The following is a 57671-nucleotide window of genomic DNA, read 5'->3' on the forward strand; positions in this document are numbered from 1 at the left end:
ATTGGTTGCAGGAAGTGTGAACGTGCTTGTCCATATGGCGTGATTAGCTATAACAAACAAGTACCGCACCGTGATTGGCAAGATGATGAAGCCTTGATCGCTGGAGCTACGGCATCACCACATGGGTTATTGAAGAAGGTGGATATTAACACCTTCCCGTATATGAATCCTGAGCGTGGTGATACCTATCCTGAAGTTCGCCCAAGAAGAACCACTGAAAAGTGTACCTTGTGTGATCATCGATTAGATAAGGGATTGAGCCCAGCTTGTGTGACGGCATGCCCATCAGGTGCAAGAGTATTTGGAGACTTTGACGATCCAGCCAGTGAGGTGGCACGTTTGATAAAAATGAACCCTTCACAACAATTGAATGTTGATGCTGGTACTAAACCGAATGTGTATTACATTCGCAGCTTTAATGTCAAAACCCTGTATTAACGTTACTGTAGAAAAAGAGATGCTAGGTTCGCCAGCCTCTCTTTTTCGTATTTTCTGTTATTTATTTTGTCGAACCACAACATAATATTTGAGGTCTATCTTCATTTTTACCGACTAAATTGAGTTTTGCTAGCGGGCCTGCAACCAGTGCTTTATTGCCATTATAGGTTTCTGATAATACTGTTTTTGCCCAAGATGGCAGCTGCGTATTGATAGAATAATAAATCCATTGTCCCTGTCGACGGTTTACCACAAGACCCGCTGTTTTTAGTAGAGCAAGATTACGGGATATTTTAGGCTGTATTTCATCTAGTGCTTCGGTAAATTCACACACACATAGCTCTTTTTCTGCAATTAAGAGCATCACAATGGATAGACGTATTGGGTCTGATAAAGATTTAAAAAGGCCAATGGGTGTTAGCTGAGAAGTCATGGTCTAAACAGGTTGAAAAATTTTGGTCACCTTATGAGTTTTAAGCCATTTAGTCAATTCAAAAATATTGAGCTGATGCGAGTTGTAGTGAGCCTATAGAGCGACTATAGACCAACTATAGCCCAATAAGAGGGAGTACTAATTCCCTCTTCAGATGTTGATATTAATGCAGGATTATTGATGAACTAGCACACCATTTTTGACGACATCTTTACACGGATTCACTCCATAGGCGTAGGCCAATTGAGCTGGTGTGGCAATATCCCAAAGACAGAAATCGGCCTGCATACCTTGTACAAGCATACCAACATTTTGTTCTATTCCTAACGCTTTAGCTGCGTTTACCGTTACTCCTTTTAATGCTTCTTCTGGAGTGAGTTTGAATAAAGTGCAAGCCATGTTCAACATCAATAAGGTGGAACAAATAGGCGATGAGCCAGGGTTAAAGTCGCTAGCAACCACAATCGGCACGTTATATTGACGTAATAGTTCAATCGGTGGCATTTTCGTTTCACGCAGAAAATAAAACGCTCCAGGTAGCAAGGTGGCGCAGGTGCCACTTTCTGCAAGTGCTTTAACGCCAGCTTCATCGAGGTATTCAATATGATCGACTGATTTTGCGCCCAACTTAGCGGCCATCGTCGAACCGCCCATATTAGACAGTTGCTCGGCATGAAGTTTTATTTCGAGGCCTGCCGTTTTTGCGGCAGTTAATACTCGCTCTGTTTGGTCAAGGTTGAAGGCAATGTTTTCACAAAAAACATCAGCAGCATCAGCAAGATTTTGTTCAATAACGGCAGGTAACATCTCGTTAATGACGAGATCCACATAGGCCTCATTATCATGTTTATATTCTGGTGGAATAGCATGAGCGCCAAGAAAAGTTGTTTTTACATCGACATGATGATTGCGCCCTAGTTCACGTGCAACCTTGAGTAATTTCACTTCAGTCTCGGTATTTAATCCGTAGCCTGATTTAATCTCAACTGTCGTCACCCCTTCTTTGGCTAGAGCATTGAGGCGTTGACGGCCGAGATCGAATAATTCAGCGTCTTCCGCTTCACGGCAAGCATTAACTGTTGAAATGATACCTCCTCCAGCACGAGCAATATCTTCATAGCTTGCGCCTTCAAGTCGCATTTCAAACTCGTTGGCACGGTTGCCTGCGAACACTAAATGAGTATGGGCATCAATAAGGCCAGGGGTTATCCATCCGCCACGACCACGATATACGGGCATATCAAATACATCAAAGTCAGGTAATTCTTTGCGCGGTCCAAGCCAAGCAATTTTGCCGTCTTTAACTGCAATAGCGGCATCAGTGATAGCGCCATAAGCTGCTGAATTATCTGGATCCATAGTAGCAATATTAACGTCAATCCAAACGTGGTCCCACGACATGGCAACTCCTGAGCGTAAAATTAATTATTCGATTAAGGCAAAACAATACTTGTTTTAACTTGTATATACAAGGTAAGGTTAACGCCGAGTTTTTAATCGTAACGTGGGTTAATTCACCAAAATAAGCAAGTTTTAGGCAGTTCTACTCATGAAAACCCTATCGCTTGCCACTAATAACCCTCTAGCGCGTGCAACTACAACACATTTTACTCAAATGGATAAGACGATGGCTCTAGCAAAATTTGCACAAATTAAGCAGTACATTCTAGCTCGTATTGAAGCGGGCGAGTGGCGAGAAAATGATCGTGTGCCATCTGAAAATCAGTTAACCGAGTTAATGGGTTGCAGCCGAATGACAGCTCGCCGCGCGTTAACTGAGTTAGTTGAATCTGGTGTGTTAGAGCGCAGTCAAGGCTTAGGTACATTTGTTGCGGGGCTTAAATCGCAGTCTTCGCTATTAGCCATTCGCAATATTGCCGATGAGATTAAAGACAGGGGGCATGGCTACAGTGTTAAGCAACTTGAATTGGCACAAGTAAGTGCACCCAGTGCAGTGGCTATCTCGTTAGGGCTTGAAGAAGGCAGCCCAGTATTTTATTCAGTTTTGGTGCATTGCGAACAAGATAAACCTTTGCAAGTGGAAGAGCGTTATGTGAATCCGCAAATGATCCCCGATTATTTAAAACAAGATTTCAATCTGCTTACGCCTCACGAGTATTTATCTAAAGTCGCTCCCTTAACCGAAGCTCGTCATACCATTGAAGCCGTTATTGCCAATGAGCAAACCCAACAGCGTTTAGCCATTGAGCCTACAGAACCTTGCTTACAAATTTTACGTCGCACTTGGTCTCGAAAAGGGGTGGTGAGTTTTGCTCGATTAACTCACCCCGGCAGTCAATTCAGACTAGGTGGTCATTTAACGTTTAACCGATAGATTGTCATTTATAAAAACAAAAAAGTCAGGCTTTAGCACCTTTGAGTGTTAACAGTTGAAGATAATTGAAGGAAATATAATGAGTAATAGACACGACCCTAGCCGTAATATTATCGCACCTCACGGCACGACACTCGCCTGTAAAAGCTGGTTAACTGAAGCTGCAATGCGGATGTTAATGAATAACTTACACCCAGATGTTGCTGAGCGACCTGAAGACTTAGTGGTTTATGGCGGTATTGGCCGCGCAGCTCGTGATTGGCAATGCTATGACAAAATTATTGAAGTGCTTCAACGTCTTGAAGACGATGAAACCTTACTTGTTCAGTCTGGTAAACCTGTTGGCGTATTTAAAACCCATGATAATGCACCGAGAGTGATTATTGCCAACTCAAACTTAGTTCCACACTGGGCTAATTGGGAGCACTTCAACGAGCTGGATAAAAAAGGCTTGGCAATGTACGGCCAAATGACCGCAGGCTCGTGGATTTATATTGGTACTCAAGGGATTGTTCAAGGCACTTACGAGACCTTTGTCGCGATGGCAAAACAGCACTTTGAAGGCAATGCAGCAGGTAAGTGGATTTTAACGGGCGGCCTGGGTGGTATGGGCGGCGCACAACCCCTTGCTGGCACCATGGCGGGTTATTCAGTATTGGCATGTGAAGTCGATGAAACGCGTATTGATTTCCGTCTGCGCACTCGTTATGTGGATAAGAAAGCGACCTCATTAGATGAGGCTTTGGCCATGATTGATGAAGCTAATGCCATTGGTAAACCTGTTTCTGTCGGACTACTCGCTAATGCTGCTGACATTTTTGCGGAATTAGTTGAGCGCGGTGTGACGCCAGATGTGGTCACTGACCAAACATCTGCGCACGATCCATTAAATGGTTATTTGCCTCAAGGCTGGACGTTAGAGCACGCTGCTGAAATGCGTAAAACTGACGAATCTGCTGTAGTTAAAGCGGCTAAACAATCGATGGCTGTTCAAGTTAACGCGATGCTAGCGCTGCAAGCTGCAGGCGCGGCTACCACCGATTACGGTAATAATATTCGTCAGATGGCATTTGAAGAAGGCGTTGAAAATGCCTTTGATTTCCCAGGTTTTGTTCCTGCATATGTGCGTCCATTATTTTGTGAAGGGATTGGCCCTTTCCGTTGGGTCGCTTTATCTGGTGATCCTGAAGATATTTATAAAACCGATGCCAAGGTAAAAGAGTTAATTCCTGATAACCCGCATTTGCATAATTGGTTAGATATGGCCCGTGAGCGTATTGAGTTTCAAGGGTTACCGGCGCGAATTTGCTGGGTAGGGCTAAAAGACCGTGCACGTTTAGCCTTAGCATTTAACGAAATGGTGAAAAATGGTGAATTATCTGCGCCGATTGTGATTGGACGTGATCATCTTGACTCTGGCTCTGTTGCTAGTCCAAACCGTGAAACGGAATCGATGCTTGATGGCTCTGATGCTGTATCAGACTGGCCACTAATGAATGCTTTATTAAATACTGCTAGCGGCGCAACTTGGGTGTCGCTGCACCATGGAGGTGGCGTTGGTATGGGCTTTAGTCAACATTCTGGTGTGGTGATTGTGGCAGATGGCAGTGATGACGCTGCTGCGTGTTTAGGACGCGTGTTGTGGAATGACCCAGCAACAGGTGTTATGCGACATGCTGATGCTGGTTACGATATCGCCATTGATTGCGCGAAAGAGCAAGGTCTAGATTTACCAATGCAAGGAGTGAAGTAATGACGGTAAAACATAGATTATTACTGAACCCAGGTACGCTATCACTGGCTCAGTTACGTAAAATTAGCCGTGCTTCAGTGAACATCACCTTAGCAGATGAAGCGATTGCAGACATCAATACCAGTGCTGGGTTAGTGCAACAAGTCTTAGATGAAGGCCGCACGGTTTATGGTATTAATACGGGCTTTGGCTTATTAGCCAACACTAAAATCGCGCCAGAAGATTTGCAATTACTGCAGCGCTCTATCGTGCTTTCTCATGCTGCTGGTACTGGGCAATATATGCAAGATGCCACTGTGCGATTGATGATGGTATTGAAGATTAACTCTCTGAGCCGTGGTTTTTCAGGTATCCGATTAGAGGTGATTAACTTTCTTATTCAGTTGGTCAATGCGGGTGTTTATCCATGTATTCCTGAAAAAGGCTCAGTTGGTGCATCAGGTGACTTAGCCCCCTTGTCACATATGTGTCTGCCGTTACTTGGTGAAGGTGAAATGAGCTACCAAGGTCAAATCATCACGGCGACAGAAGGGCTTGAAATTGCTGGGCTTGAGCCAATTGAGCTCGCTGCTAAAGAAGGTTTAGCTTTATTAAATGGCACCCAAGCATCAACAGCATTGGCGCTTGAAGGGTTATTCCACGCTGAAGACCTCTTTGCTGCCAGTTCCGTTATTGGTGCAATGAGTGTCGAGGCTGCCATGGGCAGTCGCAGTCCATTTGATGCACGTATTCATGCTGCACGAGGCCAAAAAGGTCAAATTGACTCAGCAGCTATTTTCCGTCATTTGCTAGGTGATGAGTCTGAGATTAGCCAAAGCCATGTTGATTGCGAAAAAGTACAAGATCCCTATTCACTGCGCTGCCAGCCACAGGTATTAGGGGCATGCTTAACCCAAATACGTCATGCGGCTGAGGTGTTAGCGGTTGAATCTAATGGTGTGACTGACAACCCATTAGTATTCCAAGATACAGGCGATATTATCTCTGGTGGTAACTTCCATGCGGAGCCTGTTGCTATGGCGGCCGATAACCTTGCTATTGCCATCGCCGAACTGGGATCGATAGCTGAGCGTCGTATTGCGCTACTGATTGACTCTAGCTTGTCAAAACTACCGCCATTTTTGGTGGAAAATGGTGGGGTTAACTCTGGCTTTATGATTGCTCAAGTGACAGCTGCGGCGCTGGCATCAGAGAACAAAACTTATGCTCACCCAGCATCAGTAGACAGTCTGCCGACGTCTGCCAACCAAGAAGATCATGTTTCGATGGCTACATTTGCTGCTCGACGTTTGCGTGATATGTCTGAAAATACACGAGGTGTATTGGCGGTTGAATTACTTGCTGCGGCGCAAGGGCTTGATTTCCGCAAGCCATTACAGCCAAGTAAAGCTGTAGCGAGTGCGAAAGCGCAGTTACGAGAAGTTGTTGAGTATTATGATAAAGACCGTTTCTTTGCGCCTGATATCGATAATGCAACAGACTTGCTATACAGCGCGAGTTTTAACCGTTATCTGCCTGCGGGTTTATTGGCGAGCTTTTAAATGTCGATGATGTAGTGCGTTGACTAAGTGAGAGTGATAACAAAAAGGACCGCAAGGTCCTTTTTATTAGAGATTTTTATTAGAGATTTTTATTAGGGATTTTTATTGGGGAAATATTACATGGTGACACCAATGGATATGACCGCTGCTTCTGAGTTGGTATCGTAACCTGCACCAATCACAAAGCCATTCATAATGGTGTATCTGAGGCCGACTTCCGCTCCCCAGTCCTTTTGACGTTCACGCTCCCAAACAGGCTCAGCACCAACAATCAGTGGGACGATATTATCTGTGGTGTTTTCTTCGTAGATAAACGCCGTGGCGCCAGCATACACACTCAAATCTTGAGTTAAGCTATAGCTCAAACCAAAACGCCACATGTACTCTTTAGCATAGCCTTCGCCAGGTTCTGGAACATCAATATCGTACTCACTGCCCCATGCATAGCCGATATAGTATCCCCAATCCGCATAATCAGGGTCAAAGTGTTTGGCTGCAATAGTGACACCAAACATGTCACCACGAGTATCAATATAGTCGACTAATAGGGCAACAGAAGGCTTGAACTGTTGAGGTTCCTCTGTGCTTGCTTGGGCGTGTTGGCTATATGCGACTAAGCTAAAAGTGAATAGTAAAGTGAGCCAAATTTGTTTCATGTAAACCTCTACCTGATTAGATGGCGCTATTGTTAGTTGCTAGAGGCTGGAGGTCAATAATTGCGCGTATCTTTCACGACATTGTCGTTGATTTTGGGTTAATTGTTAGCGACTTGTTTCATGTCAGTGAGCGGTTTTATGTATCAGTGTCATATAATTGATTATCATTGCTCTTGCGAGAAATATGCTATGTTAGTCAGTGTTTTCAAGTGCTAAAGGAATCAATAGTGGATAACGAGTTACGTTCAGATATCGCCGCATGGTTATTAGAAGTTGGGGTAAATAGCCAGCCGTCAGATGGCCTCGCAACCTCAATTTTATTGTTTGCTAGTCTACTGATTGCAGCGATTGCTTATTACATTACTCGCAAGGTGTTTGTGAAAGCGGTCAATGCCATGATCCGTAAGTCAGCAGTGACTTGGGATGATATCTTTATGCGCTACGGCGTATTGGAGAAGTTAGCGCTATTGATCCCCATAATGGTATTAGATTTGTTGATACCCATTATTCTGACTCACCAAGACTTGCTTGGCACTATTATTGACCGAGCCATGAGTGTTCTCGTGGTTATTTTTGTTATCCGAGCTATTTATTCATGCCTTGATGCTGTGAATGAAATTGCCGATGTCAGACAGATTAGTCGCCGACTACCGGTTAAAAGTTTCGTGCAGCTTTTTAAACTGTTTCTCTTCTTTATTGGTTTTATCATTTCAATCTCTGTTATTGCGGATCAGTCGCCAATCTATTTCTTGAGTGGTTTAGGTGTTGCGACAGGTTTAGTGATGTTGGTATTTAGAGATACCATTTTAGGGTTTGTTGCAGGTATTCAGCTTGCAGCTAACCGCATGGTGAGTAAAGGTGACTGGATCCAAATGGATAAATACGGCGCCGACGGTGCTGTTGACGAGGTCTCTTTAAATACCGTGAAGGTGCGTAATTGGGATAACACGATCACGATGATCCCAGCTTATGCATTGGTGTCTGATGCGTTTAAAAATTGGCGTGGAATGTCAGAAAAGGGCGGGCGCCGAATCAAGCGCTCACTCAATATCGACGTTAATAGTATTCACTTTTTAACCGAAGAAGATATGACGCGGTTATCTAAGGTGAACTACTTAAAAGACTATTTCCCGAAAATGGTGTCTGAAATTAACCATGCGAATGAACAAGTGAGCGATATTGAAATGCCAGTGAATGGCAGACGATTAACCAATGTCGGGACTTTCCGTGCTTATTTAGATGCTTACCTTAAAAATAATAATAAACTTCATAAGGATATGACCTTAATGGTGCGCCAATTAGCGCCAACGACTCAAGGTTTACCGATTGAGCTGTATGTGTTTACCAATGATACTCGTTGGGCATTTTATGAGGGAATACAAGCGGATATATTTGATCATATTTTTGCTATTCTGCCAGAATTTGGCTTGAAAGCATTCCAAAATCCGACAGGTGAAGATATTCGCAGCATCAAGCCTGAAAGCGCTGCACATTAATCTCATTACGCATAAAGTCGAGCTTAACTAGCTCGACTTTTTTGTTTTTGCAGGTATGTATTCTGGAATAACTTTAGGGTGCTGACCTGAAATTCCTCGAAAAAAATCTAAAATTTGATTCATATCTGCGGTCATATCGCCACTGGTATTCATCGGTTGATTAATCACAATGGTTTTACGAGCAAAGTCCAGACCGACAGTAATTATCGGAACTTTAGCTTTTGCGGCAATATGATAAAAGCCAGTTTTCCAACGTGTGACAGGGCTTCGAGTCCCTTCAGGAGCTAATGCCAATTTATATTGTGGATCTGCTGCAAACAATGTCACAGCGGCATCAACCATATTGTTATTTTTCCTTCGGTCTACTGGACTGCCACCTAATAATTTAAAGAACCAGCCCCAAGGGGGTAAAAACAATTGATGTTTGCCTAGAAAGTGAATTTTAATACCTAAGGCGAAACGGGCAATAATACCAATGATGAAATCCCAATTACTGGTATGTGGGCCAACGACCATAATGAACTGCCCTTGATGTGGTGCGCTCCCTTCAAATTGCCAGTGATTTATTTTGAGAAGCCATAAACAAAATTTGCGAAACATGGGGTATTTTCCAGTTTATTGTTACTATTTACGTTAGAATCTAACGATAAGATAATGAAATATTTTATGATTAATTCTGCAGTGCTAGTGAATGATATTAGTTTGTCACTCATAGAAAGTCAGATAATGAACGTGCTTATTTGGCCGAGAATAATCATACAAAAGTACTAAGTTGGCATGCCTTAAATGGAATATCAACACTTAGTCATGACAAGGAGAGTGTGTGAAGCACCTTACAATTTTTTGCCTTAGTGTAATGGCATACTGTATGTCGCCGCTAGTGCTGGCTGTCGCGAATGACGCTAAGGTTAACGATGATACTCAAGTGACTGCAGCTAAATCTAACAATGATGTTGTTTTGGCGGAGCAAACCGAACAAGTGCTGAAAACGGTTCCGTTAAAGCCGGTGACAGATCAAGTTGTAGAAACGGGGGCAATTTCGCCTGTCGAAAGCGAAACTGCGCCTGATAAAGTAGCAACTGCAGCGCAAGATGATGCTGTCAATGAACTCAAAAGCGAGGCAGAAAAGCAACCTGACATCTATACGCCGACAACCCCCGTCGCAGCAGTGGATATTAACCCTGAAGATACTGCCTCGATTTCCCTTGATGAGGTAAATGCGAATAGTGCTATTCCGACCGATAGGATCCGTGCGGTTATTTCGAATCAAGAAAAAGCATGGAACAGTGGTGATATTGATGCCTATATGCAAGGTTATTGGAAAAGCGATAAGTTGCGATTTGTGTCTAATGGTAAATACAATTATGGCTGGGACTCGATATTAAGTAGCTACAAACGCAGTTATCCGACACAAGAACGTATGGGGAAATTGAGCTTTAATGTACGTGAAATCAAAATGCTCAGTAATTATGCCGCACTCGTAGTTGGTCGTTGGACACTTGAGCGTGCGAAAGATAAACCCAGTGGCGTATTCACCTTATTAATCGAACGTATTGATGATAAATGGGTCATTACCCATGATCATTCTTCAGACTGATCACATGTTATTTGCACCATTAAATAGCTCCCGCCTCTAGTGCACAGGAGCTATTTTTTTCACGACTTTAGTCAGAAGCGAAGTCTTCAGACTGATCGCATGTTATTTGCACCATTAAATAGCTCCCGTTTTTAATGTACAGGAGCTAATCTTTGTCACGGCTTTAGTCAGAAGGGTTATCTTCAGCTTAGAGGCTAATAGTGAATTGCTGTTGGCCTAAATTTCTTCCCTTGCCGTCATAACGCACTTCTGTCAATTCTATATTTCCTCGACAATCTTGAAGTACTACGCTGGTGGAACGAGTACCGTATTCAGGATGTTTGATGAAAATAGCCGACAGTAACCGCTCCCACTCAAGTCCAATGCCAGTATCGGGTAAATTGCTGTCTTGCGCTTGTGTTTGATCTCGCATTAGCTCAAGCATGTGGGGAATGTCGGGAGCGGCATGTTTTAGTACATGTTGTTCAAGTGCCATTTGTCCTTTAGCCATTTTTGGCCACACATCATCTAATGCGCCGTTACTGATGGCATGAAACCCTTTTTTGAGTTGCGTATTTTCTGCCGTGACGCTATTGAAGCACCACAAGTGTTTGTCGTATTGATAGACCAAATTAAAAGGGCTGTAGTTATCAGCATGTTGGGCAAGCCATTGCGGGTTGAAGGTATTGTCATCAGCGAGCGCTTTTAGTACTAATTCGCCTCGACTGCGCATTCCATCTTCACTGGTTTGAAGGCGAATATTAGTTAGCGCTGCAAAATTGCCTAATTGATTTACCCCAAGCCAGGTTCCACCTGCTTGAAGATCTTTACCTGCCAGAATTTGTGTTGTGGCATCTTGCGGCCAAAAGTGAGCAGGCTCGGTAGGTCGGTGATGGAACTCATCTCGATTGGCACATACGATAAGTGGCCATTTAGGATGCATGTCGACAGCGATGAATAGGATGCACATAGATTCGACTTTTTTAAGGATGATAATTCATCATAACCTAAAAGCCGTAGTGGACAAGTCTGGCTTATTTGAGGGGCAAGTGCACTATTAGGTTAATAGCGAGAGGCAATTGATTTGCAACAGACAAGCGCTCTCGATGATCTCGAGAGCGCAGCTGGTTGTTAGTGCTTATGCTCTTTGTGCTGGTGGCCAGTGTGTTGACTATCATCATGTTGATGACTGTGTGTATGGCTATGTGAATGGCCGTGCGCGTGGTCATGGTTATGAGCATTGAACTGAATCATTAAACGGCTGAGAAACTTCCTTGGGCCTAAACGTAACAAGCAAGCGCTAAAAATCAGCCCGACAATGATCACCGCAGCCACATTAACGGTATCGGGTAAGGTCAGCATTTGATGCCAATCAACCAAGTAATTATTGGCGAATAATAATGCTAAAGCGATAACAGAGGCTAGAGCGATACGCATTGTCCAACTCATCAGTTTAAGTTGACTGATACTCAGCACTGGCGCTGCAATTAAGGCAAAAGCCACAGCCACATTATGCCAACCACTATACGCAAGCGATAAAGCCAATACTGCAGCGCCTAGGTTACAAAAGCGCATAGGTAGGAATACAACAAGTAGTAAGAAAACTTGCAGTGCTGGGTGCTCAAGGTGTACTGATGGGTGACCAATTAAATTAGCCAATATCAGACTTAATGCAATCCAAGGTGCGCTTCTATCCACTAAATGAGCAAAACCAAAGCGCCAACTGGATTGCGGAAGATTTTCGTGTGGATCGGTTAACTCAACCTTGCCTAGACTGAGTAATGCGCCAATGATTAGTAACCCAATTGCTTGATATATCGCAAACCAAGGGCCCAATAACAGCAAAGTAATAATTAAAGCCTCTGGGCCAGCAAGACGTTGAAGCCAACGGCTAGAAAGGCGCTCATTTTGCGGTGTTAATCCGGCCTTAAAGCGCAGGCTAGCAATAAGGTAGCTTACTATCAAAATAGGCGAAATGGTCAGTATCCAATTTAAAAATTGCCCTGAGCCGTGACTATGGTGGCTATGAGCGTCGCCACCCGTATCCACTAGCAACAGTACTGCTAGTAAGGCTACGCCTAACAGGCTGCCAATGCCTGCTTGATATTGGTAACGTCCTTGACGATCATCATTTTGATTGCCATGTGGTTGATGTAATACAACATGTAAAATAGAACCTGTAACAAATGCTTGCAGATACACGGTATTTTCGATACTCAAATGTTGTAGCAGTTGTTCTCCGGCAAAATAGCCAACACCCGTTAATACCATCATTGCAGCAAGAACGACACTGGCCCATTGCGTGCCAACTTGCGGTTTCAATAACCACCAAATAGCGAGGCCCACAGGCAAACGATGCATGATGACGCCCAAGGCTAGCAATATGGAATTACCTTCCTGCTGGGCTAAAACCATCGCGCCGCCATCGGTAATGGTATGCAGCAAAAGGCCGGCAATACCTAATGTAAGCGTGACATTGTGGGTGATTTCAGAATAACGATGAAATAAGCGCTCACTGGCAGTTGGTCCCCATAAACCGAACACGACAAACAACAGGGTAATGATACCGCCATGTTCGAGGAGTTCAGGCAAAATGTGGATTAGCACTAATCCGCCTAACGAGACGAAAATAAATCCATCCAGACCTTTTTGTAAGCCACTTCCTGAAGAGAAATAACGATAAAAAAGCGGACCGAATAAAAGTGCGATACAGCTGGCAACTAGATAGAGCATGGAATCCAAAAGAATCTAAGAAACGGAAAAAACAATCAAGTATATCCTAGTATTTGGATTAACTTAATACTTGTGGTGCTTGATTATTCATCATCATCAGAATTTACACGGTAAAGCATAGCCAAAATCGTGAGTATATAAACAAATTTACTGCTCATACCTCCAAAATCGCAGTATTAAGTATACAATGGCGATTCTTTGTTAATTATTAATAGAATAAATGTAATGGACATATTTTCAGCCGCTGTGATGCTGTTTTTAATCATGGACCCGTTAGGGAATTTACCAATTTTTGCATCAATTTTGCGTCACATTGAGCCTAAAAAGCGTCGCCGTGTATTGATACGTGAGTTACTCATTGCTCTAGCGATTATGTTGTTGTTTTTATTTGCTGGTGAGGCGATTCTCAACTTCCTTAATTTACGCCAAGAATCCGTCAGTATTGCTGGTGGTATTATCTTATTTTTAATTGCGATTAAAATGATTTTTCCGCAGCCTGGTGGGGTTGTCGGTTTAGCAGCGGGTGAAGAACCTTTTATTGTGCCAATGGCGATTCCTTTGATGGCGGGGCCGTCAGTGCTAGCTGCTTTGATATTGCTTGCTCATAGTGACAGCTCACGAATGACAGATTGGACTATTGCATTAGTCGCTGCTTGGGGTGTGAGTGCGGTGATATTACTCTTCTATAAAGTCTTTACCCGTATTTTAGGTGAGAAAGGCCTGACAGCGGTAGAGCGTTTAATGGGAATGGTGCTAGTGATGATATCTGTACAAATGTTCTTAGATGGTGTGTCGAGCTACATGAAGAGCACTGCATAAACAGCAAATGATCTTGTTTTAGGATAACCACGCATTATTAGGCCGCAATAGCGGCCTTTTTTATTTTTACTGTTTGACGATAATAGGCTGTAATTTAACTTAATAATTAGTCTGTTACCTCAGCTGTCTACCTGTGTGGACATTGGCGTTGGAGCGGAGACAAAAAACCTTATCTGCCTGTTTGTAATCGCTGGGTAATAACTGTTAATGTTCAGTTAATCTACACTGTTATAAGTTGAATTATGAAACGGACTTTATTGGTACTTTTGAGCGCAAATTTGTTGGCTTGTAGTCATCAAGCAGCAATGCCTGAATCGGCCTCGCAACAACAGACTGCCCCTATACCAACAATACAATGCGGTGCAACGCCACCTCCATTAAATACTCAAGGGATTAGAAACAACTTGCTAAACCGAGGTGATATCACGCCTGAAATGACTGAGGCACAACAGCAAGCTGTTATTAATGAATATATTGCTAAACGCAATGATGCCTATAAAAAATGTCACAAAGGGAAGTCGTTATAATGGTTAGTTTTAAGTATTCTCTATTAGGTTTTACTCCGTTAGCACTGACTTTGTCATTAGCATTGAGTGCTTCTTCAATCGCTGCGCCTGTTAAATACACGTCACCTGCCGATGCCGGTGTTATCAATGAACCGCAAATTATTTACTGGCTAACCAAACGTGGTGAGTTAAGCCCTGATGCTACCGAGCTGCAAAAACAGCAAGCTGTTGCAGAGTTTACCCGTAAAGCACGGGCAAATAACTTAGCGGTTCCTTTAAATCAAACAAAACGAATTAATCAGGTTTTAGCGAATAAAAAACAGCAACAAAATGTCGCAGCAGTATCAACATTGGCCGATAGTGATGTTGAAAAAGCTGTGAATGTCTTGGCTGTTTTAGTTGATTTTCCGGACTTACCTTACAACGATAATCAATTAACCCCATCTGACACTGCAATGTATTACAGCGATTATGCTGTAGCGCATTATGAAGACATTTTATTTTCATCTAGCGGCTTTGCAGGACCAAACGGTGAAAACCTACAAACGGCTTATCAATACTTTGATCAAGCATCTGGCGGAACCTTCTCATTCAACGGAGAAGTTAAAGGCTGGGTAACCGCTGATAACAATGCTGCTTACTATGGCGGTAATGATGCTAATAATAATGACAATGATGTTGCAGTGCCTGAACTGGTGATGGAAGCTGTTACGAAAGCGGTTGCAGGTATGACGTCGGCGGAGCTTGCGCAATTTGATATTGAAGATCCTTATGATTTAAATAATAACGGCAATCTCGATGAAGCCGACGGCATGATCGATCACATCGTTATTTTTCATTCTAGCTTAGGTGAGGAAGTCGGTGGTGGCGTGCTAGGCACTGATGCTATTTGGTCGCATCGATTTTTTGTTGGCGCAAGTACATTTGGCTCCACGATTCCTGGCACATCAATGAAGGTCTATGGTTATACCGTGCAGCCTATCGACTCAGCCTCAGGGGTGATTACCCACGAGTTTGGCCATGATCTAGGTCTGCCAGACGAATATGATACAAGCTACGGCGGTGATGGCTCACCAGTAGGGAGCTGGTCGCTAATGGCTGGAGGTACTTGGGTAGGGCAAGCTGCTGGTGGGACATATATTCCAGGCACCAAACCGTCAGGTTTTAGCCCATATGCACGTTCATACCTGCAAGAGCGTTATAAGGGGAAGTGGGTCAATGAGCGCACTATTAATTGGGCAGATATTGGTGAAACAGGCTTAAGTGCTGATCTTGTCAGTGCGGTGAATGCCGAAGAAGTGAATCAATTATCGATTCCGCTACCAGTAAGTAACATTGCTTTTAAAGCGCCTTATGCTGGTGAATATCAATACTACTCAGGTAAAGGGCACATGATGACCAATACCATGACGATTGATCTTGATTTACCTGCGCAATCTCCCTTAATGCTGAGTTTTTATGCATTGTGGGATATTGAAGTTGATTATGATTATAGCCAGGTGCTGATTAACAATGTTGCAATCGCAGGTAATCATACAACTGCTAATAATCCGCTATATAACAACGTTAATCACTATATATCAGGGAAATCATCCGACATCAGTAGTGGAAGCGGCAGTGATGCGTGGGTTGAGCTGACATATGATTTATCTGCATATGCAGGTCAAAGCGTGGAACTGCAAATTAATTACATCACAGATCAAGCCGTAGGTGGCTTTGGGATGTTAGTCGACAATATTTCACTCACGGCTGAAGGTAGTGAGATCTTCAGTGATGACGCCGAAACCGTGTCATCGGTTAATGTAGATGGTTATGCTCGCATTGATGATACCGTCCCAGGCTTACCGCAGCGCTATATTGCACAGCTTCGCAATTATCAAGGCCTTGACGAAGGGTTAGAAAATATTGGGTATGAGCCAGGCGTATTGTTATGGCTAGAAAACAGCAATTACGAAGACAACAATGTCAGTGAGCATGCAGGTTATAGTTTAATCGGTGTTGTCGATGCTGACCAAAACTTGATCATGAATGGCAGTAGTGATGTGCAAGTGCGCGATGCAAGTTTTAGCCTGTATCCGCAAACGGCTTATGGTTCAGATAATCATTTAAGTAATCAAAGTCAGTTTGACGATAGTAACGACTTTAGTGCACCGCTTCAGCCGCAATCAGGCATGGTATTACAACAATTAGGCTTGAGTATGGATGTCACCGCTCAGTCGACCAGTAGCCAAACTGCGACTGTCGAGTTCAGCAGAAATATTGTTGTCTCAGATCCAGACGATCCAGAAATCACAGTGGATTTTGATGTTGTTGTGACTGATTTTGAGGCTGCTTTTTCCGCATCAGTGCAGGGAGGTGATGGTGACTACAGTTATGTTTGGGACTTTGGTGAAGCTGGTGCTAGCAGTGATTTAGCTAATCCTACACATATCTATAGTAGTTCTAACGGGTTTGTTGTGACGCTAACCGTGACAGACTCAACAGGTATCAGTGCCAGTTATAGTCGTATTGTTGAAGTGGTGATTGAGCTTACAGCTGATTTTTCTATTGCCATTGTAGGCAGTAATAATATGACCGTCAAAATGACCAATAATACAACTGGTGGCTTTGGTGCATTAGATTATTCATGGGACATGGGTGATGGCACGACATTAACGGGTGAAAACCCTGCTAATTACACTTATACAACTGAAGGTGAATATCAGATTATACTCACTGTTACTGATGAAAAGGGCAATGTAGAAAAAAGTGCCTGGACATTTTTCTTACCTGCAGTTGTTGAAGATGCACCCGATAATAGTGGTGAAAGTAGTGGAGGTAGCCTAGGCTGGTTATCACTGTTCATGCTGAGTTTATTGATGCGAAAAAGGCAGAGTCGTAGATAATAAACTGATGCAAAATAATAAAAGGCATGGTGTTTACCATGCCTTTTTTAGTTGTAAATAAAACGATTTATCAGTCCGTGCAAGCCATTGAAGGTGCTAATTCACTATTGATAATTTTTACTGCGGCAGGGAGAAATATTTCGCTCACAATGATTTGCTGATCTGCCAAAGTAAAGTAGCGACGGCGTCCCCATAATGGCTCCGATACAGCTTGAGATAAACTCGTCGCGAGTTGTGCTAGCTTACTACAGCTCTCGAATTCAGCCACTTCGATTTTGCCTGGCACAATATCATTACTCGAAAAAAGTAACTCACCAAGCGGCCTAGAGCCTAGACGTTTAAAGTTATGTTGCTGATGTTCTGTAAGGCTCTCTGGAATCAACGTGCGTGCAAATACCCAAGGTTTACCATCAAGGCAAAGTAGCACTTCTCTGACCCATACTCGGCTTTGATTAGGGCATTCACCTGCTAAAGGGTTCGTCAGATGTTCGCCTAACACCTTTACTTCAAAATCTTGGCAACAGCTTTTTAATTTTTGGGTTAAACTGCCAGTGGCAAGTAACCATTCTTTTAAAGCTGTTTTTGGCATAGAATGGAAGTTCTCAGGTGAAAACCATTGAATAGATTCACCGTATGGAAAGCTTAAGCTGGTTACTGTCATTCATTACTCGTTAAAATTTACAAAACGGGTGCAGTTTATCACGACAACGCTTATATCAATAATGGAGTTTGATTAACGATGGCAAAGTACGTATACGCAATTTTTCTTTCACTGATATTTTCAATGAATGTGCAAAGCGCAGATGAAAAAGCCTTAGAAAATTTTGCTTATTATGGTTTTGAACCTGATATTGTCACTAACTATATTTCTAATCGTAAGAAGTTAGGTTTTGTTAAAATCGGTGTCGAATTGATGGTGAAAGATCCTGACCATTTATTACTAATTGAACATCATGACCCTTTATTACGCTCAGCCATTGTTGAAGTGTTAGGTAATCAAGCCGAAGATAAAGTGAAGTCACTCACTGGTCGTGAAGACATTCGCCGTGAGTGCTATGAAACGGTTAACAGGCTTCTCGCAGAAGAAACGGGTAGTGAATTAGTAGTGAATTTACTGTTTACCAAGTATTTGTACGATTAAATAGAGCACTGAATCTGTGACAGCACCTAAGGCGCCTTCTAAAGGCGCAGCAAAGCATTCGAAAAACGCTAAACTTGATAACAAGCCAGTCAAGAGTCAACGCCGACAGACCAAATCGATCAATAAGCACAGCAAAAAGTCGCAGCAGAAGCTCACCACTGGGCGATTGCAACCTAAAGCATTACATCCTCGAAATAAACATTTGCAAGGTTATGATTTTAAATCACTTATTAAAAAGTGTCCCAAATTGTCCCACTTTGTTAAAACTAATCCTTATGGAAATTTATCAATAGACTTTGCAGATCCTGAAGCAGTAAAGAGTCTCAATGCCGCGATATTAAAGCTGGATTATGACATTGAACACTGGGATATTCCTGAAGGTTTTTTGTGTCCACCTGTGCCAGGTCGTGTTGATTATTTGCATTACATTGCGGATTTATTAAGTGTCAACGGCAAGGTGCCAAAAGGTGCCAAGGTGACAGCGTTAGATATTGGAACGGGTGCCAATGGTATTTATCCGTTATTAGGTATCCAGTCATATGGCTGGCAGTTTGTTGCCAGTGATATAGACCCTATCTCCATTAGTAATGTGGCTAAAATTGCTGAACAAAATAAGTCACTAACCTCAAAGTTATCATTACGTTTACAAGCTAACCCGAGTGCCATTTTTTCAGGCATTATCAATGCTGATGAACGGTTTGATCTGACTATGTGTAACCCGCCGTTTCATCGCTCACTTGAAGACGCGACTAAGGGCAGCATCAAGAAAAATGCTAACCTCGCAGCAAATCGCGCCAAGAGAATGAAATCGAACCTTCATCAAGGTAAAACTGGTGCAGAGTCATCTAAAACAGACCCTAAGCTGAACTTTGGCGGACAAAAAGCTGAGTTATGGTGCGAAGGCGGCGAGCAACAGTTTTTGGCTAATATGATTAAAGAAAGCCAACAATTTGGAACTCAATGTTTATGGTTTAGTTCGTTAATTTCTAAATCTGAAAACTTAAAACCGTGTTATGCCTTACTCGATAAATTGTCTGTAGATACGGTTAAAACCATTGAGATGCAGCAGGGAAACAAGATTACTCGCGTACTTGCATGGAGTTTTTTAACCGAAAAGCAGCGTGAGCAGTGGGCTAAATTTCGCGATATGAAGTGAGTTATTCAATCGATAACAAGCCCATTGCGAGCTTGTTATCAATAAGGGCCACTCTTTAACAGAGCTGGTTAATAGAAATGCTTAAAAGAGCTAGGCCAATAATAGTCAAATACAGGCCTATCTCATCACAGCGAATTACTTGGCTTTATTGGCATCAAATTCGATGTTTTCCGCGCCATGGTAGACCAAGAAATGACGACCTTTAGCACGTGCGATAATGGTAATACCCATTTTTTGTGCTAATTCGAGTCCCATCTGTGTAACCCCACTGCGAGAAAGCAGAACCGGAATCCCCATCTTAGCCACTTTGATCACCATTTCTGAAGTTAGACGGCCAGTGGTATAAAAAATCTTATCGTTGCCATTTTCACCTGCTAACCACATATCGCCAGCGAGTGTATCAACCGCATTATGACGGCCTACATCTTCGATAAATGATTGAATTTGATCATCTTGGCAAATACCGCAGCCATGAACAGCACCGGCATTTTTGTAAGTCTCGTTATAGGCGTTAATGTTTTTAAGTAAGCTATACAATACTGACTGTTTAAGCTGAGGTGTCGGCAAGTTAATATCATCAAGCCCTTGCATAAAGCCACCATAAACCGTGCCTTGACCACACCCCGATGTGACGGTTTTTTCTGATAGTTTTTCTTCTAAATCTGCTGTTTTTTCAGCGGTTAAAATAGCCGCGGAATTGACGTCCCAATCAACAATAATTGACTCTAACAAGCTGGCATCGCTCACAAAACCTTGGTTTTTTAAGTATCCCAATGCTAATGATTCAGGCTTAGCTCCCAGTGTCATTAAGGTCACAATGGGTTGCCAGTTGAGGTACACAGTTAAGGGTCTTTCACAGGCGACAAACTTATCAATACTTTCGCCCAGTTCATTGATTGCTTTTACTGGCAAAGTCAGTGGGACTTCGGCTTGGGTTTTAACAAGTTTAAGTGGGGCTTTTGCTGTGGCATTGGTTTGGGTCATTTACGTAGCGGCCTCTGACTGTGTCATCTGATACCAATAATGTCGGTATTTAAGACGAAAATCGTGATTAAAACTAACTGCCTATCAGCATAGCAACTTTTATACCTCCAATAGTAAGTAGATTGTAAATGCGTGATCTAACACCAATGTTTATCAGTGATAGCTAATTAACGTAGCCTTATGTCCTATTAAAATTAGCAATATGGACAAATTGTCCTACTCTTAAAGTGGAATTAGCGATCTAGGTCAAACTTTAGTAATCAATCCTTCTGGCACTATTTTTGCAGCACTATACGCATAAAGGAAACAAAACCTAATAACCCCAGTATTCAAAGTCATAAGGTTGTTAAATAACATTATGTATTTATTGGTTATTTGTTTGTTTCTTGTTGTTTTCTGATTTCATAAGGCAAAGCTTTTATGCAACATACTGAAAATGTTTGGCCTATTTACGTTTCACTGAAAAAAGTGGAAAAAATGGTTGGTCGCTGGCCGTCGGTGACGTGGGAGGTCGATCAAATCGTCCCTGCTTCTCATCAGGCACCAGAAGGAGCAACGCTGGTGTTATTTGAGCTGCACAAAGATGAGCGTGGTAGTTACCGCATCAATCTCGATATGGATAACACCATGTTATACATCGTTTGTGATGAGCTGGATGACGGGACGTTAATTCCGACTTCAATATCTTGTGACCAAAACGTCGCAGCAGGCTGTTTAGAGTCTGAAACACCGGTATTAAATATCCCAATGCCAGAAGCGCTGGCTTGTTGGGTTGAAGCTTTTATAACGCGTCATGGAGAAGTTGAGATTTCAGCTAAGCGCCGTAAACATGTGAATCGCCGCAAGGATCAAGGCCCAAGCACAAATCACCTTCGGAGCCACTAAATGAGCGATAAACCAAGAGGATTTTTTTCTCGCTGGACTGAGCGTCGTGAGCAGGTTGAAGCTGAAGCTGCTGCTGATTTAGCAGCAAAAACACAGGCAACTGAAACTGAGCAGGTAAGCCCTGAAGGTGACACTGAAACAGTTGATGCGCACACTGTTGAGACGGCTGAACCAGAAAAAATTCTTGAAGCTGAAGATTTACCTGATCCAGAAAAAATCGAGGTTGGTGGTAGTTTTGCATCGTTTATGGGAGCGAATGTTTCTCCTGCTGCAAAATCTGCAGCCTTAAAGGCTTTATGGAAACAACCACAGTATAACGAAATTGATGGCCTACTTGAGTATGCCCTTGATTACAGTAACCAACCTAAGTTGAGCCCTGACGTTTCAGCTGAGTTGGCGAAAAAAGTTTTCCGCAACGTCATGAAAGATGAAGACAAAGCTGAAGATGAAGCGTTACTAGCAAGCGAGGGAGATGACACAGTTGGTGATGCAACTGATGCCCCGCAAGAAGTATTAAGTGAAAAGAGTGAATTAGTCGCGAAGACTGACCCGACTAACCAGAGTGATGATCTGGTTATGGCTTCAGAGGCAGAGATATCGCCTCAGCGCCAAGTTTAGGTCAGAAAACGTCGATAATTTAATGTCCACTATTTTAACGTGGTAGATGTCGTACTTATTGTTTTTAGCAGAAGTGATTAACTCGCTTGATGAAAGAGTTAATGATGAAAGGAATACAGTGCTAAGTAAGTCCATCAAACGTTGAAAACTGTTCAGGAATGCAATGTGAGCAATAGTCAAACCCCGCTTGAACTGCAACAAGTTCGCCAGCAGGTATTAGCACAGACTCAAGTGATTCAAAACTTGATTCCACCTACCGTCAGTTATACTACTGAAGGAAATGTGCTGGTTATCGGCCCAGAAGATCTGGCTCGATTAGCTGCAGACAAATTGTCCAATATGGCGAATGTCGTCATTTTGGCAAATGAAGCCATTACTAGCCAAGATGAAGCACATCTTGAAGCAGTAATGAATGCAGCAGTTAATAGTGAAAGCTATTACAACAAACTTATCTCAGTAAAAGGCTTTTTAGGCCAATTCCAAGTGACGGTAGAAAGCGAAGGCCAAGACAGCAAAGCTGCTGAACTTAGCCTTGTTGCTATTCGTAAACCACATTTTGATATCGTTTTAGATTTAAGCATGGCGCCATGTTTGAACCTTGAAATGCTGCCACCAGGTTATTTTTACGTAGGTCAGGATGCAGAGAAGCTTGCTGATGCATTAACACAAATTCCTGATTTAGTTGGTGAGTTTGATAAGCCACGCTATGTCAAAGTTAACAGTGATATTTGTGCCCACAATCGCAATGGCGTTAATGGTTGTAATCGCTGTTTAAACTTCTGCCCAGCAGATGCTATTAGTAGCATTGAAGACAAAATCGAAATTGACCCTTACTTGTGTCATGGTGCGGGTAGTTGTACCAACGCATGTCCTACAGGGGCCATCGCTTTTGATTTACCTACGCCACAAGCGCTCCATAGTTACATTCAAAAACTGATCAGCCGCTACCTTGAGCAAGCCCAAGCTGCTCCAGTGATTTTATTCCATGACAGTGGTGTTGGTGCTGAGCTGATTACAGCTGATTTAGTCGGGGACATTATCCCTGTTGAGTTAGAAGAAATTACAGTTGCTAGCATCGACCATTGGATGTCATCACTTGCTTGGGGCGCTCGCCAAGTGTTGATTCTTAACACTGACGCAACTGCACCAACATTAACGCAAATGTTAAACGGTGAATTGTCGCTTGCTAATACCATTTTAGATGAAATGGGCCAGCCTCAACGCATCAGCTTAATTGACCCGAGTATGCTTTCTGCGCTGAATGATAAATTAGCGATTAGCTTAGATTGGCCGCTAACGGTACCAGCAGCATTTACGCCAACAACTAAGCGTGAAACGTTATACGCCGCAGTGGATCATTTGAATCAGCAAGCTGCAGCAAGCGATACCTGTATTTCAATGAGTAATGTGCCATACGGCAAAGTGGAAGTGAATGCTGACAAATGTACCTTGTGTATGTCTTGTGTGGCGACATGTCCAACTCAAGCTTTAACGGATGGTGGTGATAAACCTGCATTACATTTCGTTGAGCAAGACTGTGTTCAATGTGGTTTATGTGAAACATCTTGTCCTGAAAATGTGATTAGCATTACTTCGCAAATCAACTTAGACCAAGCCTCACGTCAGCAACGCCAAACATTAAAAGAAGAACCACCATTTGAGTGTATTCGCTGTGGTACCGCATTTGCGACACAGTCAATGGTACACAGAATGATAGATATGATTGGTGGACACTCTGCATTTAATGCCAATGTTGAGCGTTTAAAAATGTGTGGTGATTGCCGCGTAAAAGATATGTTTGAAGACATTCTTGAAGACCCAGAGAAGCAACTTCGATAAGAGATCAGATATGACCGAATTAGTTAGAGAAATTTCAGAAAACGATCAGCTACGGGCAGATATTTACCAAATATTGGCAGCCTTGTTACGTCGCGAGCCTAACGCCGAGTTGCTCGCATTTTTAGCTGAGCTTGAAGTTGATGCTGAAGAAGACAATGACATGACAGCGGCTTGGCTTGGCTTGAAAGAAGCTGCGACCAAGTATACCGCTGAAGAGCTTGAGCAAGAATACTTCAATATTTTCTACGGCGTGGGTCGTGGTGAAGTATTGCCATACGCAAGTTGGTTTATGACAGGCTCACTAATGGACAAGCCATTAGCCCTTTTACGTCAAGATTTACTGCAATTAGGTTTTGCTCGTGAAGACGAAGTAAAAGAGCCAGAAGATCATGTGGCTGCATTATGTGAAGTCATGGGTACATTAATTTTAGAGGCTCCTGGTTACCGTCAGTTAGCTTTCTACCAACGCCATATTGGTAGTTGGATTGCGCGTTTTTGCGACACATTAGAACAAACTCCCAGTGCAGCCTTTTACGCACCAGTAGCAAAACTGGCAAAAGCCTTTTTTGAAATTGAAGCTAATGAGTTTGAACAGCTTAGCTTAGATATTCCAGTGAACTGCCCAGGCAGTGAGGCTGAAGCTAAAGCCGCTGAGTCAGCAGAGAAAATTGAACCTTCAACAAACGAATTAGCATCTTAATTTCGTGATTGATGGGGCAAAGATTTACGCCACTGACATTGTCAGTGGCGTAGACCGAAACGGGAGGAGACTCCCACTTAATCTAGGGTAAACAAGACCCTTTTATTTTAGCGTTACATTAAGGAGAGACTATGAAGAAGCAAGCTTCCGTCATGGATCGTCGTCAAATGCTTAAAGCATTGGCTGTCGGTAGTGCCGCTGGCGCAGTTGCTACTGTTAGCGGACAAGCTCTAGCTGCCTCACCAGAAGCCATATCAAGTGTGGATAAAAGTGATGGTTATAGAGAAACAGACCATGTACGTAGTTACTACGCCACCTTACGTAGTAAGTAATTAAAGGAGAATATGTGATGCGATTAACCCGCAAAACAGAGACAGTTGAAGTCGCAGATAAACCTGCACTTGGACTCAATCGTCGCCAGTTTTTGAAATCAGCCACATTGGCAACAGGTGGTATTGCTGCAGCCTCAATGCTGGGCGCAGGCATGATGCGTAAAGCTGAAGCGAAAGATGTACCTTATGATGCACCTACCGAAGTAAAACGTACTATTTGTTCTCACTGTTCAGTGGGCTGTGGTATTTATGCTGAAGTTCAAAATGGTGTATGGACAGGTCAAGAGCCTGCATTTGATCATCCATTTAACGCTGGTGGTCACTGTGCTAAAGGTGCTGCACTGCGTGAACATGGTCATGGTGAAAAGCGTCTTAAGTATCCAATGAAACTTGAAGGCGGTAAGTGGAAAAAACTTTCTTGGGAACAAGCGATTGAAGAAGTAGGCCAAAAAGCCTTAGATATTCGTCAAGAGTCAGGTCCTGATTCAGTATTTTTCATGGGTAGTGCGAAGTTCTCGAACGAACAAGCTTATATGTACCGCAAATTAGCGGCAATGTGGGGCACGAACAACGTCGACCACTCTGCACGTATTTGTCACTCTACCACTGTAGCCGGTGTTGCAAACACTTGGGGTTATGGTGCGCAAACGAACTCATTTAATGACATTCGTAAATCGAAAGCGATGATGTTCATCGGTTCGAACCCTTGTGAAGCTCACCCAGTTTCAATGCAACACATCCTTGAAGGTAAAGAGCGCGGCGCGAAAATTATCGTAGTCGACCCTCGTTTCACCCGAACTGCAGCAAAAGCTGACGAGTTCGTGCATATCCGTCCAGGTACGGATATTCCTTACATTTATGGTTTGTTGTGGCATATTTTTGAAAACGGTTGGGAAGACCAAACATTCATTGACCAACGTGTATACGGTATGGAACGTATCCGTGAGGAAGTGAAAAAGTGGAATCCACAAGAAGTTGAAAATGTTGCCGGTGTACCTGAAAAGCAAATGCGCCGTGTGGCTAAAATGCTTGCAGAGACTAAGCCTGGTACTGTGGTTTGGTGTATGGGTGGTACTCAGCATCACGTCGGTAATGCGAACACGCGTTCATACTGTATCTTGCAATTAGCGCTAGGCAACATGGGTGTTGAAGGTGGTGGTACTAACATCTTCCGTGGTCATGATAACGTACAAGGTGCAACCGACTTTGGTTTACTATTCGATACTTTACCTGGTTACTACGGCTTGAAGACCGGTTCTTGGAAGCATTGGTGTAATGTGTGGGATCTTGATTACGAATGGGTTAAAAACCGCTTCGACCAAGCCCAACACTTAGGTCAAGACCCAATGACTTCGACGGGTATCCCATGCTCACGCTGGCATGATGGTGTACTTGAAGACAAATCTAAGATTGCGCAGAAAGATAACATTCGTATGTCATTCTTCTGGGGGCAATCAGTCAATACCGAAACCCGTGGTCGTGAAGTGCGTGAAGCATTGAACAAAATGGATACGGTAGTGGTTGTCGATCCATTCCCAACCATGGCGGGTGTTATGCATGAGCGTACAGATGGCGTATATCTACTACCTGCTGCGACTCAGTTTGAAACATACGGTTCTGTTTCTGCATCTAACCGCTCACTGCAGTGGCGTACTCAAGTTATTGAGCCATTATTTGAATCAAAAGCTGACCACATAATCATGTACAAGCTGGCGAAAAAATGGGGCATCGATGCTGAATTCTGTAAGCACATTAAAGTGAATGGCGATGAGCCGTTGATTGAAGATATGACTCGTGAATTCAACAAAGGTATGTGGACTGTTGGTTATACAGGTCAAAGTCCTGAGCGCTTGAAAATGCACCAAGAAAACTGGGGCACGTTCGATATTGAAAGCTTAGAAGCACCAGGTGGCCCTGCAAAAGGTGAAACTTACGGTTTACCTTGGCCATGTTGGGGGACTGCAGATATGAAGCACCCTGGTACACAAATTTTGTACCGCACGGGCCGTGAAGTGAAAGACGGTGGTGGTAACTTCCGTGCTCGTTACGGTGTTGAGCATGAAGGTAACAACATTCTTGCTGAAGGCTCATACTCTAAAGGCAGCGAAATTCAAGACGGTTATCCTGAATTTACCGCTGACATGCTTAAACAGCTTGGCTGGTGGGATGATTTAACCGCCGAAGAGAAAGTTCATGCTGAAGGTAAAAACTGGAAAACTGATATTTCTGGTGGTATTCAACGTGTTGCGATTAAGCATGGTTGTATCCCTTACGGTAATGCGAAGGCCCGTTGTATTGTTTGGAACTTCCCAGATGATATCCCGGTTCACCGTGAGCCATTATATACCCCTCGTCGTGACTTAGTGTCTAAGTATCCAACTTACGAAGACCGTATGGTTGCACGTCTTCCAACCTTGTATAAGACAATTCAAGACAAAGATTTCTCAAAAGACTTCCCATTAGCAGTGACGACGGGTCGTTTAGTTGAGTATGAAGGTGGTGGTGAAGAAACCCGCTCAAATCCATGGCTTGCAGAATTACAGCAAGAAATGTTTATTGAGATTAACCCTGCAGATGCAGCAGATCGCGGCTTACGTGATGGTGATGACGTATTCGTTCACAGTCCAGAAGGCGCTAAGATCACAGTTAAAGCAATGGTGACTCCACGAGTCATTGCTGGTGAGTGTTTCATGCCATACCACTTTGCGGGTGTATTCGAAGGCAAGAGCCTAGAGAAGAGCTACCCAGAAGGAACGGTTCCTTACGTTATCGGCGAGTCTGCCAATACCGTGATGACCTATGGTTATGATGTTGTGACTCAGATGCAAGAGACTAAGTCTAGCTTGTGTCAGATCAGCAAAGCCTAATTAACTTGATGAGGAGATAAGCCATTATGGCAGTCATGAAATTTTTGTGTGACACCAAACGCTGCATCGAGTGTAACGGTTGCGTCACAGCTTGTAAGAACGAAAACGATTCCGCTCTAGAGTGGGGAATTCAACGTCGCCGTGTAGTCACTATCAATGATGGTGAACCAGGCGAAGCATCAATCTCAGTGGCATGTATGCACTGTACCGATGCACCTTGTATGGCCGTTTGTCCGGCGGATTGTTTCTATCAAACCGAAGACGGTCTAATTTTGCACGACAAAGATACATGTATTGGTTGTGGTTATTGCTTCTATGCTTGTCCTTTCGGTGCGCCGCAGTTCCCTAAAAAGACTGCATACGGCAGCCGAGGCAAAATGGATAAGTGTACTTTCTGTGCCGGTGGCCCAGAAGAGAACCATTCAGAAGCTGAACGCAAGAAGTACGGTGCAAACCGTATTGCTGAAGGCAAATTACCTATGTGTGCGGAGCTTTGTTCAACCAAAGCCTTGCTTGCTGGTGATGCTGAAATTGTATCTACCATTTACCGTGAACGTATGGCAAAACGTGGCAACCCAAATACTATTTGGGGCTACGATCCTAAAACGGGTGATATGGTTTAGGCAGTGCAAATGGTTACGGACAGTGGTCCGTAACCAAGCAAGGAGTGACAATGTTAAACAATCAGTTAAACAAATCACTGCGTAGCTTATTTGCTCTGTTAGTTCTGGTGATGGGGTTGGGTTTTGCGACCACAACGTTAGCGGCAGATGAACAATCAAGTAAGCAGCAGGCAGGGAAAGAAAACCCAGCAGATTTATGGCGAGCAGTTAAGGCCGGTGACTCAGGCTTTACCACAGCTCAAGGTATCGAACCTGGGGTGCTAATTAATGTTGGCGGCAACGAAGGAAGATTACTAAGAGATAAGTATATTACACCAGCAGTAGCGCTTGCGTTGGTGGGTGTATTTGGTGCTTTCTTAATCTTTTACTTTGTTAATGGTCCAGCAAGATTAAGCAAAGGTTTCTCTGGCAAAATGGTCGAGCGCTGGTCGAAGGCAGACATTTGGCTGCATTGGATTATGGCCATTGCGTGTTTAATCTTAATGCTGACAGGCTTAGTGATTTTACTGGGTAAATTTGCGATTCAACCGTACGTTAGTAATAGCATTTGGGCTGGTATTATTGCCTTTTGTAAGCTAGTGCATGATTGGGTTGGTCCAGTATTTATCGTGTCTTGGCTTATGTGTATCGTTAAGTGGATGCCATTACAAACCATCAAGATGTATGACATTAAATGGTTCTTAGTTGTAGGTGGTTATATCAACTTCGGTCCATTTAAAGGTAAGCATCCAGACAGTGGTTTTGCTAACGCTGGTGAGAAAATGTGGTTTTGGACATTAGTCTTCTTTGGTCTATTTATCAGTGTTTCTGGCATGATGTTAGTGCTACCTGGTTTAGACTTACCACGTGAAGCGTCTATGGTTGCGTTACTGGTTCACGGAGTGAGCGCGGCGATCTTAATTGCATTTACGATTGTGCATATTTGGATGGCAACGGCATTAAGTGAAGGCGGTTTGGAATCTATGATTTCAGGCTACTGTGATGAAAACTGGGCAATCCAGCATCACAACCTTTGGTACGATGAGATTAAAGCCAACGGTACGTTGAAATATCAAGACTAAAGCTCATTAGTAAATAACTAAGCGAGTAAAACGCCTCAAAGACACATTGCTTTGGGGCGTTTTTATTGGATTGATATAAAATAAGCTGCTGACGTATCAAAATTGTAAATAATGTCAGTCGTTATTCCTGTCATTCACTCAATAATCTTGCCAATTTCTGTTTGTAAAAAATCAGTCTGATTACCTTGTTGCTGCATCGTGTTGGAGCTCCTGTTTACCGTTTTGGCTGGACGATGAAGAAAGTGGATTAATTGGTTGTCAGCCTCTTGTTTTTCACACCGGTAAAATCGGTTGTAATAAGAGAGAAGGTGATGTGATTGTTAATGATGTCATCAACATTTATCAATTCCACCTGGTCATATTCCTTCATAGCTAAAAAGACTATTGAATAAGCTTTTAAGCTCAAATAGCTATAAGTAAATAATAAGAATTCTCAATACCAAAGTGAGATTATTTCTTTATAAATCAGTCACTATGTTAATTTTTTTAACATTTGTTGTTGGCTGTTTTTTACCCCGTTCTAGATGTCTTCCATAATGCTCATGATAAAAATTTGACCTAGTTAACGCTTTCTACTTTCAGTGTCTTTTTTTGGAATATGAACAGGTGCTAGATCAATTTTTTCTTCGTTATCTCTCTATATATTAGCCACGTAAATTTGTGGATATTATTCATTTAGAAGTGTTTTTACCTTTCTGGCCTACTTAGTTAACCATTTGTTTACAAATGGTGTTTAGTGACCGTAAAGGCCTACAAGGGCATCAACCACAGAGTTGGTGTGATTTAAACCGGGAGTAAAGATGAAGAAGCAACAGCCTGATCTGAATCGCAGATCTTTGCTGAAAGCCATCACCGTAGGTAGCGCTGCATCAGCAGCCATCGCCGTAACTGGTGTGAGTGTGGCTCAAGCAACCGAGAGTAACGTTAGCAAGAAAGATTCTAACGGTTACAAAGAAACTGCGCATATTCGTAGCTACTACGATAGCTTACGCGGCTAATTCAGGAGAAATAAGCGATGAAGTTAACTCGCAAGTCTACCGCAGCTCCTAAAGCTGCTACCAAGTCGCTCGGTATCAACCGTCGTCAATTTATGAAGAATGCAGGTATTGCTACTGGTGGTATCGCCGCTGCTTCACTAATGGGCACTGGCATGATGCGTAGAGCAGAAGCTCATGATGTACCTCATGATGCGCCAACTGAAATCAAACGTACTGTATGTTCTGCATGTGCTGTTGGTTGTGGTTTATACGCTGAAGTACAAAATGGCGTTTGGACAGGTCAAGAGCCTGCATTCGATCACCCATTCAACGCTGGTGGTCACTGTGCTAAAGGTGCTGCTTTACGTGAACATGGTCACGGTGAAAAGCGTCTTAAGTACCCAATGAAACTTGTTGATGGCAAGTGGAAGAAATTATCTTGGGAACAAGCTTACAACGAAGTCGGCGACAAAATGCTTGATATTCGTGAAGAGTCAGGTCCTGATTCAGTTTACTTTATGGGTAGTGCTAAGTTCTCGAACGAAGGCTGCTACATGTATCGTAAATTTGCGGCAATGTGGGGCACGAACAACGTAGACCACTCTGCACGTATTTGTCACTCTACCACGGTAGCTGGTGTTGCTAACACTTGGGGCTACGGTGCGCAAACTAACTCTTTCAACGATATCCAGAATGCAAATGCAATCTTCTTCATCGGTGCAAACCCGGCTGAAGCGCATCCAGTTGCAATGCAGCATATCTTAATCGCGAAAGAGAAAAACAACGCTAAGATTATCGTTGTTGACCCTCGTTTCTCACGTACTGCTGCACATTCAGATCTTCACTGTGCATTGCGTCCAGGTACTGATATCCCATTCATCTACGGTATGCTTTGGCACATCTTCGAAAACGGTTGGGAAGACAAAGCGTTCATCCAAGAACGTGTTTTCGAAATGGAAACTATTCGCGAAGAAGTGAAGAAGTTCCCACCGAAAGAAGTTGCAGACATCACTGGTTGTAGTGAAGAAGAAGTTTACCAAGCTGCGAAAATGATGGCAGATAACCGTCCAGGTACTGTTGTTTGGTGTATGGGTGGTACTCAGCATCACGTCGGTAATGCGAACACTCGTGCTTACTGTATCCTTCAATTAGCACTAGGTAACATGGGTGTTAAAGGCGGCGGAACAAACATTTTCCGTGGTCACGATAATGTTCAAGGCGCAACTGACTTAGGTTTATTATTTGATAACTTACCTGGTTACTACGGCCTGACTTCTGGCGCATGGGATCACTGGACAAACGTTTGGGACCTCGACAGAAATTGGGTTTCTAGCCGTTTCGACCAAAATGAATACCTTGGCCGTGTGCCAATGAATACTCCTGGTATTCCTTGTTCACGCTGGCATGACGGTGTTTTAGAAACACCTGAAAAATTAGCGCAAAAAGACCGTGTACGCATGGGCTTCTTCTGGGGTCAATCAGTTAACACTGAAACTCGTCAAGATGATGTTCGTGAAGCACTAGACAAGATGGACACTGTTGTTGTTGTGGATCCTTTCCCAACTATGGCTGGTGTTATGCACCGTCGTCAAAACGGCGTTTACTTGCTTCCAGCTTGTACTCAGTTTGAAACTGAAGGTTCAGTATCTAACTCTGGTCGTTCACAACAATGGCGTGAAAAAGTTGTTGAGCCATTATTTGAATCAAAAACTGACCTTGAGATCATGTACCGTCTATCTCAAAAACTTGGTTTTGCTGAACAGTACACTAAGCGTATCGCTAAAGATGCAAATGACATTCTAGTTATTGAAGACATCACTCGCGAAATTAACCGCGGTATGTGGACAATTGGTATGTCAGGTCAAAGCCCTGAGCGTATCAAAGAGCACACTCAAAACTGGGGCACGTTCAGCAACAAGACACTTGAAGCTGCTGGCGGACCTGCTAAAGGCGAAACTTACGGTTTACCTTGGCCTTGTTGGGGTACTCCAGAGCAGAAGCACCCTGGTACTCAAATCCTATATAACACGCACAAACACGTGTTAGAAGGCGGCGGTAACTTCCGTGCACGCTACGGTATCGAATACAAAGGTAAGAACCTTCTTGCTGAAGGCAGCTTCTCTAAAGGCGCTGAAATCACAGATGGTTACCCAGAGTTCACTGCAGACATGCTTAAACAGCTTGGCTGGTTCGATGAACTAACTGCTGAAGAGAAAGTTCACGCTGAAGGTAAAAACTGGAAGACTGATATCTCTGGTGGTATCCAACGCGTTGCAATGAAGCACGGCTGTATCCCTTACGGTAACGCTAAAGCTCGTTGTATTGTTTGGACATTCCCTGACCAAGTACCTGTTCACCGTGAGCCGTTATACACGCCTCGTCGTGACTTAGTATCTAAGTACCCAACGTACGCAGATATGCAAGTACACCGTTTACCTACGCTGTACAAAACAATTCAAGACAACGACAACAGTGCTAAGTACCCACTTGCGCTAACATCTGGTCGTCTTGTTGAGTACGAAGGTGGTGGTGAAGAGTCTCGTTCTAACCCTTGGTTAGCAGAACTTCAACAAGAAATGTTTGTTGAAATCAACCCTGCTGATGCTGCAGATCGTGGTCTACGTGATGGCGATACAGTGTGGTTAGAAGGTGCTGAAGGCGGACGCATCAAGATTAAAGCAATGGTTACTCCACGCGTTAAGCCTGGTGTTACTTGGATGCCATACCACTTCGCGGGTGAAATGCACGGTGAAAGCCTTGCACCTAACTACCCAGAAGGCACTGTTCCTTACGTACTAGGTGAATCAGCTAACACTGCACTGACCTATGGTTATGACCCTGTAACACAAATGCAGGAAACCAAAGCGTCGCTTTGTCAAATTGAAAAAGCGTAATTGCAGCTTAAGCTAGGAGAATTGCCAAATGGCTACAATGAAATTTTTATGTGATACCAAGCGCTGCATTGAATGTAATGGTTGTGTCACAGCTTGTAAAAACGAAAACGACTCTGCTTTAGAGTGGGGTATTCAACGTCGTCGCGTAGTAACTATCAATGATGGTGAGCGTGGTGAAGCGTCTATCTCAGTAGCATGTATGCACTGTAGTGATGCACCTTGTATGGCAGTATGTCCTGCAGACTGTTTCTACAAAACAGAAGACGGCATTGTGCTTCACGACAAAGATACTTGTATCGGTTGTGGTTACTGTTTATATGCATGTCCTTTCGGTGCTCCACAGTTCCCTCAGTCAGGCGCTTTCGGCAGCCGTGGCAAGATGGACAAGTGTACTTTCTGCGCAGGTGGCCCTGAAGAAGATCATTCTCATGCTGAACGTGAGAAGTACGGTGCTAACCGTGTTGCTGAAGGTAAACTTCCAATGTGTGCTGAGCTTTGTGCAACTAAGTCTCTTCTTGCTGGTGATGCAGAAATTGTTTCTGCTATCTTCCGTGAGCGTGTTGCTTACCGCGGAGCTAACAAAGGTGTTTGGGGTTAATCTCCAGACGTGTTAGTCAGCTTAGCTATGATGCCTAGGGCAACCTAGGCATCAAATAGCATAGAGGATGTAATATGAACAAGTGGTTCAAACAAATTGGCGTTGTTATCGCATTGATGTTCAGTGTTATGACATTCGCACACGCTAGTGGAAGTGGTGAAGAATCTCTTACCGTTCAAGATGGCAATGCGCAATTATGGGCACAGCTTAAAGACGGTGTAGAGGGACGTACCACATCGACAAGTGAGTTCCATGCACAACCAATCAATACTTATGATTTACGTGTATTCGAACTTCGTAGTGACTTATTAGCGCCAGCGTTATTGGCTGCGCTATTTGGTATGATCATCATCTTCTTACTGTTTATCAAAATAAACGGTATTTCAAAATTACACGGTGGTTTCACCGGTAAGATGGTGTATCGCTGGTCTAAATTTGACGTATCAATACATTGGCTTGGTGCGATTCCATGTATGTTATTGATTTTGACAGGTTTAGTGCTATTGGCTGGCCGTTTCTTCTTCCAACCGTATATCGGTGAAGGAATGTGGTCTAGCATGGTATATTTGTCTAAAGAAATCCATGATTACATGGCTATCCCATTCATGTTGGGTTGGGCGTTAATGGTTGTTCTTTGGGCTAAAAACCAAATGCCTAAGATGTACGATCTTAAGTGGATGATGGTTGTTGGTGGTTACATTAACTTCGGTCCATTTAAAGGTAAGCACCCTGACGCTGGCTTTGCTAACGCAGGTGAAAAACTATGGTTCTGGGCATTTGCTCTATTTGGTCTATTCATCTCAGTATCAGGAATGTTATTACTGTTCCCGAACTTATTTGAACCAAGCCGTAACCTAAGCTTACTTGCTCTTGTTGTTCACTCAGTGAGTGCAATTATTATCTGTGCTTTCTCTATCGTTCACATCTTCATGGCAACAGCTATGTCTGAAGGTGGTATGGATTGTATGGTGTCTGGTTACTGTGATGAGCAGTGGGCTAAGCAGCATCACAACCTTTGGTATGATGAAATCAAAGAAAAAGGCGAGCTTAAATACAGAGACTAGTCGTCTTGGAATTTAAGGAAAAATACCCTCAATGGCATCGCTTTTGAGGGTATTTTTGTATCTGACTTTGATAGATCAAAATTTAAACATAGATATTTCTTATAATTAACATAGTGATATTGTTTATTAGTGATTAATTATTTACCAGGTGCTAATCTGTGATCTCCTTGGTAAAAATTAACTCCTTGGCTTGTTATTCAACGTTAAGTTATAGATAGTTCACACAAAGGTCAGTGATTTAAGAGTATTCTACTCACACTGCAGCTATGAGCTGCGAGTCTGCTCATTCTTAAGGTAGGAAATGCTATGTCATCAATAATTAAACCATCAGACACCATTATTCAGTCGCCTTATCAAGCGAACATTACCACGCCAGACTGGATGATCAGTGCGATGGAGAAAGTGATGCAGTTTTATGTTGATCGTAATTTACGATTGGACACTGTATCTGCTGAAATGATGCCAAAGCCAGTTGAAGGTAAAAAGTACATGCTCTATGCGCATGTGCCTTTTTGTCATACCTTGTGTTCTTACTGTACTTTCCACCGTTTCTTATTTAAAGAAGACAAAGCCCGTCGCTATTTTGTTTCTTTACGTAAAGAAATGGATATGGTGAAAAATTTAGGTTATGACTTTGAATCTATGTATATCGGTGGTGGGACTACCACGGTATTAGAAGATGAGTTAGCACGTACCATTGAACATGCAAAAACCTTATTCCCAAATATTAAAGAGGTATCGTGTGAATCCGATCCTCAGCATCTCGATAGCGAAGGCTTCAAGCAGTTAGAAGGCTTAGTCGACCGTATGTCTATTGGTGTACAAAGCTTTAATGATGATATCTTGACCATGACAGACCGAATTGAAAAGTTTGGTACTGGTCAGCAGACGTTCGATAAAATCATGGCGGCTAAAGAGCTATTCCCTATCATTAATGTCGATTTGATTTTCGGTTTCCGTGGTCAAACAGATGAAATCATCCAGCATGATTTGGATATGGCATCTAAATTAGACCCACGCCAAATTACTACTTATCCATTGATGATTACTCACCAAACACGTAAAAGCGTCAAGGGTAAACTGGCTGCGCCGCACGGTGATATGGCCCGTCAATATCGTCAAATCCTTAACAGCTTAAACGGTCAATATACGCAACTTTCAGGTTGGGCATTTGGTAAAGCCAACAACGAAGGCTTTGATGAGTATGTTATTGATTATGATGAGTACCTAGGGGTTGGTTCAGGCTCTTTCAGCTTCTTGGATGACACCTTATACGTGAATACTTTCTCGCTGAAAAAGTATCAAGAGCGTGTTGAGAACGGCCTGATGGGCGTTGAGCAACAAAAGCAATACGGCAAAAAAGAAGTCATGCAATATCGCTTCTTATTAGGTATGTTCTCAGGCCGTTTATCACGTAAATATTTCCGTGAAACCTTTGGTGTGAATTTAGACACTGCCTTGTTTAAAGAAATGGCTTCAATGAAAGCGATTGGCGCAATTAAAAATGACCCGAACGATCCAGATAATTTGATTTGGACCGATAATGGTAAAATGATGGGCTTGCTGATGATGAAAGAGTTTTACTCTGGTATGGATAATGTCCGTGCACAATTACGCAAACCACTCAGACCAGAAGACATGTAAGCTTACGCTATAGTCAGCTGATATCGTCTAGTAAATATCGTGAAATTAAAGGCAGTGATAATCTTCACTGCCTTTTTTGTTTTTGCAGTATACTGATTTTGATATCACTCAAATGACTGTGGTTCCACTGAGATGGTTTTATTGCGATTGAATAATTCAGACAGAGAGCGCTATGGCTAATATATTACTCCTTGCCAATATCAATTGTGACCGACTTCTGCAGCTTGATAAACCACTGCAAACAGGTGGTCGCTTTCATTATCAAGACGGCGGCTCACGTTTGGGCGGCGGCGGTGCCAATACAGGCATCGGCTTGGTATGGGCAGGGCATTCGGTGTCTTTAGTGAGCCAAGTGGGTAATGATAAGGTGGGTAACTGGATATTGGCGCAAGCCAGTACTCAAGGGTTGGATTGTCGGCTTGTCGAGCGTTTTGAAGGAACCACATGTGAAATGTTGTTGGTCATGACGCCTGATGGCGAGCGCACAATCATTCGCCCACAACGGCCAGTTTTTGAATTACCCTCTCCGCCGAAATGGCAGCAGTTTGATGCGCTATATACTAATTCATCAGCAAAAGGCATTAGTGGCTGGACGACTTCGGCGTTAAACGATTGCCTTGTCGTCTCTCAATTAGCCAAAGATGAACGCGTTCGTCCTTGTCATGTGCTTATTGCTTCAATCACTGATATGCAAGGTCGTTGTATTGGAGATAAATGGGAGTTTGCAGAGCAAATTGCTGGTGAGTCTTTACGTTACTTTGTGGTCACAGATGGTGAAAATGGTGCAGTCGCTTATAGTAAAGACGCACAAGTGCATGTGCCTGCAGTATTAGCTGAGGTTGTTGATACAACAGGTGCTGGCGATGCCTACGCTGCAGGACTGATCCATTACTTGTGTCAGCAAAGAGGTATCAAAGAAGCGATGGAAGAAGGGGCTCGTTGGGCAGCATTCGCGGTTGCGACCCCTAGTTCAGTACCAGGACAGTGCTTGCAACACTATTTAACTGCGCCAGAATCTGAGTAGAGGCGGGCCTAGGCCGTACACATTCAGCTTCATCGTTTCGTCATTTTTGTGTCGCTAATCTGTCATATTGCAAGATTATACTTTCGCCGTAATTTGTTGAAAGCTTAGTCTTTTTCATCGGAGATTGCGTTTTAGCTGTACTCTTCCTACTTCCTGGAAGTTAATTACAACCCTATTTATTCTGTTTGATCTTACGGCCCTGCATTCCCCCATTTGCAGGGCTTTTTTTATTCATTTTTGTCGCTGACGAATTGAGTGCGGTTAGCAAATTGAAAACTAATTGGAAAATCGGTGCGTCACTTAGGCTTTTCAGTTAGTATTTACATTGAGTTAACATATTCGCAGGAACCCGTTCTCTGGGGTTCGCCTGAATTTATGCGCGATGAAGTTATTAGGGGCATTATGGGAAATAAAGTTTGGAACGATAAAAAACGTTTTATCTGGATATTATCCATTCTACTTTTGGCTGCATTTATAGTAACAAGCAGTATTAGCTATCAAGTTGCACATGACTCGTTAAGCGAACAGATTGAAGACAACACATTGCCACTGACCAGTGACAATATCTATTCCGAAATTCAGCAAGATTTATTACGCCCTATCTTTATTTCATCTTTGATGGCTCAAGACACCTTTGTCCGTGATTGGACGATTAATGATGAGCAGCAACCTGAAAAGCTAGTGCGCTACCTGAGAGAAATTCAAAACAAATACGATACAGTGACCAGTTTTTTTGTATCAGAAGCGAGCCGAAATTATTATCATTCTTCAGGGGTTCTGAGAAAAATAGAAGACGTCTCTAATGACGATGCATGGTATTTTCGAGTGCGCTCTTTGCCGCAAGATGAAGACTACGAAGTTAATATTGATACCGATACTGCTGATAAAAATCGTACCGTGATTTATGTAAACTACAAAGTTTATGATTTTGAGGGTAACTTTATCGGTGTTACTGGAGTCGGACTTGCCGTTGAGCGAGTTAAAAAACTGATAGATCTGTACCAAACACGTTATAACCGCCGAGTATATTTTTCCGATAGGCAGGGCAATATTAAGCTGCACAGCAGTGGATTTGAAGGTGCTACCACATTACAGAGTAGTGCAGGGCTAGAAAAGCTGGCGACTCGAATTCTCACCAGTCCTAGTGCATCATTTTCTTACCATAGAGATAACAGAACGATTTACTTAAACAGCCGCTTAGTTGAAGAGTTCAAATGGTACTTGATGGTAGAGCAAGACGAAGTGCAAGCAGAGAAAAAACTACTAACGACGTTTTGGATTAATATTGGTTTGAGTTTGGTTGTGACCTTAGGGATATTGTTTATTGCCAATATGACGATAGGTAAATATCAGCGAAAGTTAGAGTTAATGGCATCCACAGACAAGTTAACTGGTGCAGCCAATCGACAAGTCTTTGAAGATTACTTTGCTCAGGCGCTATCTCGCTCAGTGGTAGATGGCACAGTTATGTCAGTGCTGATCCTCGATATTGACCACTTTAAACAAGTGAATGATCAATATGGTCATAACATTGGCGATCTTGTCATTCAATCTGCAGCGAATGTGCTTAAATCCCATTTAACAGATGCCGACTTGTTATGTCGCTGGGGCGGCGAAGAGTTTTTAGTTTTATTGGCTAATACCAATATCAGTCAAGCTAATGAGTTGGCTGAAAAAATGCGAGAGTCAGTCGCAGCGAAAAGCATCAAGGTTAATGGGAGTAAAATTAGTGTCACCTTAAGTTGTGGGGTAGCTGAACATCGCAAGACAGAAAAACCAGAAGAGTTAGTAAATCGCGCTGATATCGCCCTTTACCAAGCGAAAGCACAAGGTCGAAATCAGGTGGTTTTATCTTATTAAAGTAGCGCTTTAACAATGAGAGAGTAGTCATGGCAGGCCATGTGTTAGCAAGCAAAATATCAGGATTATTTTGTGGGGATAAAATTAATTCTTTAGGCAGTATCGACAGTGGGATGAACAACAAATTGCCCATGCAAGTGCTGAAGGTTAATCAACACCAAGTTGAGGGAGATGCTCAAGCGGATCCGATTCATCATGGTGGCGAAGAGCGAGTATTACATCATTTCCCTCGAGAACATTATGGGCAATATCGTCGCTGGGATCTCATCAGCAATCATAAAGACGTGCCAGCGATGGGTGAAAATATTAGTACCGTCGGACTCGATGAGTCTCAGGTTAATATTGGCGATATTATTCAAATTGGCGAAGTACTGTTGCAAGTGACGCAACCACGCTCACCTTGCTTTAAGCTAAATCAGCAATTCGGCCATCCTAAATTTGCTCTCGCCATGCAAGAGAGTCGCATGTGTGGTTGGTTTTATCGGGTATTACAAGCTGGTGAGATTAACGCTAACGATAGCATCGTACTCATTGAGCGTAAATCTGATATCAGTGTTGCGCAAGCAATGAAAATCTATTTCTTACCAGAAGTCGATGCCGAGCAATATCAACTGCTGATGCAATGTGAAGGACTGGCTAGTAATTGGGTTACCAGTATGCAAAAGCGTATCGATACTCAAACCATTGAGAATTGGCAGTATCGTTTATATGGCCCAGAAGGTGAGCCTGTTGAGTAAATCTTAACTTGCTCATCAATTAAGTCGCAATAAAAAACGCACAGTATAGTGCGTTTTTAGTCTCTGATTAAAGCATCCGTTTATTCAATTTTAAATCGGGCTACTAACACATCGAGTCGACTTGCTAAGCTATTCAGTGATTCACTGGCTTGGGCTGCGGCCTTGGCTGTATCAGCTGTGCGCTGAGTAATATCGTTGATTTCAGTGACATTACGATTAATGTCTTCGACAACGGTAGATTGCTCTTCTGTTGCCGCTGCCACTTGAATGTTCATATCACTGATTGACGCAATTTGCTGGCTAATACCGCTAAGTGATTGGCTCGCTTCATCCACAGCGTTAACGCCTTCTTGAGAACGATTACGAGATGTTTCCATTGCAACAACAGCACGGCTGGCTTCAGATTGTAATTTATCAATCATGGTTTGCACTTCGTTAGTTGAATCCGCTGTACGTGAAGCAAGGCTTCTAACTTCATCAGCAACCACTGCGAACCCTCTACCAGCTTCTCCAGCACGTGCAGCTTCAATAGCAGCGTTGAGTGCCAGTAAGTTGGTTTGCTCTGAAATAGCGCGGATCACATCTAAGATACCGCCAATAGACTTAGTGTGAGTCGCCAACGACTCAATCACTTCACCGACCTGTTCTACGTCATTTGAAAGTTGATTAATGGTGCTCCTTGCACTCATTACCACTTGCTGTCCATCAGAGGATTCGGTATCTGCTTCTTTAGCCGTAACCGCTGCTTGGGCTGCATTACTGGCAATTTCATTGACCGTTGCTCCCATTTCATTAATGGCGGTGACAACCATAATGGTTCTATCTTTTTGCTGCTGGCTGTCATCTAAAGTTTGGTTTGCTTGGGCTGAAACATCTTTGGCGGATAAACTCAGTTGTTCACTGGTTCTAGCCACTTCAATGACGGATTCTTGAATTTTCGTGATAAAGCTATTAAATCCTTTTGCCAGCTGAGCCAGTTCATCATGACCTTCAACTGGAAGACGTTGACGTAAATCACCTTCACCTTCGCCAATATCTTTAAACAGTTCGGCAACCTTAGCAATAGGGCGGCTCACTGAAGAAGCAACAGCACTTGCTACGATAATAAAGAACACCGCGATAATGATGGTGCCAAGTATGATTTGGTACACGGCTTTATCGAGTAGGGCAAAAATCTCAGACTCAGGCACTTCCGCAACTAAGTACCAGTCCATAGCAGGAATATAACTACTTGCCACCATTTTACTTTCACCATTAACCTCAATGCGCATTAAGTTAAAGTCATTTTTAGCTAATAAAGATTGGCTATTGGTGCCAGAATAAAACCCACTTAAATTGGCTTTACCTATCTGGTTCGGATCTGGGTGAAGTTTCACGCTACCTGATGCGTCAACAAGATAAACAAAGCCACTATCTTCAATCTTGAATGAAGCAAGTTGTTGCACCATATCATCAAGAGATTTAGCTAAACCGACTAACCCTCGGCCATTAGGTTGCTGATAGTTGATAAACAGTTTTACTTCGCCAGTTGTTTCAGTAAAGACATTCAGCATTCGCTCCTGTCCGCTATTGAGATAGTCGAAAAACCAACTATCTTGCTGCGGATTAAGAACGCGAAGAAAACCATCTTGAGTGTAATAAGCTGCTGTTTCACGGTCCGCGTAGGAGGCTTGTACTAACTGATACTGTGCTTGTATATCACCTAACTGGGCAATCACATCGTCTTCTCTATCATTGGGACGACCTTGCTCTACCCAATCCAGTAGCATTCGGCTTTTTGCCAGTTGTTCTGCGGCATTGAGCAAGTTGTTAATATCAAGCTCTAATTTATGACGTATTTGCATCAATAAGCTCGGCAGTTCTGAATCAATCATACGCTGCTCAACAACGACTTTCGCGCTACGCTGGCTCAATACTCCCACTAGCATGGTTGAAAACACCACGCCAAAGATCATCGAGAATAAGATTTTTTGTTTAATGGATAGATGTTTTAGCTGATTCATTCGGACAACCTAATTAGTTCGATATGTTTAATATCGGCAATTTGCGGAATAATTAAATAGGTTTTATGTGGTCTTGAGCTAATTTTGCGGTAATAGGTTATTTATACAATAAAAAAACGCACCAATTAATAGTGCGTTTTGTTGAAGTGACAATTTTGCTTAAGTGATAGTAAGGATATCAACTACATATTTGGATAGTTTGGACCACCGCCGCCTTCTGGGGTGACCCAAGTGATATTTTGGCTTGGGTCTTTAATGTCACAGGTTTTACAGTGGATACAGTTTTGCGCATTAATCACAAACTTGTTTTCAGGACCTTCAGCGACGACTTCATACACGCCAGCAGGGCAATATCGTTGCGCTGGTTCGTTGTATTTTATTAAGTTTACCGCGATAGGAATTGAGGCATCTTTAAGTTGCAAATGACACTTCTGATCTTCCTCATGATAGGTATTTGAAAGATAAACAGAAGACAGTTTATCAAAGCTTAATTTACCATCCGGTTTTGGATACTCTATAGGAGTAAAGTCTTTCGCTAAGCCCATTTCTGCATGATCTGGGGTTTCATCTCGCAAGGTGATTGGGAACTTGCCGCCAAACCAGTTTTGATCGATAAAGTTAAATGCGCCACCCAAATAAGTGCCAAACTTATGCAGAGCAGGGCCAAAGTTACGTGATTGGAATAACTCTTCGTGTAACCAGCTTTGTTCGATACGAGTTTGGAAACAATCAAGATCCTTACCCGCTTCAACACCAGCCATTAAGGCTTCACCTAAGGTTTCGGCTGCCACAATACCGCTCTTCATTGCAGTGTGAGTGCCTTTAATTTTGGCAAAGTTCAAGGTGCCAGCATCACAGCCAATCAGAAGACCACCAGGGAAGCTCATTTTTGGTAGTGAGTTTAAGCCGCCTTTTGCGATTGCGCGCGCGCCGTAGGTTAAGCGTTCACCACCTGTCAGTGTTTGGCTGATCACAGGGTGCTGCTTATAACGTTGGAACTCGTCAAATGGACTGACGTGAGGGTTCTTGTAGTTTAAGTCGATGATTAACCCTACCGCAACTTGGTTGTCTTCCATGTGGTATAGGAATCCGCCACCTGAAGTACCTTGGTTTAATGGCCAGCCACCAGTATGGACAACTTTACCTTCTTGATGTTGCTCGGCAGGAATTTTCCAGATTTCTTTAAAACCTAAACCATAATGCTGCGGGGTCTTTCCGTTATCAAGGTGATATTTTGCGATTAGCTCTTTACCTAGGTGGCCTCGACAACCTTCAGAAAAGACGGTGTAATTGGCATGTAATTCCATACCTGGCATATAGCTGTCTTTTTCTTCGCCGTTAGCGCCGACGCCCATATCGCCAATTAAAATGCCTTTTACGCTGTTATCTTGATTAAACAGCACTTCACTTGCAGCAAATCCTGGGAAAATTTCAACGCCTAAGCCTTCAGCTTTTTCAGCTAACCAGCGGGTTAAGTTCCCGACGCTGATAATATAGTTGCCTTCATTATGCATGGTTTTAGGCACTAAGCTGTTCGACATTAACTTGGAGTTTGATTCTGAGCTAAGTAAATAAATCTCGTCGTGAGTCACTTTGGTATTCAAAGGGATATCGGATTCTCGCCAATCTGTGAACAATTCATCCAATACTTTAGGTTCGAAAACCGCACCTGATAAGATGTGCGCTCCAACCTCAGAGCCTTTTTCAACCACACAGACGGTCATTTCTTTATCTGCATCTTGTGATATTTGCATTAATCGACATGCAGTAGCGAGTCCGGCAGGTCCTGCACCGACTATTACTACATCGAATTCCATAGATTCGCGTTCCATCATCTCACCTTTGATCTTCGTTTCCCGGTTTATGGCGGGTTTGTTGTTTTTTTGTTTTACTCACCTTACCTCAAAAATGACTTAGGTCACAGTAGCAACTGTGATTTTGAGCTCGTGAGCTAGCTCGCAAATCTTTACAGATTTTGCTCAAACTGGGACAAATTGTCATAAAAAGGTACTGATCCGAGTGATTTTAGGCCTATAATCAAGGTTGACGGTTCTCCGAGCTCTATATCCTACGTCCACAGATACGGGTATTTAGCCGTGGTAATAATGCCACCGGGGTGAGTAAAGAAATGCGCTTACCTCCCACACTTGGAAAGGTTAACATGTCCCAACTACAAGACAGCTTTGGTCGAAGATTTCACTATCTGCGGATGTCAGTCACTGACGTTTGTAATTTCAAATGTACCTATTGCCTCCCTGATGGCTACAAGCCTGATGGCAAGCCTAAGTTCCTTGCGCTAAATGAAATAGAAAATTTAGTGGCAGCGTTTGGCGAGGTAGGTACGCAAAAAATCCGCATTACCGGTGGTGAGCCGACACTAAGAAAAGATTTTACCGATATCGTTCGTATTGTTGCCGACAATGACAACATTAATACTGTCGCAATGACAACCAACGGTTATCGTCTCGAAAAACATGCTAAAGAATGGTACGACGCAGGCTTGCGACGCATTAATGTTTCAGTTGATAGTCTTGATCCTAAGATGTTTTACCAAATTACTGGTGAAAACAAATTTGATGAGGTCATGCGCGGAATCGATGCTGCATTGGATGCTGGATTTGAGCGAATTAAAATTAATGCCGTATTGTTAAAAGGCTTAAATGACAAAGATTTGCCACGTTTTTTACATTGGATCAAGAGCACACCGATTGATTTGCGCTTTATTGAACTCATGGAAACGGGCTTGGGTCATGATTATTTTAACGCACACCATTTAGCTGGCCTTGATATCAAGTTAAAACTTGAGTCAGAAGGCTGGTTATATGACTTACCTAGCGTAGATGATGGCCCTGCACAAAACTTTAGTCATCCAGATTATCAAGGCCGTATCGGATTGATTATGCCGTACGCCAAAAACTTTTGCGCTAGCTGTAATCGCCTGCGAGTCTCAGCCAAAGGTAAATTGCACTTGTGTCTATTTACCGAAAATGGTTTGGACTTACGAGATTTATTGCAACACGAATCTCAACGAGCAGAGTTAATTGAGCGTTTACACAGTCAGTTAGCGCAAAAAGAAGAAACCCATTATTTACATCAAGGGATAACAGGCGTAACCAAACATTTAGCATCAATTGGTGGCTAATCTTGGTTGCTAAATTCAATCCCTAACTGACATCTAGATTTTATAAGGCAAGTTAGCATGAGCAATTGTTTTACCCATATCAATGCCGATGGCAACGCGCACATGGTCGATGTGACAGAGAAAAACATTACTGAACGTGAAGCGCGTGCTGAAGCATTCATTGAAATGGCGCCAAGTACATTAGAAATGATCATGAGTGGCAGCCATCACAAAGGTGATGTGTTTGCGACAGCCCGTATTGCAGGTATTCAAGCTGCTAAAAAAACCTCAGATTTAATCCCGCTATGTCATCCACTTATGTTGACGAAAGTTGAAGTGGACTTAGAAGCTCAACCGGAACACAACCGCGTTCGTATTACCAGTTTATGTAAACTTTCTGGTAAAACCGGTGTTGAGATGGAAGCATTAACGGCTGCATCAACGGCGGCGTTAACGATTTACGACATGTGTAAAGCGGTTCAAAAAGACATGATTATTTCCCAAGTACGTTTACTCGAAAAGCGTGGTGGTAAATCAGGTCACTTCCAAGCTGAAGATTAATTTTTCGCTGGCATCCAAAATATTTAAAGAGACATTGTCATGATTCAGGTTTTATTTTTTGCACAAGTTAGAGAGTTACTGGGTACAGCCAAAACAGAAATCTCAGCTGAAGGGATCACAAACACCGAGCAGTTACGCCAAGCATTGGCATCGACTGATGAGAAATGGGCAAAAGTCTTGTCTTCAGACAAACTACTTGTTGCCGTGAATCAAACCATGAGCGCATGGGATGCTGCGGTTGCTGATGGTGATGAAGTTGCTTTTTTCCCTCCAGTGACAGGCGGTTAATATGACGGCCAGTAAAGAAACAAACCCAAAACAAGTCGTCCGTGTTCAGACGGCCGATTTTAATGTCGCCGATGAATACGTTGCTATTGCTGCTGACAACAGTGACGGCGCTGTGGTGACCTTTGCCGGTAAAGTGCGTGATTTTAATGATGGCAGTGCGGTAACGGATCTGACCCTTGAGCATTATCCTGGTATGACAGAAGCGGTATTAGTCCAATTAGCGGAGCAAGCTTATGAGCGCTGGCCGCTAAACTATGTCACGATTATTCACCGTGTAGGTCGTATGGAACTAGGCGAGCAAATCGTGTTTATCGGTGTCACCAGTATGCATCGTAAAGCGGCATTTGCAGCGTGTGAATTCTTAATCGATTTCTTAAAAACCAAAGCGCCATTTTGGAAATTAGAAGCCGGTGAAGAAGGCAATAACTGGGTTGAAGCACGCGACTCTGACGAACAAGCTGCATCAATGTGGAATGATGTTAAGTAAATAAGGACACTAAGTTTATGACCGTGAGTTGCCGTTTGTCGCAGGGTATTCAAGCTTTAGTGTTGAGTGGGGTTATTGGTTTGATGACCTTAGTGTCATTCTCGGCACAAGCAGCCAAACCCCCTGCGATTGCTGCAGCATCGAATGTGAAGTTTGCCTTAGATGAAATTGTGGCGAACTTTACCGCTGAAACGGGCCTGAAGCTTAGAGTGTCTTACGGTTCTTCTGGTAATTTTGTGGCGCAGATTCAACATGGTGCGCCTTTTGAAATGCTGCTTAGCGCTGATGAGTTTTATGTACAGCAGTTACATAAAGTCGGTAAAACTGACTCTGATGGTGATATTTATGCCATTGGTAAACTTGCCCTTGTTGCGCCTAATAACTCTTCTTTAAACCTTGATCCGCAACTTGCAGGTCTTGAAGCGGCAATTGAGCAAGGCGAAATTAAACGTTTTGTGATTGCTAATCCTGCTCACGCTCCCTACGGCGAACGTGCTCAAGCGCTATTAACAAACAAAGGCCTTTGGGAAGCACTGCAGTCAACCATCATTATGGGTGAAAATGTCTCTCAGGCGGCTCAATTTGCCCTAAGCGGTTCTGCTCAAGGTGGTATTGTGGCGTTATCATTAGCTTCTGCGCCGCAGTTCAGCAAAATGGGGCGCTATGTTGAAATCCCGCAGTCTTTATATCAACCGATTAATCAACGCATGGTGATGACCCCTAAAGCTGGTGATACTACCAAAGCGTTTTATGAATACATGAAGTCGAGTGCGGCTCATGACGTATTAGAAAATTACGGTTTTGGTTTTCCAGACTCACTGACAGACAAGCATCATTTGCATCAACCTAAACTTCGTGCACCACAACCAAGACAGCAAGTGGCGGAAGAGTAATTTATGGATTGGCAGTCATTGTGGCTATCGGCCAAGTTAAGCAGTGTAACCGTATTAATTTTAGTCCCAATGGCGGTATTTGTTGGCCGTTTTTTGGCTTACCGCCAGTTTAAAGGCAAGTCTTGGGTTGAAGCCTTGATTATGGTGCCACTTGTGTTGCCGCCGACCGTTATTGGTTATTACTTATTGGTTGGCTTAGGCAGCCAAAGCCTTATTGGGCAATGGGTTGAGCAATTTACTGGTGCACAATTAGTGTTTAACTTTTCCGGATTGGTTATTGCGTCTATCTTGGTCAATATTCCCTTCGCTGTTCAGCCAATTCAACGTGCTTTTGAAACTATCCCCCATGATATTCCAGATGCCGCAGCATGCTGTGGTATGAGCTGGTGGCGCATATTTCTCAAAATCGAATTACCGATGATCTGGCCCGGGATTTTGACTGCGGTGGTATTATGTTTTTCCCACGTATTAGGTGAATTTGGTGTGGTATTGATGTTAGGCGGCAATATCGCTGGTGAAACGAAAACCATTTCAATTGCCATTTATGACAGTGTGCAAGCCTTTGACTTTGAAGCGGCGGGTACGATGTCGTTAGTGCTGCTTGTCTTTGCTATTAGTGTACTGGCAATCACTACCAGTTTATCAAAGCGTATTGGGGGGCAGCATGCCAACCCGCAACGCTGATTTACATTGCGATATTTCGCAGCAACTTCCTATTCCTTTATCGGCCAAATTCGATTGTAAGGCTGGCGAAGTGCTGGCTGTAGTAGGGCCGTCTGGTGGAGGTAAAACCACCTTATTGCGGATGATTGCAGGTCTGAGTTCGCCTGAAAAGGGCACCATTCAATGTGGCGGACAAGACTGGTATGCGAGTGAGCCTAAGTTGCATTTATCGCCTCAACAGCGTCATATCGGCTATGTGCCGCAGCATTTTGGCTTGTTCCCACATTTAACAGCCCTTGAGAATGTCATTTCTGGCTTAGACCATATCCCTAAGAGCGAACGTAAAGCGAGGGCCTTAGACTGGCTTGAACGCGTTAACTTACATGGACTGCCTGCTAGGTTGCCTGCGCAATTATCTGGTGGTCAGCGTCAACGTGTGGCTTTAGCGAGGGCATTAGCCCGTGAGCCTTCGGTGTTATTACTTGATGAGCCCTTCTCTGCCGTAGATAGGGAAACCCGTGAGCGATTATATATCGAGCTTGCACGGCTCAAATCGCAATTATCTATACCCGTTATCATGGTGACCCATGATATGAATGAAGCCTTGTTGCTGGCCGATAAAATGATTCTTATCAGTCAGGGAAATATGCTTCAGCAAGGTGAGCCGTTTGAAGTATTGTCCCATCCCCGTAATGAAACCGTCGCAAGGCAAATGGGGCTGCGTAATATATTTCACGCCGAAGTCAGTGGGCGAGATGAGGAAGCCAATATCACTTGGTTGAAAATGGGCGAACAGATCATCGCCAGTGATAGTGCGCCAGAGTTGGCGATAGGCCAACAGGTACGTTGGGTAATTCCAAATCAAGGTATTCGCTTTAATGCCATTTCCAGTGGGCGATTATGCCGTAGCATCAATAAACTGGATATCGTCATCGATTCGATATTGGTCATGGGAGAATCTGTGCGTGTTAAGGCCTCTATGCGGGATGTGAAAGAGACCTTTAATATGGATGTTCCTTCTCACTTGGCCACTAAATTGAACTTGAAACCGGGATTAGAGACGACTATCGCACTTAAATCTGAACAAGTTCATATACTAGAATCATGATCAATTATTAATCTTACAAAGCTTGGGTCTTTTGTCGGGCTTAGGTAAAGTATCACTATTCCAATTCTCTTTATTGAGGCTTTCATGTTCCGTATCGTTTTGTCGTTGCTAGTTGTGTTCCCGTCAATGGTGATGGCAACCCCGAGTATGCATACTTTGTTGTCTGAAGGTGGATACGTGCAACCGATAACTGTGATTGAACAAATTGAACTAGATTATCGCGGTATTGTTTCTTCATTTGATATGGATGTGGAAAATGGTCAGTTAATCTATGAAGTGGATGTACTCAACCTTGAAGACAGTGAAATCACTGAGCTGTCTTTTTTTGCTGTTGATGGCGCCTTGATGAAAAAGAAATTAACGGCGCTTGAGTCCGATGATTTAGATCAGGTGAAGGCTGCCAAGGTATTAATTTCAAAAGGCATGACTTTTACCGAATTAGTTAAATTGGCAAAAGAAAATCAGTCTGGGTATTTAATTGAAGCTGAGTTAGATCACGACCTTGCCATCAGCTATCTTGAGCTGAAACTGCTGAACGTCTCTAGTAAGCATACGATAGCGTTTGATATTGAAGAATTACGCCCATTGCCATTATTGCAGTGGGACTAAACTCACAATGAATTTCATGCTGTAAAACGAAGGAATAGCACTATGCGAGTATTAATCGTTGAAGATGACGCAACCACGCTACAATATGTTGCTGAAGGTTTTACCGCTCAACAATATCAAGTCGATACCGCGACAAATGGCCATGATGGCTTGCACCAAGCTAAACATAATCAATATGACATTATCATTTTAGATCGCATGTTACCTCAGCTTGATGGACTTACATTACTTACGGCATTACGTAATAACGGTAACCAGACTCCAGTATTAATCCTTTCGGCACTAAGCCATGTGGATGAGCGTGTAAAAGGTTTACGTGCTGGTGGTGATGACTATATGACCAAGCCATTTGCTTTTGCTGAGTTACAAGTGCGTGCAGAGAAGCTTATTCAGCGCAACGCTCCGTCTGCAGCCAATACAGACTTGGAAGTGGGCAACTTAAAAATGGAGTTGTTGACTCGTAAAGTGACACTTGATGAACACGAGTTATTGTTACAACCTAAAGAGTTTCAGTTGCTTAAGTATCTGATGGAACACCCTAATCAAGTTATCAGTCGCACATTGTTATTTGAAGCAGTATGGGATTATCACTTTGATCCTCGCACCAATGTCATCGATGTGCACATTGCTAAATTACGTCGTAAGTTTGAAGAGTTAGGCCACCCTGAAATCATTGAAACGGTTCGAGGGGCTGGATATCGCCTTTGCAAAGGGAATTAAACCCTACCAAAGTAGTGCTTGGCGAATTACGCTGATTTTCTCAACACTGGTAACCTTACTCATTGTGTTACTGGTGTTTGGGCTCTATCGGCAATTGGTGATTGAACAGGAAAACCAAGTCGAGCAGCACCTTGCCACAGAAATGCAACGTTATCAGCAGTTAGCCTTAACGGTTGACCGTCGCAGCTTTGCAGCCCAAATACGCGCAGCGGATCCCAAAACTGCGCTCATAGCATGGCGTAACAGTGTTGATATGGTTGGTGCATTAAGTTTTGTGCCAGACAACATGCCGCTATTGCCTAAAACACGTGACTTTCCGATTTTGACGGGTGGCCCAGATAAGCTACATATCCTCACTGGCGGAATCGTCATGACCCATTACGGGCCTGTGCTGATTGCAACCCGAACCGATAATTTGTCAGCCTTAATTGAGAAGTTTATCAATGCTGCTTTTTGGGCGGTTGCGTTTACTTTGGGCATCACTCTTGCGGTTGGTTTTGTATTTTCCAAAGCCATTTTAAGACGATTGGTACAGTACAATTTACTCAGTGAGAAAATTGAACAAGGCGAGTACGACACCCGTTTGCCCGTTAGTCATAATCAAGATGAATTTGACATGTTAGCCGGACAATTTAACCGAGTGTTAGATACGCTTGAGCATAATTTAATGTCAGTGCGAGGCGTGACCGATAATATTGCCCATGACTTACGAACACCTTTATCACATTTGCGCATCGGTATTGAGCAGTTACCAAGTAAACCAGCTGAACAGGTGCCAGAACTCACGGCTATGCTACTTGAAGAGCTGGATCATTGTTTAGCGACTTTTGATGCGATGCTGTCATTAACACGCATTGAAGAAGGCCAGCAGACGTTAGATAAACAGCCTGTGAGTTTGCAGTTATTATGTGAAGACTTGTTTGAAATGGCAGAGGTGGTTGCGGAGTCGAAGCAGCAAACCTTGTCACTAAGTGTGGCTAATGATGTGACCATTTCAGGCGATAAATATTTGTTATTCCAAGCACTGTTTAACTTAGTTGATAACGCTATTAAATATGCGCCTGAAGATGCCGAGATTAAAATTGTTCAAACTGGTCGCACTGTGCAGATTATTGATAACGGCCCCGGGATCAGCGACGAAGACAAAGAGCGAGTATTTGAGCGTCTTGTGAGGCTTGATCCAAGTCGTCACCACAAGGGGACAGGGCTTGGTTTATCAATGGTGAAAGCGATTTTATCTCGTCATCATGCTACTATTGAACTTAAAGATAATCACCCGGGTTTGATTGTCGACATTCAGTTTTAAGCCAGCTGGTAAAACAGATAAACCTTACTCATTTTCCCCAACAGAAATCAGTCTATGTATCAAATCGTTGAACAACACCCTGACTTTATTGTGATCAATAAATCTCCTAATGTGCATTTCCACAGCCAAGATGGCAGTGCAGGAGTGGTAGCTCAAGTTGAGGCTGATTTAGGTATTAAGCTATTTAGTGTTCATCGTTTAGATACACCAACCTCGGGGCTGCTTATTTTAGCCAAATCTGCCCAAGCTGCAGCGGAGTTTACCGCGTTGTTTACTGAGCATCGTATTCAAAAATACTATGTCGCCATTGCTCAGGGTAAACCGAAAAAAAAGCAAGGTTGGGTTATCGGTGACATGAGTAAATCTCGGCGCAGTATGTATAAATTGCTTCGCAGCAAAGAGAATCCTGCTATCACTCAGTTTTTCTCTTACTCGCTAGAAAACGGTTTGCGACTGTACCTATTAAAACCATTAAGTGGTAAAACCCATCAGTTACGAGTTGCCTTGGCCAGTATTGGCGTTCCGATAATTGGAGACACGCTTTATGGCGCCGAACAAAGCGATCGTTGTTATTTGCATGCAATGGCATTAGATTTTTATTACAAAGGGCAGCATTACCACATAAACCAACTTCCAGTCTCTGGTGAGATTTTTTCAAATGAAAAGGTCATTAAGCAATTACAAGGTGATTGGAAGACTCCGGCAGCACAAGATTGGCCGAAAGCCAAAACTAAATCGTCAGCGATTTAGGCATGAGTTGGAAAATTAAGCTTGATATCCTAGACAGTATGGCTAATTAGCACTTTTGATACAGTTACGACCACTGGCTTTTGCTTCATACATCGCTTTATCTGCCAACTGTAATAGCGAATCTACTGCTAATGATTCCGTGATGGTGACACAGCCAATACTCGCTTGTATTTGAATCGGTGTACCTTGCCATTCAAAGTCAATCTCTGCGAGCGTCTGTTGCAGCTTATCTGCAACACAAAGAACTTGTTGCTCAGTGGTGTTAGGTAAAATTAGTACAAACTCTTCTCCGCCAAAACGGCACAAAAAGTCTATTTTTCTGGTCACTTTACTAAGCCGTTTAGCGGTCAGCTTTAATACTTCATCCCCTGCGGTATGCCCGTGAGTGTCATTAATTTGTTTGAAGTGGTCTATGTCGATTAACACGACGCTATACATCACTTTATCTCGCAGCCAGCGCTCATGTTCAGCGGTTAACTTTTTCTGTAATGCATTTCGATTCCAGAGATCTGTTAAAGGATCTTTGTTAGCAAGTGTCATTATTTTAACGACTAGGCGATTAATGGTGTTGCCAATAATGAGAATGTTGACGACTAAAATAAGGACGATGTAAGTCCAAAGAACAGGGATGGATTGTTCAGTGTTAAAAGCTGCATAGGTGGCTACTTTTTCTGGATAGATAATTAAAATTACCGAGCGGATAAAGAACAACAAACCAATCAAGAAAATAGGGACAACCAGCCAGTAAGTGGCAAAAGCGGTAAAATTAGCTTTGAAAGCGGTGTAATGATCTTTGGCTAACATGAAAAACAACACCGAGGCGGCCAAGGATAAGATGATCATGAGATAGGACGCATTTTCTGCTTGGGGTTGTACCATGAGCATGAAGCCACAGGTGACCAGTAATACGCCAATATCAAACTGATAACTGGAATTGAGATGATATAAACGCTGAGCTCCCCAGCGCAATAAGCAAAAACCGACTAGAATAATATTATCTGCAATGAGCCAATGCAGGTAACTGGGTTCAAATGTGCGCTGGGTATACAGCAACATACCTATCAAGATAGAAAAATTAGCTAATGCGAATCGCCAACTTGCGCTAGGCGCAACTCGCATTGGGGTGACCATAACTGTCCAAGCTATTGTCGCTGCGAAGCTTAATAGGCAAATAACTTGAACGAGAATAAGGCTACTGTTTTCTATCATCGCACCTTCTACATAGTAATTAGCTTAAATGATTAAAAATCAAGGATAAATTTTATTTCTTAATCATCATAATGATATTTGAACGGTTTAACAAATTGTTGCAGTTGAGCTGTAATTAAATTGATTCACTTATAAATAAAGGATTAAACACTTATGGATACAAATAAACTATTACTCATTATCATTGCTATTTTATTGCCACCGGTTGCGGTTTTTTTGAAAAAAGGTGTGGGGAAAGACTTACTTATTAACGTTATCTTGTGTCTGTTATTTTTCATTCCTGGTTTACTCCATGCCATTTGGGTTGTAATACAAGAATAGGCATTTAGCGACAACAGCTCGAATGAGCAACAAGCACTTTTTATGAGTGAGTAGCTGTAACAGAAAGGCCAATTCTTAATTGCGTCGATGGTTGAAGCGATTTTGAATTGGTATTTTGGTGTATAGATTGTAAAATTCCCCCCTCGACTGACAGAGCTGTAATGAAACCGCTTTTTTATATGTACTTTAGGGTAATACTAAGATGAACCGACGTAAAAAAATTAATCAAACCCTAAAAGGTAAAGCTAAAAAAGCCAATGCGAAAAAGGCTGGCGCGAGTAATAAACCTAAATATATTTCAAAAGCGGATAGGGCAGTAGAAGAGCAAGCAGCTAAAGCACTACTTAGTGCTGAAACGGCAGATTTGCAAGGTGTTGAGGATGTAAAGCTTGTTGAAAGTGGCATAAATTAAGTTTAACCACTTATAAATCGATTAGGTTTTTTGGTGATCCCGTCTAAATAATTCCCAAGTTTCGATGACTTCTCCGTCAGGTAAAGTGCATAACAAGATATCGCCATTGATGTGTTTAATGGTTTCAAGTGTCCCATCGTTATCTAAACAATAATTCGAAGCAGGATTAGTTGAATGTAGCGGCGTTATGTCATCGCCTGAACAGGCTGTTAAGCTACCTAAAATGACACTGAAAATTGCCAAGCTAAGCGGGCTTATTAACTCACAGTGTTTTTTGAAGCAAGATAATACAGTGGTTATCTTTAAAACAATGAACATTTTAGCATCCTGATTACGCTGCTATTTTTCATTATTTAACTATAGACAAGATAACCACAAATTGCCGTTTTTGTTACTTTTCTCCACCACAAACAGAGCAATTAGTTTGCTTTGGTAGCTTCATCTCTCGAAACTCCATTGTCATCGCATCAATCATTAAAATGCGTCCATTTAAGCCTTGGCCAAACTGGCTAATGGCTTTGATAGCTTCAGTTGCTTGAATGCAGCCGACGAGACCAACAACTGGCGCTAGAATACCAGACTCGACGCAGGTCAACTGCTGTTCTCCAAACAAACTGCTGTAACAGTGATAGCAAGGAGAGCTGGCTTGATAATCAAAAACAGTGACAGTGCCTTCCATTCTGATCGCGGCAGCTGAGATAAAGCTGACTTTATGTTTAAAGCAGCTTTGATTTAGTTGCTCTCTGACTTGAACATTGTCGGTGCAATCGAGTACTAACCCATGTTCAGCAACCAACGCATCAATACGATCCTCATCCAAAAATTGATTGATGGTATTGATAGTGATGAGTGGGTTTAATTGCGCAAGTGTTTGCTTGGCTGAGTCGACTTTTGCTTGGCCAATATTGGCATCTTGATGTAAGACTTGGCGCTGTAGATTGGATAACTCTACAGTGTCAAAATCAACAATGGTCATTTCACCTACACCCGCGACAGCGAGGTATTGTGTCACCGTGCACCCAAGACCGCCGGCTCCTATGACTAACACTTTTGCTTGTTTAAGCTTTTCTTGCCCTTCAATATCCATTGCTTTAATGGAGATCTGACGGCTATAACGCAGCATTTCATTGTCAGTTAAAATATCGACTTCATTATCTTGAGGTATCTGAGTCATGATATTTCCTTAGCACAGTACACTGGTAAATGGTTCGACGTGAACGGTTGCACCAGCGGCAATATCCCCTTGGTCTTGCTCTAAGTTAATAAAGCAATTTGCCAAACTCATTGAGGTCAACATACCTGAGCCTTGGCCACCTGTAGAAGCAACAATAAGTTCACCGTTCTCATTGCGGCTTAAAATACCACGTTGATATTCGGCTCGGCCAGGTTGTTTACGGATAGGCGTTGATAGGGTTGCATTGACCACTAAGGCTGGCTTAGGGGTTAACCCTTGCATTTTATTGATGATTGGCCAAACGAGCTTATAAAAAGTTACCATTGAAGAAACAGGGTTACCCGGTAAACCACAGAATACGGCGTTGCCAAGTTTACCAAATGCAAAAGGTTTACCTGGTTTGATGGCTAAACGCCAAAAGGTAATTTCACCTTCTTCTGATAAAATTTGCTTAGTGTAATCAGCATCGCCAACTGACACACCGCCAGAGGTAAGGACCATATCTGCTCTGTCTGCCGCTTCTTTAAAAGCGCCACGAATGGCTTCTTTATCATCTTCAATAACACCTAAGTCTATCCATTCAACATTTGCTTGAGTTAGCAAACCTTGAATTGAATAACGGTTAGAGTCATAAATTTGTCCTGGTGCTAACTCGCTACCAACAGGACGGAGTTCATCGCCTGTTGAAAAGAAGGCAACCGTTAAGCGACGCTTTACTCGCACTTGGCTAATTCCGATTGTAGCCAGTACGCCCATTTCGGCTGCACGAATTTGAGTACCGCTTTTTAATACATTGGTTCCTGCCAGTAACTCTTCACCACGATAGCGAATACTATTGCCTTTGGCGCTAGGGTGTTCAATAGTGATGCTTTCACCATCCGCTTGAGTCTTTTCTTGCATCTGTACTGTGTCATATCCAGCAGGCACAGGGGCGCCAGTCATGATTCGAATGCAAGTGTTGGGTTTAATAGGCGCTGTGTATGGGTGACCCGCAAAAGAAGTACCGACCTGTGTCAGTGTTGTTGCTGTCTCGCCTGTTAAATCGTCAAAACGGAAGGCATAACCATCCATAGAAGAATTGTCAAAAGGTGGTAAATCAATACATGATGCTAAATCTTCAGACAAAATCCGCCCAACAGCATCATTTAAGCCCACCATCTCGCTATCTTCAATGACACTGACTTGTGCTAAAAGCGCGTTAATTGCATCTTGGGGTGCCATTAAGCCTGGTTGTGCACAGGCATCAGATTTTGTTGACATCGTTGCTCCTCACATGACGTTCATCATGTTGTGGTTTGTCTAAGGTAGGCTTAGAACATAAGATTTATTTTTGATACCGCATTATGCCATGATAGCCACAGATAACTATGATCCGAACGAAGGTTTTTTATATCGATGAGCAGTAATCAAGCTGATGACTCAATTGGGTCAACGTCACAGTCAACTAAGCCTGTAGATAAGTCGCAAGCGAAAGGAGCGAATTGGTATCTTTATATGATTCAATGTCGAGATGGGCAGTTATATACAGGGATTACCACAGATGTTGCTCGCCGCTTTAATGAGCATGAAAAGGGAGTAAAAGGTGCTAAATTTTTACGTGGTAAAGGGCCACTTAATTTAGTGTATCAAGAATCTGTGGCCAACCGCAGTGCTGCCACTAAACGTGAACTTGCGGTAAAAAAACTGTCTCGAACAAAAAAGCTGGCATTAATCACAAGCTATCAACCGAAATAAAGCGATACAAAGCGCTGGGACAATTACCTTTTGCACGCAATGTATCGCTATTTTAGCCTACCATGACTAATTTGAACGTAATACTGGGTACTTCATATATTGATTGTCGTAGTAAGGACTTCTTTCGTAAAACCAGC

At 42.9% G+C, this 57671-nt stretch carries 56 protein-coding genes and 1 riboswitch (2 of these 57 cut by a window edge); of the genes, 41 read left to right on the forward strand and 15 right to left on the reverse strand.

Going from position 1 to position 57671, the window contains the following annotated elements; genetic code table 11:
- Positions 1-438, forward strand: the 3' portion of a protein-coding gene (gene arrB, locus AB4128_RS18840) for an arsenate respiratory reductase iron-sulfur subunit ArrB (RefSeq protein ID WP_372038618.1). 267 nt of this gene lie to the left of the window's left edge; 438 of the gene's 705 nt are visible here — the last part of the coding sequence; its start codon lies off the left edge, out of view; its stop codon occupies positions 436-438.
- A 61-nt stretch (positions 439-499) separates the two neighbouring features.
- Here arrB and AB4128_RS18845 read toward each other — a convergent pair whose 3' ends face one another.
- Both AB4128_RS18845 and hutI read right to left on the reverse strand, forming a co-directional pair.
- Positions 500-871: a metalloregulator ArsR/SmtB family transcription factor gene (locus AB4128_RS18845; protein ID WP_055024145.1), complete on the reverse strand. Its 372-nt coding sequence runs from the start codon at positions 869-871 to the stop codon at positions 500-502.
- A gap of 174 nt (positions 872-1045) precedes the next feature.
- Complete coding sequence (hutI, locus tag AB4128_RS18850; protein WP_372038620.1) at positions 1046-2272, reverse strand: imidazolonepropionase; 1227 nt, start codon at positions 2270-2272, stop codon at positions 1046-1048.
- Between the two features lie 226 nt (positions 2273-2498).
- Here hutI and hutC point away from each other — a divergent pair, with 226 nt between their 5' ends.
- The 3 genes from hutC (at position 2499) to hutH (ending at position 6500) form a co-directional block, all read left to right on the forward strand.
- Positions 2499-3206 (forward strand): histidine utilization repressor, encoded by a 708-nt coding sequence (hutC, locus tag AB4128_RS18855; RefSeq protein WP_372038658.1) that lies wholly within the window; start codon positions 2499-2501, stop codon positions 3204-3206.
- A gap of 79 nt (positions 3207-3285) precedes the next feature.
- Complete coding sequence (gene hutU / locus AB4128_RS18860) at positions 3286-4959, forward strand: urocanate hydratase (RefSeq protein ID WP_372038621.1); 1674 nt, start codon at positions 3286-3288, stop codon at positions 4957-4959.
- Positions 4959-6500, forward strand: a complete 1542-nt coding sequence (gene hutH, locus AB4128_RS18865; protein ID WP_372038623.1) for a histidine ammonia-lyase — start codon at positions 4959-4961, stop codon at positions 6498-6500. The genes hutU and hutH overlap by 1 nt, the downstream gene beginning before the upstream one ends.
- Before the next feature lie 116 nt (positions 6501-6616).
- On the opposite strand, the gene AB4128_RS18870 is transcribed toward hutH, so the two are convergent.
- A complete protein-coding gene (locus AB4128_RS18870) occupies positions 6617-7156 on the reverse strand; it encodes a TonB-dependent receptor (RefSeq protein WP_080917223.1) in 540 nt (179 codons plus the stop codon).
- A 227-nt stretch (positions 7157-7383) separates the two neighbouring features.
- On the opposite strand from AB4128_RS18870, the gene AB4128_RS18875 reads away from it, so the two are divergent.
- Positions 7384-8652 carry a mechanosensitive ion channel family protein gene (locus AB4128_RS18875; protein WP_080917221.1) on the forward strand — a complete coding sequence of 423 codons (1269 nt, stop codon included), beginning with the start codon at positions 7384-7386 and terminating at the stop codon, positions 8650-8652.
- A gap of 27 nt (positions 8653-8679) precedes the next feature.
- Here the strand turns inward: AB4128_RS18875 and AB4128_RS18880 are convergent, their stop codons facing one another.
- On the reverse strand, positions 8680-9252 hold the full coding sequence (locus AB4128_RS18880; RefSeq protein WP_372038624.1) for a lysophospholipid acyltransferase family protein: 573 nt from the start codon (positions 9250-9252) through the stop codon (positions 8680-8682).
- Positions 9253-9826: 574 nt separating this feature from the next.
- Here AB4128_RS18880 and AB4128_RS18885 point away from each other — a divergent pair.
- Positions 9827-10249, forward strand: a complete 423-nt coding sequence (locus AB4128_RS18885; RefSeq protein ID WP_055024221.1) for an SgcJ/EcaC family oxidoreductase — start codon at positions 9827-9829, stop codon at positions 10247-10249.
- Between the two features lie 187 nt (positions 10250-10436).
- On the opposite strand, the gene AB4128_RS18890 is transcribed toward AB4128_RS18885, so the two are convergent.
- Together AB4128_RS18890 and AB4128_RS18895 are read right to left on the reverse strand one after the other, a co-directional pair.
- Positions 10437-11198: an NRDE family protein gene (locus AB4128_RS18890; RefSeq protein WP_080917218.1), complete on the reverse strand. Its 762-nt coding sequence runs from the start codon at positions 11196-11198 to the stop codon at positions 10437-10439.
- Positions 11199-11359: 161 nt separating this feature from the next.
- Positions 11360-12961, reverse strand: a complete 1602-nt coding sequence (locus AB4128_RS18895) for a metal transporter (protein ID WP_372038625.1) — start codon at positions 12959-12961, stop codon at positions 11360-11362.
- Between the two features lie 225 nt (positions 12962-13186).
- Between AB4128_RS18895 and AB4128_RS18900 the strand changes: the two genes are divergently transcribed.
- The 3 genes from AB4128_RS18900 to AB4128_RS18910 all read left to right on the forward strand — a co-directional run bounded on the left by AB4128_RS18900 (position 13187) and on the right by AB4128_RS18910 (position 17171).
- Positions 13187-13780, forward strand: coding sequence for a YhgN family NAAT transporter (locus AB4128_RS18900; RefSeq protein WP_055024154.1), 594 nt, complete (start codon positions 13187-13189; stop codon positions 13778-13780).
- A gap of 242 nt (positions 13781-14022) precedes the next feature.
- Entirely contained in the window at positions 14023-14307 is a 285-nt protein-coding gene (locus tag AB4128_RS18905; protein WP_055024155.1) for a hypothetical protein, read from the forward strand.
- Positions 14307-17171 carry an immune inhibitor A domain-containing protein gene (locus AB4128_RS18910; RefSeq protein WP_372038626.1) on the forward strand — a complete coding sequence of 955 codons (2865 nt, stop codon included), beginning with the start codon at positions 14307-14309 and terminating at the stop codon, positions 17169-17171. Before AB4128_RS18905 ends, AB4128_RS18910 begins: the two co-directional genes overlap by 1 nt.
- A 70-nt stretch (positions 17172-17241) precedes the next feature.
- Here AB4128_RS18910 and AB4128_RS18915 read toward each other — a convergent pair whose 3' ends face one another.
- Complete coding sequence (locus tag AB4128_RS18915; protein WP_080917212.1) at positions 17242-17832, reverse strand: chorismate lyase; 591 nt, start codon at positions 17830-17832, stop codon at positions 17242-17244.
- Positions 17833-17910: 78 nt separating this feature from the next.
- On the opposite strand from AB4128_RS18915, the gene AB4128_RS18920 reads away from it, so the two are divergent.
- Both AB4128_RS18920 and rlmF read left to right on the forward strand, forming a co-directional pair.
- Positions 17911-18312, forward strand: coding sequence for a flagellar basal body-associated protein FliL (locus AB4128_RS18920; protein ID WP_055024158.1), 402 nt, complete (start codon positions 17911-17913; stop codon positions 18310-18312).
- 16 nt (positions 18313-18328) lie between these two features.
- Complete coding sequence (gene rlmF / locus AB4128_RS18925; protein ID WP_372038627.1) at positions 18329-19468, forward strand: 23S rRNA (adenine(1618)-N(6))-methyltransferase RlmF; 1140 nt, start codon at positions 18329-18331, stop codon at positions 19466-19468.
- Between the two features lie 135 nt (positions 19469-19603).
- Here rlmF and AB4128_RS18930 read toward each other — a convergent pair whose 3' ends face one another.
- A complete protein-coding gene (locus AB4128_RS18930; protein WP_372038628.1) occupies positions 19604-20452 on the reverse strand; it encodes a formate dehydrogenase accessory sulfurtransferase FdhD in 849 nt (282 codons plus the stop codon).
- 420 nt (positions 20453-20872) lie between these two features.
- On the opposite strand from AB4128_RS18930, the gene AB4128_RS18935 reads away from it, so the two are divergent.
- The 16 genes from AB4128_RS18935 to AB4128_RS19010 all read left to right on the forward strand — a co-directional run bounded on the left by AB4128_RS18935 (position 20873) and on the right by AB4128_RS19010 (position 40175).
- A complete protein-coding gene (locus AB4128_RS18935; RefSeq protein ID WP_055024161.1) occupies positions 20873-21337 on the forward strand; it encodes a DUF3305 domain-containing protein in 465 nt (154 codons plus the stop codon).
- Positions 21338-21955: a DUF3306 domain-containing protein gene (locus AB4128_RS18940; protein ID WP_080917209.1), complete on the forward strand. Its 618-nt coding sequence runs from the start codon at positions 21338-21340 to the stop codon at positions 21953-21955. It abuts the gene before it with no gap.
- A 165-nt stretch (positions 21956-22120) separates the two neighbouring features.
- Positions 22121-23794 (forward strand): 4Fe-4S binding protein, encoded by a 1674-nt coding sequence (locus tag AB4128_RS18945; protein WP_080917208.1) that lies wholly within the window; start codon positions 22121-22123, stop codon positions 23792-23794.
- A 10-nt stretch (positions 23795-23804) separates the two neighbouring features.
- Positions 23805-24494 (forward strand): molecular chaperone, encoded by a 690-nt coding sequence (locus tag AB4128_RS18950; protein WP_055024164.1) that lies wholly within the window; start codon positions 23805-23807, stop codon positions 24492-24494.
- A 131-nt stretch (positions 24495-24625) separates the two neighbouring features.
- The gene (locus AB4128_RS18955) at positions 24626-24826 is read left to right on the forward strand and encodes a twin-arginine translocation signal domain-containing protein (protein WP_372038630.1); all 201 of its coding nucleotides are present in this window, start codon (positions 24626-24628) and stop codon (positions 24824-24826) included.
- 17 nt (positions 24827-24843) lie between these two features.
- Complete coding sequence (locus AB4128_RS18960) at positions 24844-27693, forward strand: formate dehydrogenase subunit alpha (protein ID WP_055024166.1); 2850 nt, start codon at positions 24844-24846, stop codon at positions 27691-27693.
- A gap of 26 nt (positions 27694-27719) precedes the next feature.
- Entirely contained in the window at positions 27720-28316 is a 597-nt protein-coding gene (gene fdh3B / locus AB4128_RS18965; protein ID WP_055024167.1) for a formate dehydrogenase FDH3 subunit beta, read from the forward strand.
- 50 nt (positions 28317-28366) lie between these two features.
- Entirely contained in the window at positions 28367-29377 is a 1011-nt protein-coding gene (locus tag AB4128_RS18970) for a formate dehydrogenase subunit gamma (protein ID WP_055024168.1), read from the forward strand.
- An 800-nt stretch (positions 29378-30177) separates the two neighbouring features.
- Positions 30178-30375, forward strand: coding sequence for a twin-arginine translocation signal domain-containing protein (locus AB4128_RS18975; protein WP_055024169.1), 198 nt, complete (start codon positions 30178-30180; stop codon positions 30373-30375).
- 17 nt (positions 30376-30392) lie between these two features.
- Positions 30393-33248, forward strand: a complete 2856-nt coding sequence (locus AB4128_RS18980) for a molybdopterin-dependent oxidoreductase (protein WP_055024170.1) — start codon at positions 30393-30395, stop codon at positions 33246-33248.
- Positions 33249-33276: 28 nt separating this feature from the next.
- Positions 33277-33846: a formate dehydrogenase FDH3 subunit beta gene (gene fdh3B / locus AB4128_RS18985; protein WP_055024171.1), complete on the forward strand. Its 570-nt coding sequence runs from the start codon at positions 33277-33279 to the stop codon at positions 33844-33846.
- 74 nt (positions 33847-33920) lie between these two features.
- Entirely contained in the window at positions 33921-34910 is a 990-nt protein-coding gene (locus AB4128_RS18990; protein WP_372038632.1) for a formate dehydrogenase subunit gamma, read from the forward strand.
- Between the two features lie 306 nt (positions 34911-35216).
- Entirely contained in the window at positions 35217-36554 is a 1338-nt protein-coding gene (locus AB4128_RS18995; RefSeq protein ID WP_055024173.1) for a coproporphyrinogen III oxidase family protein, read from the forward strand.
- Positions 36555-36726: 172 nt separating this feature from the next.
- A complete protein-coding gene (locus tag AB4128_RS19000) occupies positions 36727-37578 on the forward strand; it encodes a PfkB family carbohydrate kinase (protein WP_119969473.1) in 852 nt (283 codons plus the stop codon).
- Between the two features lie 402 nt (positions 37579-37980).
- Entirely contained in the window at positions 37981-39438 is a 1458-nt protein-coding gene (locus tag AB4128_RS19005) for a diguanylate cyclase domain-containing protein (RefSeq protein ID WP_372038634.1), read from the forward strand.
- 29 nt (positions 39439-39467) lie between these two features.
- The gene (locus AB4128_RS19010; RefSeq protein ID WP_372038635.1) at positions 39468-40175 is read left to right on the forward strand and encodes an MOSC domain-containing protein; all 708 of its coding nucleotides are present in this window, start codon (positions 39468-39470) and stop codon (positions 40173-40175) included.
- 80 nt (positions 40176-40255) lie between these two features.
- On the opposite strand, the gene AB4128_RS19015 is transcribed toward AB4128_RS19010, so the two are convergent.
- Both AB4128_RS19015 and AB4128_RS19020 read right to left on the reverse strand, forming a co-directional pair.
- Positions 40256-42178, reverse strand: a complete 1923-nt coding sequence (locus AB4128_RS19015; RefSeq protein WP_055024176.1) for a methyl-accepting chemotaxis protein — start codon at positions 42176-42178, stop codon at positions 40256-40258.
- Between the two features lie 182 nt (positions 42179-42360).
- A complete protein-coding gene (locus AB4128_RS19020) occupies positions 42361-44010 on the reverse strand; it encodes an electron transfer flavoprotein-ubiquinone oxidoreductase (protein ID WP_372038636.1) in 1650 nt (549 codons plus the stop codon).
- A gap of 208 nt (positions 44011-44218) precedes the next feature.
- Positions 44219-44352, forward strand: a riboswitch (molybdenum cofactor riboswitch).
- On the opposite strand from AB4128_RS19020, the gene moaA reads away from it, so the two are divergent.
- The 11 genes from moaA (at position 44340) to AB4128_RS19075 (ending at position 52684) form a co-directional block, all read left to right on the forward strand.
- Complete coding sequence (gene moaA / locus AB4128_RS19025; RefSeq protein ID WP_055024178.1) at positions 44340-45320, forward strand: GTP 3',8-cyclase MoaA; 981 nt, start codon at positions 44340-44342, stop codon at positions 45318-45320. Its footprint overlaps the riboswitch before it by 13 nt.
- A 57-nt stretch (positions 45321-45377) precedes the next feature.
- Positions 45378-45860 (forward strand): cyclic pyranopterin monophosphate synthase MoaC, encoded by a 483-nt coding sequence (moaC, locus tag AB4128_RS19030; protein ID WP_055024179.1) that lies wholly within the window; start codon positions 45378-45380, stop codon positions 45858-45860.
- A gap of 39 nt (positions 45861-45899) precedes the next feature.
- Positions 45900-46148, forward strand: coding sequence for a molybdopterin synthase sulfur carrier subunit (moaD, locus tag AB4128_RS19035; RefSeq protein ID WP_055024180.1), 249 nt, complete (start codon positions 45900-45902; stop codon positions 46146-46148).
- A 1-nt stretch (position 46149) separates the two neighbouring features.
- On the forward strand, positions 46150-46635 hold the full coding sequence (moaE, locus tag AB4128_RS19040; RefSeq protein ID WP_372038637.1) for a molybdopterin synthase catalytic subunit MoaE: 486 nt from the start codon (positions 46150-46152) through the stop codon (positions 46633-46635).
- Positions 46636-46652: 17 nt separating this feature from the next.
- Positions 46653-47528 (forward strand): molybdate ABC transporter substrate-binding protein, encoded by an 876-nt coding sequence (modA, locus tag AB4128_RS19045; RefSeq protein ID WP_372038639.1) that lies wholly within the window; start codon positions 46653-46655, stop codon positions 47526-47528.
- Positions 47529-47531: 3 nt separating this feature from the next.
- On the forward strand, positions 47532-48212 hold the full coding sequence (gene modB, locus AB4128_RS19050) for a molybdate ABC transporter permease subunit (RefSeq protein ID WP_065110524.1): 681 nt from the start codon (positions 47532-47534) through the stop codon (positions 48210-48212).
- Positions 48193-49299 carry an ABC transporter ATP-binding protein gene (locus tag AB4128_RS19055; RefSeq protein WP_055024184.1) on the forward strand — a complete coding sequence of 369 codons (1107 nt, stop codon included), beginning with the start codon at positions 48193-48195 and terminating at the stop codon, positions 49297-49299. Before modB ends, AB4128_RS19055 begins: the two co-directional genes overlap by 20 nt.
- An 84-nt stretch (positions 49300-49383) precedes the next feature.
- Positions 49384-49908 (forward strand): hypothetical protein, encoded by a 525-nt coding sequence (locus AB4128_RS19060; RefSeq protein ID WP_192021758.1) that lies wholly within the window; start codon positions 49384-49386, stop codon positions 49906-49908.
- Positions 49909-49950: 42 nt separating this feature from the next.
- Complete coding sequence (locus AB4128_RS19065; RefSeq protein ID WP_065110526.1) at positions 49951-50628, forward strand: response regulator transcription factor; 678 nt, start codon at positions 49951-49953, stop codon at positions 50626-50628.
- Between the two features lie 31 nt (positions 50629-50659).
- On the forward strand, positions 50660-51934 hold the full coding sequence (locus tag AB4128_RS19070) for a HAMP domain-containing sensor histidine kinase (protein WP_225442287.1): 1275 nt from the start codon (positions 50660-50662) through the stop codon (positions 51932-51934).
- Positions 51935-51988: 54 nt separating this feature from the next.
- On the forward strand, positions 51989-52684 hold the full coding sequence (locus AB4128_RS19075; protein ID WP_372038640.1) for a TIGR01621 family pseudouridine synthase: 696 nt from the start codon (positions 51989-51991) through the stop codon (positions 52682-52684).
- A gap of 42 nt (positions 52685-52726) precedes the next feature.
- Here the strand turns inward: AB4128_RS19075 and AB4128_RS19080 are convergent, their stop codons facing one another.
- Positions 52727-53893 carry a GGDEF domain-containing protein gene (locus AB4128_RS19080; protein ID WP_372038641.1) on the reverse strand — a complete coding sequence of 389 codons (1167 nt, stop codon included), beginning with the start codon at positions 53891-53893 and terminating at the stop codon, positions 52727-52729.
- Positions 53894-54046: 153 nt separating this feature from the next.
- Between AB4128_RS19080 and AB4128_RS19085 the strand changes: the two genes are divergently transcribed.
- Entirely contained in the window at positions 54047-54214 is a 168-nt protein-coding gene (locus AB4128_RS19085; protein ID WP_065110529.1) for a YqaE/Pmp3 family membrane protein, read from the forward strand.
- A 202-nt stretch (positions 54215-54416) separates the two neighbouring features.
- The gene (locus AB4128_RS19090; RefSeq protein ID WP_372038642.1) at positions 54417-54626 is read left to right on the forward strand and encodes a DUF2986 domain-containing protein; all 210 of its coding nucleotides are present in this window, start codon (positions 54417-54419) and stop codon (positions 54624-54626) included.
- Positions 54627-54647: 21 nt separating this feature from the next.
- On the opposite strand, the gene AB4128_RS19095 is transcribed toward AB4128_RS19090, so the two are convergent.
- From AB4128_RS19095 to glp, 3 genes are all read right to left on the reverse strand, one after another.
- A complete protein-coding gene (locus AB4128_RS19095) occupies positions 54648-54944 on the reverse strand; it encodes a DUF333 domain-containing protein (protein ID WP_372038643.1) in 297 nt (98 codons plus the stop codon).
- 73 nt (positions 54945-55017) lie between these two features.
- Complete coding sequence (gene moeB / locus AB4128_RS19100; protein ID WP_119969482.1) at positions 55018-55800, reverse strand: molybdopterin-synthase adenylyltransferase MoeB; 783 nt, start codon at positions 55798-55800, stop codon at positions 55018-55020.
- A 9-nt stretch (positions 55801-55809) separates the two neighbouring features.
- Positions 55810-57060, reverse strand: a complete 1251-nt coding sequence (gene glp, locus AB4128_RS19105; RefSeq protein WP_372038644.1) for a gephyrin-like molybdotransferase Glp — start codon at positions 57058-57060, stop codon at positions 55810-55812.
- A 135-nt stretch (positions 57061-57195) separates the two neighbouring features.
- Between glp and AB4128_RS19110 the strand changes: the two genes are divergently transcribed.
- Positions 57196-57534 (forward strand): GIY-YIG nuclease family protein, encoded by a 339-nt coding sequence (locus AB4128_RS19110; protein WP_372038645.1) that lies wholly within the window; start codon positions 57196-57198, stop codon positions 57532-57534.
- A gap of 66 nt (positions 57535-57600) precedes the next feature.
- Here the strand turns inward: AB4128_RS19110 and AB4128_RS19115 are convergent, their stop codons facing one another.
- Positions 57601-57671 carry the 3' end of a M14 family metallopeptidase gene (locus tag AB4128_RS19115; RefSeq protein WP_372038647.1) on the reverse strand. It continues 1789 nt past the right edge of the window, so 71 of the gene's 1860 nt are visible here — the last part of the coding sequence; its start codon lies beyond the right edge, outside the window; the stop codon is at positions 57601-57603.

It is taken from the genome of Shewanella sp. 10N.286.52.A9 (assembly GCF_041468985.1).
Classification (GTDB): Bacteria; Pseudomonadota; Gammaproteobacteria; order Enterobacterales; family Shewanellaceae; genus Shewanella; species Shewanella japonica.

What these genes read in the sequence shown, in the direction of transcription:
- AB4128_RS18975 (WP_055024169.1), top strand. Translation starts at nt 30,178, where the DNA reads ATGAAGAAGCAACAGCCTGATCTGAATCGCAGATCTTTGCTGAAAGCC.
- fdh3B (WP_055024171.1), top strand. Translation starts at nt 33,277, where the DNA reads ATGGCTACAATGAAATTTTTATGTGATACCAAGCGCTGCATTGAATGT.
- modB (WP_065110524.1), top strand. Translation starts at nt 47,532, where the DNA reads ATGGATTGGCAGTCATTGTGGCTATCGGCCAAGTTAAGCAGTGTAACC.
- AB4128_RS18930 (WP_372038628.1), bottom strand. Translation starts at nt 20,452, where the DNA reads ATGACCCAAACCAATGCCACAGCAAAAGCCCCACTTAAACTTGTTAAA.
- AB4128_RS19095 (WP_372038643.1), bottom strand. Translation starts at nt 54,944, where the DNA reads ATGTTCATTGTTTTAAAGATAACCACTGTATTATCTTGCTTCAAAAAA.
- AB4128_RS19020 (WP_372038636.1), bottom strand. Translation starts at nt 44,010, where the DNA reads ATGGAACGCGAATCTATGGAATTCGATGTAGTAATAGTCGGTGCAGGA.
- modA (WP_372038639.1), top strand. Translation starts at nt 46,653, where the DNA reads ATGACCGTGAGTTGCCGTTTGTCGCAGGGTATTCAAGCTTTAGTGTTG.
- glp (WP_372038644.1), bottom strand. Translation starts at nt 57,060, where the DNA reads ATGTCAACAAAATCTGATGCCTGTGCACAACCAGGCTTAATGGCACCC.
- AB4128_RS18900 (WP_055024154.1), top strand. Translation starts at nt 13,187, where the DNA reads ATGGACATATTTTCAGCCGCTGTGATGCTGTTTTTAATCATGGACCCG.
- AB4128_RS19065 (WP_065110526.1), top strand. Translation starts at nt 49,951, where the DNA reads ATGCGAGTATTAATCGTTGAAGATGACGCAACCACGCTACAATATGTT.
- AB4128_RS18920 (WP_055024158.1), top strand. Translation starts at nt 17,911, where the DNA reads ATGGCAAAGTACGTATACGCAATTTTTCTTTCACTGATATTTTCAATG.
- AB4128_RS18870 (WP_080917223.1), bottom strand. Translation starts at nt 7,156, where the DNA reads ATGAAACAAATTTGGCTCACTTTACTATTCACTTTTAGCTTAGTCGCA.
- AB4128_RS19085 (WP_065110529.1), top strand. Translation starts at nt 54,047, where the DNA reads ATGGATACAAATAAACTATTACTCATTATCATTGCTATTTTATTGCCA.
- AB4128_RS18905 (WP_055024155.1), top strand. Translation starts at nt 14,023, where the DNA reads ATGAAACGGACTTTATTGGTACTTTTGAGCGCAAATTTGTTGGCTTGT.
- AB4128_RS19000 (WP_119969473.1), top strand. Translation starts at nt 36,727, where the DNA reads ATGGCTAATATATTACTCCTTGCCAATATCAATTGTGACCGACTTCTG.
- AB4128_RS19075 (WP_372038640.1), top strand. Translation starts at nt 51,989, where the DNA reads ATGTATCAAATCGTTGAACAACACCCTGACTTTATTGTGATCAATAAA.
- AB4128_RS19110 (WP_372038645.1), top strand. Translation starts at nt 57,196, where the DNA reads ATGAGCAGTAATCAAGCTGATGACTCAATTGGGTCAACGTCACAGTCA.
- hutI (WP_372038620.1), bottom strand. Translation starts at nt 2,272, where the DNA reads ATGTCGTGGGACCACGTTTGGATTGACGTTAATATTGCTACTATGGAT.
- hutH (WP_372038623.1), top strand. Translation starts at nt 4,959, where the DNA reads ATGACGGTAAAACATAGATTATTACTGAACCCAGGTACGCTATCACTG.
- AB4128_RS18970 (WP_055024168.1), top strand. Translation starts at nt 28,367, where the DNA reads ATGTTAAACAATCAGTTAAACAAATCACTGCGTAGCTTATTTGCTCTG.
- moaA (WP_055024178.1), top strand. Translation starts at nt 44,340, where the DNA reads ATGTCCCAACTACAAGACAGCTTTGGTCGAAGATTTCACTATCTGCGG.
- moaD (WP_055024180.1), top strand. Translation starts at nt 45,900, where the DNA reads ATGATTCAGGTTTTATTTTTTGCACAAGTTAGAGAGTTACTGGGTACA.
- AB4128_RS18940 (WP_080917209.1), top strand. Translation starts at nt 21,338, where the DNA reads ATGAGCGATAAACCAAGAGGATTTTTTTCTCGCTGGACTGAGCGTCGT.
- AB4128_RS19090 (WP_372038642.1), top strand. Translation starts at nt 54,417, where the DNA reads ATGAACCGACGTAAAAAAATTAATCAAACCCTAAAAGGTAAAGCTAAA.
- AB4128_RS18995 (WP_055024173.1), top strand. Translation starts at nt 35,217, where the DNA reads ATGTCATCAATAATTAAACCATCAGACACCATTATTCAGTCGCCTTAT.
- AB4128_RS18980 (WP_055024170.1), top strand. Translation starts at nt 30,393, where the DNA reads ATGAAGTTAACTCGCAAGTCTACCGCAGCTCCTAAAGCTGCTACCAAG.
- AB4128_RS19080 (WP_372038641.1), bottom strand. Translation starts at nt 53,893, where the DNA reads ATGATAGAAAACAGTAGCCTTATTCTCGTTCAAGTTATTTGCCTATTA.
- AB4128_RS18895 (WP_372038625.1), bottom strand. Translation starts at nt 12,961, where the DNA reads ATGCTCTATCTAGTTGCCAGCTGTATCGCACTTTTATTCGGTCCGCTT.
- AB4128_RS19060 (WP_192021758.1), top strand. Translation starts at nt 49,384, where the DNA reads ATGTTCCGTATCGTTTTGTCGTTGCTAGTTGTGTTCCCGTCAATGGTG.
- AB4128_RS18910 (WP_372038626.1), top strand. Translation starts at nt 14,307, where the DNA reads ATGGTTAGTTTTAAGTATTCTCTATTAGGTTTTACTCCGTTAGCACTG.
- AB4128_RS19015 (WP_055024176.1), bottom strand. Translation starts at nt 42,178, where the DNA reads ATGAATCAGCTAAAACATCTATCCATTAAACAAAAAATCTTATTCTCG.
- AB4128_RS18845 (WP_055024145.1), bottom strand. Translation starts at nt 871, where the DNA reads ATGACTTCTCAGCTAACACCCATTGGCCTTTTTAAATCTTTATCAGAC.
- hutC (WP_372038658.1), top strand. Translation starts at nt 2,499, where the DNA reads ATGGCTCTAGCAAAATTTGCACAAATTAAGCAGTACATTCTAGCTCGT.
- AB4128_RS18955 (WP_372038630.1), top strand. Translation starts at nt 24,626, where the DNA reads ATGAAGAAGCAAGCTTCCGTCATGGATCGTCGTCAAATGCTTAAAGCA.
- moaE (WP_372038637.1), top strand. Translation starts at nt 46,150, where the DNA reads ATGACGGCCAGTAAAGAAACAAACCCAAAACAAGTCGTCCGTGTTCAG.
- AB4128_RS18880 (WP_372038624.1), bottom strand. Translation starts at nt 9,252, where the DNA reads ATGTTTCGCAAATTTTGTTTATGGCTTCTCAAAATAAATCACTGGCAA.
- fdh3B (WP_055024167.1), top strand. Translation starts at nt 27,720, where the DNA reads ATGGCAGTCATGAAATTTTTGTGTGACACCAAACGCTGCATCGAGTGT.
- AB4128_RS18915 (WP_080917212.1), bottom strand. Translation starts at nt 17,832, where the DNA reads ATGACAGTAACCAGCTTAAGCTTTCCATACGGTGAATCTATTCAATGG.
- AB4128_RS18890 (WP_080917218.1), bottom strand. Translation starts at nt 11,198, where the DNA reads ATGTGCATCCTATTCATCGCTGTCGACATGCATCCTAAATGGCCACTT.
- AB4128_RS18990 (WP_372038632.1), top strand. Translation starts at nt 33,921, where the DNA reads ATGAACAAGTGGTTCAAACAAATTGGCGTTGTTATCGCATTGATGTTC.
- AB4128_RS18950 (WP_055024164.1), top strand. Translation starts at nt 23,805, where the DNA reads ATGACCGAATTAGTTAGAGAAATTTCAGAAAACGATCAGCTACGGGCA.
- AB4128_RS18960 (WP_055024166.1), top strand. Translation starts at nt 24,844, where the DNA reads ATGCGATTAACCCGCAAAACAGAGACAGTTGAAGTCGCAGATAAACCT.
- hutU (WP_372038621.1), top strand. Translation starts at nt 3,286, where the DNA reads ATGAGTAATAGACACGACCCTAGCCGTAATATTATCGCACCTCACGGC.
- AB4128_RS18935 (WP_055024161.1), top strand. Translation starts at nt 20,873, where the DNA reads ATGCAACATACTGAAAATGTTTGGCCTATTTACGTTTCACTGAAAAAA.
- AB4128_RS19055 (WP_055024184.1), top strand. Translation starts at nt 48,193, where the DNA reads ATGCCAACCCGCAACGCTGATTTACATTGCGATATTTCGCAGCAACTT.
- AB4128_RS19005 (WP_372038634.1), top strand. Translation starts at nt 37,981, where the DNA reads ATGGGAAATAAAGTTTGGAACGATAAAAAACGTTTTATCTGGATATTA.
- moaC (WP_055024179.1), top strand. Translation starts at nt 45,378, where the DNA reads ATGAGCAATTGTTTTACCCATATCAATGCCGATGGCAACGCGCACATG.
- AB4128_RS19010 (WP_372038635.1), top strand. Translation starts at nt 39,468, where the DNA reads ATGGCAGGCCATGTGTTAGCAAGCAAAATATCAGGATTATTTTGTGGG.
- moeB (WP_119969482.1), bottom strand. Translation starts at nt 55,800, where the DNA reads ATGACTCAGATACCTCAAGATAATGAAGTCGATATTTTAACTGACAAT.